Below are 57,671 nucleotides of genomic sequence, written 5' to 3'. Positions count from 1 at the left end.
TCAGGAGGGTATGAACTCGCATGGCTCAGTTTTCCCCGACAGAAAATATTACACTTGAAGATCAGATTAAATCATTAGCAAACGAAGAACTGCTCGACTTTTGGGAAGAGACCCAGTTTCTGGCCAAAATGCTGGAGCAGGATAATAACCAAGAAGATATTCAATATAGCCCGGAGTACGAAAGACTTATTCTGCAGGAACTGCAGCTAAGGTCTTCCATGAAGACTCTGGATCGCTAAAAAAAAGCCCGCCTTTCGGCGGGCTTTTTTTTAGCGATTTTAATTTTACTTGTCTCCAAGTTCCGGACGACGGCCTACGCTGAAATAAGCAAAGCCGTTGCTGCCGAGAAAGGCAGGATCATACAGGTTTCTGCCGTCGAAAATAAGCGGAGCCTGCAGGGAATCTTTAACCCGGTCGAAGTCAGGGTTTCTGAACTGGTTCCAATCGGTTACGACAGCCAGGGCATCAGCGTCTTTAAGTACATCATACTGGCTGTGGACAATTTCCACCAGATCATTATCACGCAGGATCTCTGCTGCTTTTTTGTGGGCCACAGGGTCAAATGCCTTGATTTTCATTCCAGCGGAAGTCAGCTCATCAATGATGGAAAGCGCGGAAGATTCACGCATATCATCAGTATTGGCCTTAAATGCAAGACCCCATAATGCAAGGGTTTTACCCTTAACACCGCCCTGCGGCGCAAAGTAGTCCAAAATCTTGCCGGAAAGCATTTTTTTCTGGCGGTTGTTAACAGAATCAACGGCCTCGATGAGTTCAGGCTTTGCACCGACTTCTTTAGCTGTGTTGATCAGGGCTTTCACATCCTTGGGAAAGCATGATCCGCCGTACCCCACGCCGGGGTATATGAAGTAATAACCGATACGGTGGTCGGAACCGATGCCGAGACGGACTTCACGCACGTTCGCTCCGACTTTTTCGCAGATTCCGGCCATTTCGTTGATAAAGGAAATTTTGGTAGCCAGCATGCAGTTAGCTGCATACTTGGTCATTTCAGCACTTCTGGTTCCCATGAATATCAGCTTTTCACGGCTGCGGGCATAAGGAGCGTAGAGAGTTTCAAACTGCTTGCGGGTTTTTTCGTTCTCAGTTCCCACAACAACCCGGTCAGGCTTCATGAAATCGCTTACTGCATCCCCTTCTTTAAGGAACTCTGGGTTGGAAGCAACATCAAAATCAATATCAAGACCGCGTTTATCCAGCTCTTCTTTAATAGTAGCGCGGACTTTATCAGCAGTTCCAACAGGGACAGTGGATTTATCAACAATGATTTTAGGCTCAGTCATACTCTGACCGACCTGACGCGCGACAGTCTCAACGTAGCTGAGGTCGCAACTACCGTCAGCGCCACAAGGGGTTCCAACGCAGATGAATACCATTTTGGCTTTTTTCAGCCCTTCTTCGAGGTCGGTGGTAAAGAAAAGTCTTTCATCTTCATAGTTGCGCTTAACAAGCACATCTAGACCGGGTTCGAAAATATGAACTTGACCCTGTTTCAGGGTTTCAACAACATCGGGATTAACATCCACGCACCATACGTGGTTACCCATTTCAGCAAAACACGCAGCACTTACCAGACCTACATATCCGGTACCTACAATACAAATATTCATTCGTTGCTCTCTCGTAATTTATGGCATTTTAAATTTATTATTAGCTGGCATAATTACCTGTTGCCGGGCTGACGTTTGATTGATCCTAGAGCGGATAACGCCATTATGTTTTTCCTGTCAACTCTAATCGGTTACAAAGATATGACGGTTGCCATCAAAGACCATTAGCTATATTGTGCTGTTAGCAGGCCGAAAAGTGCCTGCCCAACAAATTAAATCAATTCACTGGAGGATATAATCATGCCCCTCTTATGCGTCAATGTTGACCATGTGGCTACTATTAGACAGGCCCGTCTAGGAACCGAACCCGATCCCGTTACCGCAGCCGCAATGTGCGAACTTGCCGGAGCCGCCGGGATCATCATGCATCTGCGCGAGGACCGTCGTCATGTGCAGGATCGCGACATCAATCTCATCAGCAAAACCATTCAGACTGATTTTCATTTTGAAATGGCTGCAACCGAAGAAATGCAGCTAATTGCTCTGGATATTGTTCCTGCTACAGTTTGTCTTGTACCCGAGAAACGTGAAGAGTTGACCACTGAAGGCGGTCTGAACTGCATTGGTCAGGAAAAGAGATTTATTGAATATCTTGCTCCACTGCATGAAAAAGGTGTCGGCTCCAGTCTTTTTATTGATGCTGATGCCGATCAGATCAAGGCAGCCAAGAATATCGGTGCAGAGTACATTGAGATTCACACCGGACATTTTGCCGATGCCACCAACCGCGCTGAACAGAAAGCGGAGCTGGCCCGCATCATTGATGGAATCAAAATGGCTCAGGATCTCGGCCTCAAAGTTAATCTCGGGCACGGCCTGAACTATGTGAACATCCTTGATTTCGCGGATGTGCCTGGTATTGTAGAATATTCCATCGGTCACTCCATCATGTCCCGCGCTATTTATGTAGGTATTGATCGCGCTGTCCGTGATATGGTCGAAATAATTAGAACATTTGTTGATTAATTAATGATCATCGGACTTGGTATAGATATTACCGAACTTGACCGCATCAAGCGTTCGCTGGACAAATACGGCGAACGCTTTGCGGAAAAGATTCTTACTCCCGCTGAAATAGAGTTGATTCCATCAAAGAACCCCATACCCTACGTTGCTGCACGTTTCGCAGCCAAGGAAGCAGCAGTTAAAGCACTCGGAACAGGATTCGCCGAAGGAATCACATTTCATACGATTGAAATTACCCGTATGGAATCAGGTGCTCCAAAGCTTAATCTGCTCGGAAAAGCACTTGAACGCAGCAAAGCAATGGGGGTGCAAGGAATCCATATATCCATCACCCATGGCCGCGATACCGCTGCTGCCGTTGTTGTTTTGGAAAAATAAGGTGCCTCCGGCTGCTGGGGAAGGGGAGAAACCCTTTTGCTAACGCCCAAAAGGGTTTCTCCCCTTCCCCAGACCCCATCCCCTCTTCCCAAAAGACGTTTTAATAAGCTGTCGCCTTTGATTTTTACAACACGATCTTCGATTAAAAGAGCGGCGAAGCCCCAATAAAAAGTTTCTTTGGACCCCGGAGGGCCGCCGGAGGCGAAATCTTCCCTTCAAAAAGCGCGGAGCGCATCAAATCCCAAGGAGTTTATATGTTTCTACCGCTTCCTACTCCGAGAGAGATGTCCAATTGGGACAAAGTTACTATCAATGATATCGGCATCAAGGGCGAGATTTTGATGGAGAACGCCGGACGCGAAGCCGTATTTGCCTTGCTTAAGGGTTACGGCGATGTATACGGGAAAAACATTTTGATCATCGCCGGATCAGGCAATAACGGCGGCGACGGCTTTGTGATGGGACGCATGCTTGCCGATCTGGGCGCGGAAGTCTTGATCCTGCACACGGCTCCCAAAGGCAAGTATAAAGGTGACGCCGGATACCATCTGAAAGTTGCTTCCCGGTTGGGTGTGAACATGAAGTTTTTCCGGGCCTCTGAAAATGTTGCGCTGCCGGAAGCGGATATAATCATTGATGCTTTGCTGGGTACAGGCTTTTCCGGCGAGCTTAAGCCTTTTGCCCAGGGAATCGTTGAAGCGGTAAATGCGGCTGAAAGCTTTGTTTTTTCCGTGGATATCCCTTCAGGACTGAATGGGCTGACCGGGTATCCCCAGCCTATTGCTGTGCGGGCGCACATGACCGTAACTTTCGAGGAAGCCAAAATCGGACTTGCCTTGCCGCAGGCAGATGCATATACAGGCGTATTAGTGGTTGCTCACATCGGCATTCCGAATGAAGTCAAATACAAGCACCCTTCCACCCACAAGCTGATTTCTGAAGAAGCTCTGGAATTCATCCCCAGCCCATCTCCTGCCATGCATAAGGGCAGCTCGGGACATGTGCTGCTGGTTGGTGCATCTAAAGGACTGACTGGTGCTTTGCATCTGGCAGGCATTTCAGTGCTTCGTGCCGGGGCAGGACTTGTGACAATGGCCTGCCCGGAAGGACTCGCTTCAGAGGTAAAAGGCGGCAAGCCTGAATTGATGACTAAGGGGCTTGGTTCCGGCGATCACTGGAATGATCAGATGATCGAAGAGTTGCTTCCGGAGCTTAAAAAATACGATGCGCTGGTCATCGGTCCGGGTCTGGGACGTGATAAGGGTGCGCTTGATCTGGTAGAAGCGGTGGTCAGAAACGGCCATCCTTCGGCAGTCTTTGATGCGGATGCACTGTTTGCTTTTGCCGAGCGTCCGCATCTGCTGAAAATGGTGGCTGAAAATACGATCATGACTCCGCATCCCGGAGAAATGGCACGCATGGTCGGCAGAACAATTCCCGAAGTAGAATCCGATCGCATCGGTACAGCACGTGATTTCGCTACTTCCTGCAAGACACTGCTTGTACTTAAGGGTGCCGGTACAATCATCGGCTGCCCGCATGGCGAAATTGCGGTTTCCCCTATTTCCGCCCCCAACCTTGCTGCAGCCGGTTCAGGTGATATTCTGGCCGGAATGTGCGGAGCTTTACTGGCAAGAGGAATTCACCCTATGCAAAGTGCTTGTATCGGGGTATACTGGCATGGACTGGCAGGACAGTATCTGGCTGAAAAATTTCCGTATCGAGGAAACATAGCAACAGAAATAGCGGACATGCTCCCTCAAGTTCTCAAGGAGGAATTATGCTGAAAGCCAAGGACATCATGACATCCGGTGCTCTTACACTCGAACCTGATAGTGACGTTGCAACTGCAGCCAAGCTTATGCTTGAAAAACACCTGAACGGACTTCCGGTTGTGGACCGATCCGGCAAATTGATCGGAGTTCTCTGCCAGAGCGATCTTGTCGCGCAACAGAAATCCATCTCCATGCCATCCCTGTTCACCATTCTGGATGGTTTTATCTCCTTCTCTTCTAATGAAGATATGGAACGTGAGGTGAACAAAATTGCGGCCACCAAGGTGGAACACGCAATGACCCCTGATCCTGTAACCATAGGCCCTGACACCGGCATAGAAAAGATCGCCGATCTCATGGTTGAAAGAAAATTTTATACCCTGCCGGTGGTCGAAGACGGCAAACTCGTCGGAGTTGTCGGCAAAGAAGACGTATTAAAGGTTTTAGCTAAGTAATGAATAGTGATAAATTGATCATCAATCTGCCGGATGTGGAGGCGACCTTGAAGCTCGGCTCCACTCTGGCTTCTTTTTTTATGGAAACCCAAAAACTGGTTCCGATCTTCCTGAACGGTGATCTCGGAGCAGGAAAAACAACTTTTGTCCGTGCACTTGTAGAATCTTTTCCCGGTGCGCAAAACGCAGAAGTAAGTAGCCCCAGTTTCAATATTCTCAATATTTACCCCACAAAACCTCAGGTTGCGCATTTTGACCTCTACAGACTTGAAGGTCAGACACCTGATGATGATTTCTTTGATTTATTAAGTGATAAAAAAACTTTGACAGTTGTAGAGTGGATTCAGTATCTGAATATTGAATTCTGGCCTGAAAGCGCACTGCTCTTCACTTGGACCCCTGCCGCATCCGGCAGAATAATAGAATTGACCCTGCATGGTTCAGCGACCTCCCTCTATGAAGAGCTTGCCTCATTTCTCAAGTCATTCCAATAATATCCGTTGAACTCATGTGGTAAGGAGATAATGTTCAGATGAACATCGTAGTACAGAAATTCGGTGGAACCTCGGTCAGGAACCTCGAATGCATGAAGCAAGTACTGGAAAAAGTCATGGTGCCTTACGAAAAAGGCAACAAAGTTATCGTAGTCCTCTCTGCAATGGCCGGTGAAACAAACCGGTTGATTGATCTGGCCTATGAATGGTCCGAAAAACCGGATCTCGCTGAAATGGACTCTCTGGTATCCACCGGGGAACAGGTTTCCGTAGCTCTTTTTTCCATGCTTCTTAAAGATCGCGGAATCAAGGCCCGCTCTCTGCTGGGTTTTCAGGTTCCCATTAAAACAGATTCAGATCATTCCCGCGCCCGCATTCTTGATATCGACCGCGATAAAATCGAAGAAATGCTGCAGGAAAATGATATTCTGGTCATGGCCGGTTTTCAGGGCTGCGACGAAGGTAAACGAATTACCACCCTAGGCCGCGGCGGTTCCGATACATCCGCAGTAGCCATGGCTGCAGCTATCGAAGCTGATGTCTGTGAAATTTTTACCGATGTTCCGGGCGTTTTTACTACTGACCCCAACATCTGTTCACTGGCCCGTAAACTTGATTACGTTTCCTATGACGAGATGCTGGAAATGGCCAGTATGGGCGCGAAAGTACTACAGATTCGTTCAGTTGAATTTGCCAAAAAATATAATGTTAAAGTTCATGTCCGCTCTACTTTTAGCGATGAGATTGGAACATACGTCACTCAGGAGGATAAAAATATGGAATCAGTACTTGTTTCCGGAATTGCATATGACAAGGACCAGGCCCGCGTAACTCTATCCAAGGTTAATGACGTTCCGGGTGTCTCCGCGACACTGTTCACTCCTCTTGCAGAAGCAGGAATTCTGGTTGATATGATTGTCCAGAACCCCAGCCGTGATGGCCGTACTGACATGACTTTCACCATTCCCAGAGGCGACCTGAAAAAGACCCTTGAAATTATTGATGAGATTAAAGATCCCATGGGTGCTCAGGATATTCTTTACGATCAGCATGTGTGTAAGGTTTCCGTTATCGGTGTTGGTATGCGTAACCACTCCGGTGTTGCATCCAAAGCATTTCAGGCCCTGCGTGATGAGAACATCAACATTCTGATGATCAGCACATCCGAAATTAAAATTACCTGCCTTATTGAAGAAAAATACACCGAATTGGCAATAAGAACGCTCCACAACACGTTCGGGCTCGATAAATCGGGGGCCGACGAAAACTCGCTCTAAGCAATGAAACAAATAAAAATATACGACACTACACTGCGTGATGGCACACAATCCGAAGAAATAAACTTAAGCGTACAAGATAAAGTGCGTATCACCCGCAAGCTGGACGACCTCGGCGTACATTACGTCGAGGGCGGCTGGCCCGGGTCAAATGCCACTGACAGGGAATTCTTTCAGGAAATCCAGAACTACGCTCTCAAGAACTGTAAAATCTCCGCTTTCGGTTCAACCCACATGAACCGCCTTACCCCTGAAGATGATCCTAACCTGAACGCCCTGATTGATTCAGGCGCTAAGGCAATGTCCATTTTCGGTAAAACCTGGGACTTCCACGCCACCAATGCCCTTGGTGTCACCCTCGAAAGAAATATTGAGCTGATCAGCAACAGTATCGGTTACCTGCGTCCTCATGTGGAAGAGCTGTTCTTTGATGCTGAGCACTTCTTTGACGGTTTTAAGGCCAACCCAGAATTTACCATAAGCTGCCTTCGAGCAGCATATGAAGCCGGGGCGGATGTCCTTATCCTCTGCGACACCAATGGCGGTTCAATGCCAGAGGACGTTGCCGAGGCCTGCAGGGCTGTTAAAGAACAGATACCCGGCTGCAACATAGGAATTCACGCCCATAACGATTGTGAGTTGGCAGTTGCCAACTCTCTCGTGGCCGTTAACAACGGTGCTATTCAAGTTCAGGGAACCATGAACGGATACGGCGAGCGTTGCGGTAACGCCAACCTTTGCTCCATCATACCTAACCTTGAACTCAAACTCGGTTATGAGACCATCGGCGAAAACAAGCTCATCAAGTTGAAAGAAGCTTCAACTTACATTACGGAAATCGCCAACCTTCGTCCTTTCTTGCGCCAACCATTTGTTGGCCAGGCCGCATTTGCGCACAAAGGCGGAGTTCATGTCAGCGCGGTGCTCAAAGACTCTACCAGCTACGAGCATATTGACCCCCTGCTGGTCGGTAATGACCGCCGCGTGCTGCTTTCTGACCTTTCCGGTAAGAGCAATGTGCTCTACAAAGCCAAACAGTACGGCTATGACCTTGATAAAAACGATCCTGCGGTCCAGACTATTCTGGCCGACATCAAGGAACGTGAATCCATCGGTTTTGAATATTCCGCAGCTGAAGCATCCTTTGAACTGCTCTTCTTTAAAGCCATGGGCTGGTCCAAACGCTACTTTGAATTTATCAACTTCTTTGTTGTTGATGCCAAACGTAAAAATGATTCGGAGCCATTTTCCGAAGCAACGGTTATCGTAAAAGTCCATGGTCAGGAAAACCATACGGCTGCATCAGGAGACGGTCCGGTAAATGCGCTTGACAAGGCGCTGCGCAAGGCTCTTGAGCCTTTTTATCCGTCCCTGAAAGATGTTCGTTTACAGGACTTTAAGGTAAGAGTACTGTCTGGAGCTGTGCGTCAGGCAGCAGGTACAAGTTCTAATGTACGGCTGCTTATTGAATCCACTGACGGCAAAAGCCAGTGGACCACTATGGGCGTCAGCCACAACATCATTGAAGCGAGCTGGCAGGCCCTTGTGGACTCCATCAACTACAAGCTCTTCAAGGATGATCCTCAAAAATGGCCATCGAGATAACAGGAAAATATACCGAACCGTGTAAGATCTCCGTACTCTGCGACAACGAATCCCTGAATGACAAACTGGGTTGTGAATGGGGGCTTTCCATGGCTCTTGAGCTGCCCGGAAATGGAAGCTGGCTTTGGGATTGCGGTGCTAGTCCGCTTTTCCTGAAAAACGCAACCGAAATGGGGATTAAAGTAGAGGACGCCAAGGGAATTGCCCTTAGTCATGGACATTGGGATCACACCGGCGGCATGGACTCACTGATGGAAGCTGATTTCATGGGTCCGGTTTATGCTCACCCGGATTTTGCCAATAAAAGATATTCCCGACGCGATAATGGCGAATCCAGAGATGCTTCCTTCCCCTGTGAATATCCAGGAACCATTATCGTCCGCGATGAAGTTGAATTGGATGACGGATTGTTCATGATCACTGAAATTCCACGTCGCGAAGGTTTGTTTGAAGCAACCGAAGGTCTGTTTCTCGATCCTGAAATGACGCAGCCTGATCCCGTTAAAGATGATGCTTTCCTGCTGCTTATGACCAACTCCGGACCTGTTGTGATACTTGGTTGCTGTCATAGCGGTCTGGCAAATTCTCTTTATCATCTACGAGAGCTGACGGGCTTGGATTCAATTCATGCTCTCGTTGGCGGACTGCATCTATTTCGTACTGATGAGTCTGAGTTTGAGAACACCGCCAAGGTAATCGAAGAGTTCAATGTGCAGAAAATTGCAGCCGGACATTGCACTGGAAATGATGGACTTAAATTCCTTAACCAAAGGATTTCCTGTGATGTTTTACCCATGGGATCCGGTTCCGTATATGAGTTCTGATTATGATCAGTTTCTGTAAAGAATTACGTACAGGTCAATAAAAAAGTCCCGTCGGCTAATGCTGGCGGGACTTTTCAATTTAGAGCTGTTTTTATAAATCAAAACCAAGAATTGCAGCCAGTTCTGGGTCTCTTTCGCCAATGAGGACTTTATCCCAGTAACAGTTTTGCATTTTCCACAAATCAAGTGGCAAATGAATTCGCTGTGCCCTCTCAATAATGCCTCTGAGGTTCCCCCAAAACGCAATCTCAAACTGCAGCATGGAGCAGATCTGCTGATTCAACTGTTCAATAAAATAATCCAGATCGGGATGTTCTTTGCCCACAGCCACTGCAAATTCAACGAACTCATCTGTGACCTCGTCACCGGAAAAAAGATAGCTCCAGACAAGCCCGGTCCATAACTTTTTCCAGTGCGGCTCAAGAGTGTGGCGGGTCTGGTAATCTTCAAAACCACCAAAAAGAATCGGCCCGCATCCAGTATTCATAATTTGTGTCTGCCAAGCACTTTTAGCTACTCTTTGAATCCAGGAAATAGAAATTGATTGCTTTTTCTTCCATGAAATCTCCAGTAAAGAATATTTTTCCACTTGCCCACCGGTAAGGCTTACTTCCATATTTCCACTGAGCACGCGCTCTCCTCTACCCCATTTCCAGCTGTATTTCTTTATTTCCGATTCAAGGTTCCATTTAATCTCAGCTTCTCCTCTAGCTGTAACGATCGAACTGTCATTAGTCTTGATTAATACGGAAACTCCGGGCCAGCTGATCCTTCCCTCTTCTCCGGGATGTGGCAGAACTGTTTCAACATATAAACGTCCTAATGCCTGACTTATCAGGCTGCAAGGAGTTTCACTCTGGGGTTTAATTTTGTTATTCCAGATATCGGCTCCAGAGCCATATCGTTCCTCATTGGAATATGCTTCGCCTAAAATCGACAGAAACTTTTCTTCCAAGCCAATCAAGCCTGTTTCTTTGGATAATTCGATAGCTCGTAAGGCAAAGCCCATGTTGTTAATTGGCTCAAGCCGCGCCAGATCATCAAAAAACCATCCACAACTGGCGAAAGCGGAAAGCCCCCACTTCTGCATGGAAAGCAACTTCCATCCAAAATCAGCATCAGGACTACCTTTTGAAACCTTAAAGTGATGGTTGAAAAAAACTTCTTCAGTTACAGAACCGCATAAAAGGCCACCATATTCAATCAAAGCAGCCTGTGCGTCTTTAAATATTTTCTCACCATGATTGAAATAATGGGCGTCCATCAGGGTTTTGATGGCATCAAGACCCTCACGCAAAGGCTTTCTCCATTGCTGATTCCAATTGGGATGTCCTCCAGTGCAACAACCGCAGTCACTGCGCCAGCGTTCAATACCATGAATGCAGCTCCATGAGGAATCTTCATGAATTCTAACTTTGTATTTGGGAGGATTCTGTTCAAGGTAGGCCCCATAATTCAGCAGGGAAATACCGTCACGTTTCTCAATACCCTGAGAAAGAACATGTGCAAGAGCCATTTCTCCGAACTCAACATGATGACCATAGGTTTCACCGTCCGTTCCAATGGAGAGTAACCCCTCAGCTGAAGCTCCGGCAATTTTGTTCCAGAAATTATCACCGTTCTTCAGCAGCCCTTCATAAGCGACAGCTTGCGAGACTCCCCCATCATAAAAGAAAATGGAAATTGTCTTTCCAGAGGGCAATTCGACAAGATACGGCTCTTTAATATTGATGGAGAATTCATTTACTTCCTGCCAGTCATCTGAGTCTATCCCAGCGATAGCCGCAGCCTGACGCGGAGCCAGTAATGTGAATGTAATTCCGTGATCTGCAAGTGTTTCGAGGGTGTCAGTATTGCAGGCAGTTTCAGAAAGCCACATCCCCTCCGGCTTGCGCTCAAAGCGTGATTCAAAGTCAGCAACAGCCCATGCGACTTCCACATCACGGTCAAGTTTGGAAGCGAGCGGCATGATCGCGTGGTGGTAAATCTGAGCAATGGCGTTACCATGTCCCCAGCGTTTGAGGCTTAGAGCATCACCTTCTAGTATCTTGGCATAAAGTGTTGGCTCAGATCGTTCAATCCAGCGGAATAAAGTCGGGCCAACGTTGAAACTCATCCATTCGTAACAGTTGAGTATATCAAATATGCCATCACTACCCATGCGTCTGGCCCATGCCAGCGGAGCATAACTTTCGCGACAGATGCGTTCATTCCAGTGGCGAAATGGAGCTGCACTTCCTTCAGGGAAAATCATATCCAGCCAGGGATCTTCCCGGGGTGGCTGATAGAAGTGGCCATGAATGCACAAAAATTTAGCTGACATAAATTCCTCACAGTTTTAGTACTATTCTGAGAATACTATACCAGTTTGATTTTGAAATCCAACACAAAGCTTAATATCTTGAAGATAGTAACAAGTAGGTAATAAACGCAAAAAAGGGTTGAAGCTTTCGCTTCAACCCTTTCTATGTTGCATGGTGCCGAGGGGGGGATTCGAACCCCCACGGAATCTCTTCCACTGCCCCCTCAAGACAGCGTGTCTACCAATTCCACCACCTCGGCTGAGGTGTTCTGTGTAAGAACGTCTCGGTGAAGAAGTGTTTACGTAAATCTGCTACCCTTGGCAAGATGTTTTTTTAAATAATTTAAAAAAAGTTGAGTTTTAATTTTTATCAATAAAATCAATTCACAATGTTTTGATTACCTGTTCAATTTTTAAATAGCTGGCCAAATGAAAAATTCATTACACCTATTCATTCACGGAAACATAACTTTCGCCTATAAAGCGGCTCTAAGCTCATTTCGACACTTCTTTGACTAGCGCATGCAAAAACCACTAAAAGTCTAGAATACACCCAATCTAGAGGTTATACTTTTGACACAGGATTATAGTCATTCGTCAGTCGCTTTACATCCGAATTTCAAAATTGCCGTCAGCAATACCGCTGAATTCTATAGTCCTGCCGGCATCATTTAATAGTGCTGCATCGAAATATTGTTCGAAGATTAGCGGTCATAAAAATTCTATATAAACTTCTGACACGAAAGAGTGAGCCGCGCGTATAGAGTTTCCCAGACTGTGATCAACTTATCATAATCATTATTATTAGCATCTGAAATAAGCATGCCTTCCCTCTTAAACGCAAAAAAGGGTTGAAGCTTTCGCTTCAACCCTTTCTTAGTTGCATGGTGCCGAGGGGGGGATTCGAACCCCCACGGAATCTCTTCCACTGCCCCCTCAAGACAGCGTGTCTACCAATTCCACCACCTCGGCTGATGTGTTCTGTGTAAGAACGTCTCGGTGAAGAAGTGTTTACGTAAATCTGCTACCCTTGGCAAGATGTTTTTTCAAATAATCACCTAAAATATTAGGGCTTTAATTTATTGCAAAATAACAGTCCAAAAATCATTCTCAAGGATGCGTGTACACCACAACACGCAAAAAAAGGGTTGAAGCTTTCGCTTCAACCCTTTCTTAGTTGCATGGTGCCGAGGGGGGGATTCGAACCCCCACGGAATCTCTTCCACTGCCCCCTCAAGACAGCGTGTCTACCAATTCCACCACCTCGGCTGAGGTGTTCTGTGTAAGAACGTCTCGGTGAAGAAGTGTTTACGTAAATCTGCTACCCTTGGCAAGATGTTTTTTTAAATAATCACTTAAAATATTTAAGTTTTCATTTGTCTAGGAAATGTCGCTCAAAGAAAATCCGAAGATGCGTGACCACCCGAAAACGCAAAAAGGGCCGGAACATATGTTCCGGCCCTTCTCAATTGCATGGTGCCGAGGGGGGGATTCGAACCCCCACGGAATCTCTTCCACTGCCCCCTCAAGACAGCGTGTCTACCAATTCCACCACCTCGGCATGAGGTGTTCAAAGAACGTCTCGTTGAGGAGTTAGCTAACGTTCTCTGAATTTATTTGCAAGACTTATTTGCAAATAAATGCTCGTAATTTTAGGATTTTCTTTTAGAAGCACCAGCTTTTCAGATGGTGCCGAGGGGGGGATTCGAACCCCCACGGAATCTCTTCCACTGCCCCCTCAAGACAGCGTGTCTACCAATTCCACCACCTCGGCTCTGAAATACGAGCTGTATATTTTAAAGAACTTACAAGAAGTTTTTAAAAACTTACTATTTGGTCTCTTTCGCTTCTTCAGCTTTTGCGGGAGCTTCAGCAGCAGGAGCCTTTGCGGGCTCTTCGAAAGTGACAGCAGGCTTTTCTACTTTGGGTGTGATGATGGTGTCACCTTCAAGCATGACAGACTCATCAGCAATCCTGTTGCCGGAGAGGTAGTTATAGGAAAGAGAAGTTACCAGAAAGACTGCTGCCAGAAATGCAGTGATCTTTACGAGAACTCCACCTGCTCCGGTGCTACCGAAAACAGAACCACTTCCTCCGCCGAAAATCACGCCCATGTCTTCTTTGCCGCTCTGTAAAAGAACGAAGAGAATCAGAAAGACGCAGGCGATAATGTGTACAGTAATTACGAGCGTTTGCAAAGCTTTTTTTCCTTTATTTTTTAACCTGGAATAAGGCAGATATTTAAGCCAGTGCGATCTGGCTGAAACTTTCCGCGTCCAAGCTCGCGCCTCCTACCAGTACTCCGTCCACATTGTCAAGTGCAATGATCTGTGTACAATTGGCAGGTTTTACGCTTCCGCCGTACAAGATGCGGATTTCGTTGGCTTTTTCAGGAAAAAGTTTTTTCAACTTTTCTCTAACAAAACCATGAGCTTCAACGATTTCATCTTCGCCGGCTACTTCTCCGGTACCGATAGCCCATACAGGCTCATAAGCGACAACAACGGTTTCAGCAGCGAAGTCGGAAGCTACATTCTTTAAACCAGCTTCGAGCTGTTCGTCAATAACCTTCTGCACTTCCCCTGCTTTTCTTTGATCGATGGTTTCGCCGATGCAAAGAATCATGGAAAGTCCGTTCTCCAGACCAAAGGCTACTTTTTCGCCTACCAGTTCATCTGTTTCGCCCATAATAGCGCGGCGTTCGGAGTGGCCGGCCAGTGCGTACACGCAGCCTACATCCTTCAGCATTGCGGGGGAAATTTCACCGGTGAAAGCACCTTCTGCTTTGGGGTAAAGGTTTTCTGCGGAAAGATGACAATCTGCATTACCTTCCAGAACAGAACCCACAGCTTCCAGAGCGGTATAAGGAGCAGCGATGACAACTTCACGGTCAGCGGGAAGTTTGCCTTCGATTTTATTGAGAAGCCCTTCTGCGGTTGCTTTTGCTTCAGCGCGGGTCTTGTACATTTTCCAGTTTGCTGCCATTAATTTTTTCATTAGCTGTTCTCCTTAAGTGCTTTGAATGCGGGTAGTTCTTTACCTTCAAGAAACTCCAGGAAGGAGCCGCCACCTGTGGAAATAAAAGTGAACTTATCTTCAAGTTTGGCCTGATGCACAACAGCGTCGGTGTCGCCGCCACCTACAATAGTAGTAGCGTCATCAAGGTTGGCCATAGCTTCGCAGACCTGCAGGGACCCTTTTGCGAAAGGCTCTTTCTCGAACAGTCCCATTGGGCCGTTCCAGACGATGGTCTTTGATCTTTCGATAACTTCACAGAATTGTTTAGCGGACTCAGGACCGATGTCCAGCAGCATGCCGTCTTCAGGAACGGAATCACCGTCGCATATACCCTGCGCTGTTTCAATGTCAGTGCCCCACACAAAGTCGGTGGGCAGATGCAGGGTTGTTCCGGAGGAAGCAGCCTTATCCATGATTTCCTTGGCGGTATCAACGAGGCTTTCTTCAACAAGCGATTTACCAACAGACTTACCCTGTGCGAGCAGGAAAGTGTTGGCCATGGCGCCGCCGATGATGAAATCATCAACTTTACCGATCAGGTTGTTAAGGATGCCAAGCTTGGAAGAAACTTTCGCACCGCCGGAAACAGCAATGTAAGGTTTACGGGCGTTTTTAAGTGCTTCACCCAGATATTCCCATTCCAGCTTAAGCAGAAAACCTGCGCAGCAGTCTTTTGCAGCGTAAGGAACATCAACAACGGATGCGTTGGCACGGTGAGCAACGCCGAAAGCGTCATTTACATAAATATCAGCAAGAGCGGCGAGCTGTTTACCGAAATCACCGCGCTCTTCAGGAGTCTTGGCCTGCTCTTCAGCATGGAAACGCAGGTTTTCGAGCATCATAACCTGTCCGGGCTTCAGCTCGGCAGCCATTTTCTCAACCTCTGCTCCGATGCAATCAGGCGCAAGGGGAACTTCCATGCCGAGGTATTCGCCAAGGCGTTTAGCAGCGGGAGCAAGGCTCAAGGAATCTACCCTTTTGCCTTTAGGTTTGCCCAGATGGGCCATGACGATAACCGAAGCACCTTTTTCAAGAGCATATTTAAATGTAGGGACAGCGGCCTTGATGCGGTTGTCGTCAGTGATGGTTTCCCCGTCCAGAGGGACGTTGAAATCAACTCTCATCAGCAGTTTCTTGCCTGCAATGTCAAGTTGGTCAATGAAGCGCATGATCACTCCGTGGTTAAATCTGTTTTGGTTACTGACTGAAAATCCAAGTCATAAAGAAGGGCGTCTTCCCTTGTATCCGGATAGTAGTTTTTCCTGACCCCCACCTGTTTAAATCCCAGACTTTCGTAAAGTCCGATGGCGGGGATATTGGATTCCTTAACATCCAGAAGCCCTCTACTCACATTCATCTCCCGGCACTTATGTATGAGCTTGACCATAAGTGCCCTGCCAATTCCCTTTCTCCTGAACTGGGGATGTACCCCTAAATTGAGAACTTCCATTTCATCCAGTACTGTAGAGTATGCAAGATAGCCTACCAGCATGCCCTGCTCTTCATAACCCAGAACGAAGAAAGCTTTTTTCTCCAACCCCAGTCGGAACTGTTCTTCAGTCCAATGGTATTCAAAGCAAAGTAACTCGAGCGCCCTGAGCTGGGTCAGGTGCTCCAAGCCGAGTTCGAAAATTATTTGCTTACTAGAGGTGACTTCCGCGCTTTTCATAAATAGGTTATCTACTTTTACAGGAGTGAAAAAAATAAGTTCACAAGCAAAGCCAATGTGAATCTCTTACACGCAATTTCACTGAATTGAAAGAAGGCCAGTGTTCAAAAACGAAAAGAATTTGTTTAAAAGTGAAAAAAAAGTTCGTTCAGATCGAAGTTGTCGATCAAAACAACCGCCCCTTAACAAGTATGGACGTAAATGAAGTCCATCGTCAGTCACTGCGCCACCGTGCGGTGATTATACTTGTCTATGACATTGAAGGAAAACTTTTTCTTCAAAAAAGAAGCCCCCAGAAAAAGCTTTACGCTGGTCGCTGGGATGTTTCTGCAAGCGGGCATGTACTCGCGGGCGAATCCAAAGAGGAAGCTGCACAACGCAAGTTGGAACAGGAATTGGGCATCCGTAGCTCCAACCTTAAACTAATAAGTGAGATTAAGGCATCATCTGAAACCGGATATGAATTCATAAGCCTTTACGTCCTTGAAAAATCTGGCCACATGATGGATTTAAACAAAGAAGAAGCCGCTTCAGGGTATTTTTACTCTGAAAGTGAACTCAACTGGCTAGTCAGCGAATACCGAGAATTGCTGGTTCCGGATATGGTTTTTCTGCATGATCGAAAACTGCTTTTTAAATTCAAGTAGGCCCTTATTACGAAGTAATCAGGTTCTTCAATTTCTCATGAATTGATGAGTTGGTGGCTAGGATTGCAGGCGAATATAAATCAAATTCATCGTCTCCGTATTCTGTCACCCGTCCACCGGCTTCTTCGACCAGCAGCCATCCCGCTGCCATATCCCACGGCTTCAAGGAATTTTCGTAATATCCATCATAGCGACCGCAAGAAAGATAAGCGAGGTCCAAGGCTGCAGCTCCGGGACGTCGGACTCCCTGTGTGGTAACAAGAACCTTGCTCAAGGCTTCTGTTATAAAATCAACATGATCTTCAATGGCATATGGAAAACCGGTAGCAATCAACGATTCTTCGAGGGAATCACAATCGGAAACATGAATGGAATCACCGTTTTTGAAAGCCCCGCCACCTCGCAGGGCCGTAAAAACTTCATTCATTATCGGCAGATTGACAATGCCCAGCACCACTTGCCCTTTATCCCAAAGAGCAACTGATGTAGCGACCATAGGCAGTCCGTGTGCAAAGTTAGTAGTCCCATCCAAAGGATCAATTATCCAGGTAAGGTCCACAAGCTCGGCATCGCCGGAAGTCTCTTCCGCCAGAAATGATGATCCGGGCAAACACTCTGCAAGTTTAGCTTTAAGAAATTTTTCCACAGCCAGATCCGTTTCAGTAACAAGATCAATACGGCCTTTATGTTTGATTTTCTTAGGCTTGTTGTATGCTTCCCTGATTATTTCACCAGCTTCAAGGACAGCCGCAGTAGCTTTTTCAAGTAATTGCTGCATTTAATTAATATAAACCTTTTCAAAACCTTTGTCTTTCTGAAGACTAAGTCCCGTACCACGCACAACAGTAGTCAACGGGTCATTATCAATAATAACTTTAAGGGAACTTTCACGGTGGATAAGTTTGTCCAATCCTTTAAGCAAGGCTCCACCGCCGGCCAGAAGCAGGCCATTATCAGCAATATCGGCCACAAGTTCAGGCTGGGTACGCTCAAGTGCGACTCGCACAGAATGGACAATGGCAGCTACAGGATCGGCTATGGCTTCCCTGATCTGTGAATCATTGATTTCAATGGACTTGGGTTTGCCGTCGATTAAGTTTCGTCCGGAAACAGTCATAGTCAGCGGTTCGGGCAATTCTAATGCGGAACCGATCTGAATTTTAGCTTTTTCCGCAGTATTCTCACCGACCAGCAACTTAAATTCATCCTGCATATAGCGCATGATGGCAAGGTTCATCTCATCCCCGGCTACGCGCACGGACTGGCTGTGAGCAACAGAAGAGAGGGTGATCACCGCAACTTCGGTAGTACCTCCGCCGATGTCGACAACCATGTTCCCTTCCGGTTCATGAATGTTCAGTCCGGCACCGATGGCTGCAGCCATAGGTTCTTCAATGAGGCGAACTTCACGCGCTCCGGCCTGCTGACCGGATTCAATAACAGCCCTCTTTTCCACCTGGGTAATCCCGGTAGGTACGCAAATAATAATCTTGGGCTTTACAAGATTCCGCCCTTTGATTGCTTTTTTGATAAAAAAAGCAATCATTTTTTTGGTCACTTCAAAGTCAGCAATAACACCGTCTTTCATAGGGCGTATGGCTTTAATTTTATCCGGGGTACGACCAAGGTATTCCTTGGCTTCCTTGCCCACAGCAATCACAGATTCATCTCGGGCATCAAGGGCTACGACAGAAGGCTCATTAAGGATAATTCCATCCTTAGGGGTGTAGAGGAGCGTATTTGCCGTACCCAGATCCATGGCAAGATCCTTGCCGAAAAAACTCATTAACTTCGCCCACAACATATATCAGGCCTCGTGCATGAAGCAGTTAGTTGTCGTTGATCAAAACCGGATCGATTTTGGCCGGGGTAACTTTCTGCAAAGCTGTCCTCGCTTCCGCAAGCTTGCTCTTCAGAAAGAGATTTTCAAGGAATTGATTCAGATATTCAGATACCATAAACAGAAAATCCTTCAAGTCTTCATCAATTCGTCTTGGATCTTCATTAGCGAGCACAAGAACTCCCCGTGTCTTGCGCTGAAAAACCAGAGGCAGGCAGATAACACTCATAAAATCAACCGTCGAGGCACTGGCCCCTAGGAGACTGGATGCAGCCTGTCCTGCATTATTTTCTTCAATAAACATCGGCTCGTTATTTTTATAAACCCAACCGACAAGCCCGCTCCCTAAAGGATAGGATGTGGTTTTGGAATTACCCTTCTGCAATACCGGTTTATTTTCCCCTTCCACATAAAAAGAAGTCCCGCGCGGATCAATTACCGTCAGGAAAGAATGTGAAAAACCACTTGTTGAAGCGGTCATATTCAGGAGGTTATCGAGAAAGGAATTCCATTTGGGTTGCCGTTTACGCAAATCATGCAGCAGCTTGAGAGTCATAAAATATTCATTTTTCCTGCCGTCAGCATCAACTGAGCGTATGCAGGAAAGCATGGAAGTAATCATCTTGCCGAACTGGGAAAGGATCTTCAGGTCCTTGGTGCTGAACGAATAAGTTCGTTTACTATCAAGGCATATTGCACCAAGTGACTGGTCCAGCGGAGTTCCCATGAACGCCTTGACCTTGGCGTCTTCACGGTTTTCATAGTATCCTAATGTAGTGGCGCCTTTACGGTCCATGTTATTAATGAACAAAGGTTCGTTTTTTCCGACCACAATTCCGGCAAGACTCTTCTTGGGAAGAGGACTACCCTTAGGAGAAATGTCATCACCAAGACTGAAATATGTCGAAAGAGCATATCCATGCTGCCCATCCGGTAAGTACAGGACAACACTATGCGCTTCGAACACATTGCAGACAATGCTGAGTATATTGATCAAAATTTCGTTTCTAGGCATGCTCTATTTGGTCCTACACTCAATAAAATATTCTATACTCCGGTTATAAGTTTTTTCCTGCTCGGGTGTAAAGTAGCAGGCCGGAAGCTGATCTTTGGCGCGGTGATATTTTATGCATTCACAACATGCACCAGCTCTGGGGCAACCGCTGTAGGTGCAGGGACAGTCCGCTTTGTTACTCTCAATTTTGGCACAACCATCTAAACTCATATATATTTTCCCTTAATTTTGCTCTTCAATAAAAACTTTGAACTTATGATAATTTCAAATCCGTACTATTCTTATTTGAAAGAGCTATTCCGGTCAACTGATAGAGAGATTAAACCCCGCTCTTTTTCCGGTCTCAATCATATGTTTTCTTCCTAAAGAACGCCTTTTTTCAACTAAAAAGAGCCTATTGTGAAAGAAAAATGCATCTTTTTTGAAAAAAAACTAATTTCTATAATTTTTCTAGATAAATTGAGTTGTAATTAGTTGCGGTTCAAGCTAATCATACCTTATTAAATATAGAGTGATTCTCTTAAAAAAAGAAGTAGGCTGAGTCGTTTAAAATTTTGAGCACTTGTAGGGTATGAATATGTGGCAGGAAGCTTTTTCCAAATATACAGGGGAAGCCTGTGATGCGGAAGCCGTTTCATCAGCTAATATTTATGATTTGAGATCCCTTGAAGGCTTGCGTCTGCACCTGGATCATGTCCATATCAAAAACTGCCTGCTCAGGCCTTATTTTGAACAGCGCAACAACTATCCGCTGGTAGATGCCCGTGAACTGCTCCCCTCTTTCGAAGTAGACCTCTACGAATACAAGAAACTCCCCGGATTCAGCATGGTGGCTCTGGAACGTCCTTTGAATTTTTTTCAAGAGATATTCCAGTTCGACATTCTGCATAGTCCGCGCCTATTGGACGATACTGCCACCAAAGACGCCTGCCCGCTTTTTGAATCCATCGTTAAGGCAAATATCGAAACCTTTGAAAGCAGACTGCCCAAACGTTCTCACAAAGATTTTATCAGTGAGTACGGGAACACAGATATCTCGGCCATTGAAAATTACGACCAGATCATACCTTATCTTTTGGAAATTGAACGCGCACATGTTATGGCGCAGGACAACACCGGCAAATTTTATCTTTCCGGAGTGTTCGGATCATTCCCATCCGACCTGGACAATGAGCTGAAAAGATTTGGAATCAGAATTGGCAAATTTAAGCCCGGCGACAACCTGCTTTACGAATACAACCGCCTTTTTGTTTACACTTTTCTCATGGAGTTACACGGCTTCCCCATTGTTTCGGAACGCCGTACCTCATCTGCTCTTTTTGCCCGCAGACTGCACCGCATGGGTGAAAAATTTATGGTTCGTGTTCTTGGTCAGTCCGACAGGACCATTACCTCCCTCTTTTCACACATAAAAGCACGCCACTACCCCCGGGTGGAAAAAATAGCTCTTGTTCAGGTCAGCAAAGACAGCAAAGAAACCATTGCCGAGCTTAAAAAAGGTGGTTTTTTTGTTGATGAGAAAAAACGTGTGGTCATTCTCAAGGTCAAATACCGCCAGCACAAATTCAACCCTGAAAACGTGCGTGAAGACCGCGCTCTATCCGTATATCGTCAGGAAGTTATCCATCCCATCACCGGAGAATGCACATCCCGCTTCAATGTGATCAAGGATGCTTCAAGCATGACAATCCTGCTCAACGATATTGTCCGTGGCGAATACACAGGCAGTATCATGTACAAGCGCAATGAACTGATTGAAGACACCGAGACACACGAAAAAAGACTCAAATTTTTGTTCGCATGGCTTTCCAAACACCAACGCCGGATTATCGGATATTCCGAAGAATTTTATTCCGGTGTAGTTAAAGTACTCGATAGCTACCTGCTGGCCCCGGATAACTACGAGCCATTTAATGACTTGACCGACCTTTATCAGGAGGTCTGGTCCAAATACAGCTACATTCAACAAGCCCGTAAGCTCAAAGTCCTTGAGGACCTTAAAAGCAGAAAATACAGAGGCAAAACAGTAGGTTACCTAGAAATGCTACAGGTAATGACTGATATTTTAAATGAACTTAAATTCGAGATTGTCAACTACTTTGACAAGCTGGTGCAAACAGCTTTAAAGATCGGCGACCGGGTTCTGAATGATTCTTACCTGCGACGCAAATATATTTCCTGCCCGGAAGAAGAACTTACAAACTATGGTCTTAACGTAAAAAAATATTATGGCCGGATGGTTGTAGTTCTTGATGAATTCAGGTCGATCCGCAAAAGCCGTTCCCTGTACGAAGAAGGAACTTCCGTAAGCGGATTGGTTTAAATTTAATTTTGAAAGCACCTTGGTATCTCCGGGTGCTTTCAATTTATACGGAGTAAAAAATTGACAGCACTGCGCACTACCCCCCTGACTGAGTGGCACCGTGAAAACGGCGCAAAACTTGTTCCATTTGCCGGCTTCGAAATGCCTGTACAGTATCAAGGTATTATCGTCGAACACAAGCAGACCCGTGAAAAAGTAGGTGTTTTTGACATCAGCCATATGGGTGAATTCATGCTTAGCGGTAAAGGCGCTAAAGACGCCTTGAATAAACTGGTTACCCAGAATCTGGATACCCTTGCACCGGGTAAATGCCGCTACGGTTTTCTGCCTAACGAAAAGGGAGGGGTTCTTGATGATCTTATCATCTACTGCCTTGCTGAAGATTCCTACATGCTGGTAGTGAATGGATCTTGCGAAGACGGCGATTTTAACTGGATCGACACTAGACTTCCTGAAGGACTGAACTTCGAAAACGTTTCTTACGAAACAGCAAAAATTGACTTGCAGGGTCCTTTGGCTCTCGACGTTCTGGAATCTGTTTTTGGTCGTGATTTCAAGCATCTTAAATACTTCAACTTTGAAGAAACCGAATTTGACGGTTATAAACTGATTATCAGCCGTACCGGCTACACAGGTGAACTCGGCTACGAATTCTACCTGCCTTCCGAAAAAGCACTCTCCCTTTGGGAAAAACTGGTTGCAGATGAACGTGTAGAACCCATCGGACTGGGTGCGCGCGACACTCTTCGCCTTGAGTGCGGCTACCCCCTCTATGGCCAGGACCTTGATACCGAACACAATCCCCGCGAGGGCGGTTACGGCTTCCTGCTTCCCGCTGATGCTTATACTGATGTGAAAGAAATCCTCATTCCGCTGACCATCGAAGGTCGCCGCGCTGCCCGTCATGACGATATTGTTATGCTCGACGGCAAGGAAGTGGGTAAAGTTACCAGCGGTTCCTTCTCCCCCACCCTCGGCTATTCCATCGCTCTGGCATATGTTGCTAAAGATGCTGCCGAAGCTGAAGATTTCACCATCAAGGGTGCACGCAAGGACCTTGAAGCCAAGAAGAGTGAACTTCCTTTCTATAAAGAAGGAACTGCACGTAAAAAGCTGGACTAAGATTAAGATTTTTAGAAGGCAATTCAAACCCCGCTACTTTATCAAAATAGCGGGGTTTCTTTTTGGAGCAAGTCAAATTATAACTTGGCCATGATCACTCGAACCAAATTTCTTCTAATCGCCTTGATACTGGCAATCCTTTGTTTCATTACATATGAAGCTAACGCCGGATTTGTACCTTATGGAAAAATATTTAAAGCGGTTAAAGATGAACGTCCGTACATAACACAGGCTCAAGACAGCCGTCTTCAGTTGCAATTGCATAAGGCTCTTATCCTTAATTGTCCTTCAAGCCTCACAAATGTTGCAAGTTATGTATACTCGGGGCACGGTTTTCTTGTTGGAGAAGTCGAGAGCGATGCCGAACGGGACGCTCTGCTGAATTGCGCCAAGGAGATCAATGGATTGTATGGAATAAGTTATTTTTTACCTCAAAAAACACCCATCGAAGAGGCTTCCTCAGAACTTGAAATCAAGCTAAAAGGTATATTTGATCCAGAATATCCCTCATCCCAAATTACAATAAAAGTCGTGCAAAATAATGTGGTCATACTTGGAGTATTAAATCTTCAGGAACAGAAATCTGTTTGTGCGTCAGTGCAGAAGATATCTAAGACATCAAGAATCATAAATTTTCTTCAAGTTCCGCAACAGCAAAAAAAACTTAAAAAAAGATTTCGGCCCCTACGAAACCTTTTTAGTAATTAATTAGATAGACATTCTAAACGCCACAAGATAAAGCCTTCCCATTATGTCCAGACTTTAAACATATAAAGACCCTTTCGGATCTTGCATGCCCATGCCTCAAGATATGCATGTGGCAACATTTTTAATTAATATTCAAGTTAAGGATATTAAGGCTTTGTTATGTTTAAAGAACTTTTGGATATCAATTCACGCCCTCTTCCTTTTGAATTCTATACAGCACCTGAATTATGGACTGACAAGCACATCTCTAAACAGATGCTGAACTATCATTTACACCCTGAAATAGATGCGGCTTCCCGCAATGCTGTATTTATTTCAGAATCCACAGAATGGATAATAGACCGCTTTAAATTATCTTCTGGAATAAAAGTCGCTGATTTCGGGTGCGGTCCCGGTTTTTACACAACCGCATTCGCTCTTGCTGGAGCAGATGTCACCGGTATTGATTTCTCCCGGAACTCAATTGAATATGCCCGGTCTAAAGCGTGCGACATGAAAATAAAGGTAGGCTACATCATGGCTGACTACCTTGATTTCGAGACAAACAAGAGTTTTGACCTCATTACCATGATTATGTGCGATTTTTGTGCACTTAACCCGGCACAGCGGAGCAACTTGCTGCGTAAATTTCATAAATTATTGAAACCGGGCGGATCATTACTACTTGATGTGTTTTCTATTGCCGCCTTTAACAAGCAGGAAGAACGGCAAATATATGAACCAAATCTCATGGATGGTTTTTGGTCTGCTAATGAGTATTACGGATTTCTGAAAACATTTAAATATGAACAGGAAAAAGTGATGCTGGATAAATACACAATTATTGAACAAAACCGCACCCGCACAATTTACAATTGGCTGCAGTATTTCAGTCCTGATAGTTTAAGGGATGAATTTAAGAATTGCGGGTTCAACAATACAACCTTATTGAGCGATGTAGCTGGAAATCAGTACCAAACCAAAAGCAATGAATTTGCTATTATTGCCACTAAGTAGCTGAAAACATTGATAGGGACTGTTTTCAATTTTAAAAACAGTCCCTATTTCCCTCTTTTTTTGAGCAATTATGTCAGATTAGTAACAATAGAGCATTAGCGGCAATTCCAGAGTTCAGTGCTAAAACATAAAATCATATTATTTCGAACACTTAAAAGCACAACACCTTCTCAAAGGCTTATTATCCAAATACCGCTGAATTAAATTCTCTTTTTCTCTCTACGAATAAGGAGCATTCTAATTAGTTCTTAAAATTCAATAACATAAGCGTCAATTTTATAATTATATCAAAAAGCGCATATATTAAGTTGTGTCATTAACTCAACAAGCAACTTTTTTTTTCTTTAATCCCTCTTGACCGATAGGTTGTTATCCAGATGATTGGAACACCCTCAAATTTCAGGAGCGATGATGAATATTAATCGTAGAGATTTTGTGAAGCTGACGACTGCTGCAGCTGCCGGTCTCGCTGCGGTTCCGGCGTTCGGCGGGCTTGGGAAGGCCTTTGCCAACACAGCCGAAGACCGTGCCAGACAGCTCAGCCCTAAATGGACCAAGCAGACTACATCAGTCTGTGCGTTCTGTTCAGTTGGTTGCGGCCTTCTGGTTAACACCGACCTCGAGACCAAACGTGCACTGAACGTGGAAGGTAACCCCGACCACCCCATTAACGAAGGTGCCCTCTGTGCAAAGGGTGCGGCATCTATCCAGATGACCGAAAACCCCAAGCGCCCCGGCAAATTCCTGTACCGTGCTCCTTACGCCACTGAATGGGAAGAAAAAGATTGGAGTTTCTGCAAAAAACGCATCGCACAGCTGATCAAAAAATCTCGCGATGAAAGCTTCGAAAAGAAAAATGCAAAGGGACAGGTCGTTAACCGTACCATGGGTATCGCCTCTCTCGGTTCCGCTGCGCTGGATAACGAAGAATGTTATGCAATGCACAGCTTCATGCGTTCACTCGGCCTGGTCTATGTTGAGCACCAGGCACGTATCTGACACAGCGCAACTGTTGCGGCTCTGGTAGAGTCGTTCGGACGCGGCGCGATGACCAACCACTGGAATGACCTTCAGAACAGTGATTGCATTTTGATAATGGGCAGTAACGCTGCCGAAAACCACCCCATTTCTTTCAAATGGGCTGTAAAAGCACAGAAACGCGGTGCAAAGATTATTCACGTTGATCCGCGCTTCACCCGTACTTCCGCTCGCTCGGATGCATACATCCCTCTGCGTTCCGGTACTGACATTGCTGTACTGGGCGGGATGATCAACTACCTCATTAAGAATAAGCGTTACTTCCATAAATATATGGTTGATTACACTAACGCTTCTTTCATCGTAGGTGATGGTTATGAATTCAAAGACGGCCTGTTCTCCGGCTTTGACAGCAAAACCAACTCTTACGACAAGTCCAAGTGGGCTTTTGTACTGGATGACAAAGGTATCCCCAAGCAGGATAAATCCCTGCAGGATCCCAATTGTGTATTCCAGATCCTGAAAAAGCACTTCTCTCGCTACACCCCGGAAAAAGTATCCTCCATCTCCGGTGTGTCCGTGAAAGATCTTGATATGCTTTATGACACCTACACCGCTACCGGTAAAAAAGATAAAGCCGGTACCATCATGTACGCTATGGGTTGGACCCAGCACACTGTCGGCGTACAGAACATCCGTGCCATGGCTATCATCCAGCTCATGCTCGGTAACATCGGTATTGCTGGTGGTGGTGTTAACGCACTTCGCGGCGAGTGTAACGTACAGGGCTCCACTGACTACGCCCTGCTCTATCACATTCTCCCCGGCTATCTGAAAACTCCTCTGGCCGGACAGGACACTCTTGAGCAGTACAACAATACCTATACTCCTAAGAGCAACGACCCTGAGTCTGCAAACTGGTGGCAGCATTATCCCAAGTACTCAGCAAGCTTGATTAAAGCCATGTACTCCGAGGACACCCCTGATCAAGGTTACCAGTATCTGCCGCGCCTCGATAACCACAAGGCCAGCCAGTACTCCTGGATTCCGCTCATCGACCGCATGTATGAAGGGAAATTCACCGGCGGTCTGGTTTGGGGCATGAACCCGGCCTGCTCCAGCTCCGACTCTATCAAGACCCGTAAGGCTCTCGGTAAACTGGACTGGATGGTCAACGTAAACCTTTTCCAGTGCGAAACAAGCGACTTCTGGAAAGGTCCCGAGATCGATACTAAGAAATGTAAAACTGAAACCTTCTTCATCCCCTGTGCATCTGCAATCGAGAAAGAAGGTTCCGTTTCCAACTCCGGTCGCTGGATGCAGTGGCGTTACAAGGGTCCCGATACTTTCGGAGATGTAATGACTGATGGTCACTACTTCCACGAAATCTGGGAAGAGTTGAAAGCTCTGTATGAAAAAGAAGGCGGTGTGTACCCTGAACCTATCACCCGTCTCAGCTTCGACAACATGTGTGAAGAAAACGACCATGGTCACATGGAATTCAGTGCGCAAAAAACAGCCAAACTCTGTAACGGCTGGTTTACCCGCGACTGTGAAGTTAAAGGTAAGAAGTTCAAGAAGGGACAACAAGTTCCAAGCTTCGCATATCTGCAGGCAGACGGTTCCACTACCTCCGGTAACTGGCTGTACTGCAACTCCGTGACCGATGATGGTAACAAATCTGAACGCCACGACGCCACCCAAACCAAGGAACAGGCCAATATCGGACTCTTCCCCAACTGGACTTGGTGCTGGCCGGTAAACCGCCGCATCCTTTACAACAGAGCTTCTGTTGATGAAAAGGGACAGCCTTGGGCACCCAAAAAAGCGGTTATCAAGTGGAACGGCTCCAAGTGGGTCGGTGATGTTCCTGATGGTGGCTGGAAGCCCGGAACCCGTCATCCGTTCATCATGCGTAAAAACGGCTTTGGACAGCTCTTCGGCCCCGGCCGCGCTGACGGTCCCCTGCCTGAGTACTACGAGCCGTTGGAATGCCCGGTCGACAACCATCCTTTCTCCAAAACCCTGCACAACCCAACAGCGGTACAGATCAAGGGCGAGGAAAAAGCAGTCTGCGACCCGCGCTACCCCTTCGTTGGTACCACCTACCGTATAACCGAACACTGGCAGACCGGCTCTATGACCCGTTGGCAGTCATGGCTGGTTGAAGCCGAACCTCAGATGTTTGTTGAAATCAGTCCTGAACTGGCTGAACTGCGCGGCATCAAGAACGGCGAAAAAGTAACCGTAGAAAGTGTACGTGGATCACTCTGGGCCATCGCTATGGTTACCGAACGTATCCAACCTTACAACATCAACGGAACTGACGTTCACATGGTCGGTATGCCTTGGCATTACGGCTGGATCACTCCTATGAACGGCGGTGATTCTGCAAACATTGTAACCCCCAACGTGGGTGACCCGAACACCGGTATCCCAGAGTACAAGGCCTTCATGGTCAACATCCGCAAGTGGAAGGAGGGAGATAAATAATGTCCGGTAAAAGCTTCTTTGTAGACCTCTCCGTTTGTACCGCCTGCCGTGGTTGTCAGGTTGCCTGTAAACAATGGAAAAAGCTCCCTGCGGAACAGACCCGCAACGTGGGTTCCCATCAGAACCCGCAGGATCTGTCTTCCAAAACCATCCGTCTGGTGCGCTTCAGCGAAGCCCGCGACGAAGATGGCAAGTTCCGTTGGCTCTTCTTCCCGGAACAGTGCCGTCACTGCATTGAACCTCCTTGTAAGTACATCGCAAACATGTACGCACCCGGAGCAGTTGTGCAGGACGAAAAGACCGGCGCAGTCGTCATGACCGACAAGGCTGTTCTGCCCAAAGGCAAGGTTGAAGGCTGGGAAATGTGTCCTTACAACGTTCCCCGTCAGGACCCCGAAAGCGGTCTCTTCTCCAAATGCGATATGTGTATTGATCGTGTGGAAATGGGAATGCTGCCTGCCTGTGTACAGAGCTGCCCCACCGGAACAATGAACTTCGGTGACCGTGCTGACATGCTCAAGCTGGCCAAGGAAAGACTTGCGGAAGTGCAGAAAACCAATCCCAACGCATACCTCGCCGATCCTGACGATGTCCGCGTTATCTACCTCTGCGAAACCAAACCGGAAAGCTACCACGAAACTCTGGTAGCCTCCGCTGATAAACGCAAGACTGTCATGGCCAAGGTCAGCCCGTCTAAAACATCAAGACGTGGTTTCCTTACCGCTCTTAAAAATAAAGCCTAGCAGGCAGGAGAAATAAGATGAAAAAATTATTGATCGCTTGCCTGTGCATGATGGGCATTGTGTTCGTCGCCATCGGCGCGGGTGCACAAGAAGATTGGACCGCTCCTGATGATGATCTGGTTATCAACTTCATCAAGGGCAAAAGTGACAAAGACCATGGAGTAGTATTCAACCACTCCAGCCATGAAAACTATGAGTGTTCCGATTGCCATCACAAGATGAAAAAGACAAAGGAACCGACCAGTTGTGCCGATTGTCACACTAACTTTGAGCCTGTACCTACCAAAGGTTACAAGTCTTACTTCAAAGCCATGCATTACAAGCGCAAAGACCTTAAGCGCGCTTCATGCCTCGGCTGCCACGTGAAAGAATTCGGTAATGACAAGGAAATGACCGGTTGTGTTAATTCCGCCTGTCACCCCGAAGGAATCAGATAGAAAGGAATTCATCCTCCTCCCCATAAAGACCCTGCTTCGGCAGGGTCTTTTTTAGGTAACTAGCATTGAGAACCATTTAGGATGTAAAACCAAATCATATCATCCAGAGCATTCTTTCTAACAAAGAAATCTGGATTTATATAAATAAAAATCCTTACGGGCTAATCTCTTACAAAACGTTCATCAGATTTAAGTAACTCGGATTTATCTGCATTCTCTTCCAGCCACCCAAAGCGGTCAGCAGGGACAGCATCAAATTTTTTGACATATGGCTTAATGTCAATCAACGGTGTTCCATCAAGAATATCAACACCTTTAATGTGCAGAATATTACCTTCGATGCTCAGCAATTCCACAGTGGACATGCCGATCATATTTGGCCTGCGCGGTGCACGGGTGGAAAAAAGGCCGCGTTCAACAGTATCCATAAAAGGTTTTACTTTCAGTTTAAAACCTTCATTTTTATGAAAATGATACAAAAGAATGATGTGCGAAAACCCTTCAAGATCCTGCAATCCCTCTTCAAGTGCACCATGAAGTTCTATCTTCCCTACTACATCTTTGGCTCCGGAAGGTTGAATGGGCATGCCTTCAAGAGATTGATGGGGAGAACAAATGTGTCCGATGGGATGAAAAATTATAGCATCTTTTTCCGGTAACGGCATTAAGGTCTCCGTATTCGTTAACTGATTGCGCTGGACGAATATCAGCGGTGAAACCAGCCCGAAAACAAAGCTTTCGGGCTGGGAATTAAAATTAACTTTTCATAATTTCGGCTACGAGTTCAGCACATCCGGTCAGACTATCGATAGCGATAAATTCTTCAGTTGTATGCACCTTACTCATACCGATTCCGAGGGTAAGAGCGTTGTAACCTTTGCCATACAGTATATTAGCATCACTGCCGCCACCTGTAGGCACACGACTCGGAATAGCTCCAATATTTTTGCAGGCCTGCTCCACGCTTTCAAGAATGGAACTATCATCTGCAACATGCAAGGCGGGATATGAAATTTCGTATTCAAATTTATAATCTCCACCAACTTTTTCTACCGCAGCAGCGCAACAGGATTCCATGTGTTCCAGCTGGGCTTTAAGCTTACCGTCATCAAGTGACCGTGCTTCAGCGGTAAGAGTCGCGCTTTCGGCCACAATATTAGTCACAGTTCCGCCTTCAATACGACCAAGGTTGGCGGTGGTTTCAGCATCGATGCGCAGGAGGTTCATTCCAGAAACGGCTTCGGCTGCAATTTGAATGGCGCTGATCCCCTCTTCAGGAGCAATTCCGGCATGGGCAGACCTGCCGATGAAAGTCATAGTGATTCCGGCCTTTGCAGGTGCGGCTACAACAATAGTTCCTACATCTCCACTGGAATCAAGGATAACGATATCTTTTGTGGGAAGCAGGTCGGTATCAAGGTTCTTTGCCCCATGCATGCCGGACTCTTCACAGATAGAGAATACAAAATAAATTTCAGGATGCGGGATAGATTCATCTTCAAGATGGCTCAAGGCTTCAATTGCCATGGCAATCCCTGCTTTGTCGTCACCGCCAAGAACAGTTGCTCCGGCACTGCGTATGACGTCACCATCAATAATAGGCTCAACGCCAATGCAAGGCTGAACACAATCCATATGTGCTGAAAAAGCGATAGGATCACCTTCTCCGGTAGCAGGAACGCGGACAATGAGGTTCCCTGTATTACCGCCGCTGGCTTTTCCGGCATTATCTTCACGAACTTCATAGCCTCTTTCTTCCATTATTTTACGCAAGTAAACTGCGACTTCTTTTTCCTGAAGCGAGGGGCTATCAATTTTTACCAGATCAAAAAAAAGACTTAAAATTCTATCTTTATTTATCATAATATCTCCAAAAGATTCACTTAAATTTCGTAGTGCTTAATTACCACTGAATCTTGACGTTGAACAGCGGTATTTTTTCAAAAATCATAGCCATTTTAACGCACTGTTATTTATGCAATTAAGAAACATACATCAATGACAAGTTATAATTTTATCAGCATTGCTTGCATAAACCAAAATTTATGCATAAAGTATATAGTTAGAAAATTACTCATGAATGACGGGGAGGTCTATAATGAGATATTATAACGTAATTTTACTTGCGTTGAGCTTACTTTTGCTTTCAAGTCAAACGACTCTGGCATCAACCTTCTCTTTCGGTGGATCGGAATACACCATTGTTCAATCCAGCGGAATTAATTGGAATGATGCAAAGCTTGCCGCAGAAGCAACTGGTGGACATCTGGTTACAATAACCTCTGCAGCTGAAAGCAACTTCCTTAAGAGCACAGTCCTTCAGGGACAGGATAAGGCATATTGGCTTGGTGCATTCCAGACTGGCGACTCTAATAGACAGAATCCTACAGCAAATTGGCATTGGGTCACTGGTGAAGAGTGGAATTTTACCGATTGGTATAGTGCAGAACCCAACAATGCAAGAATTGATGAAATGCATTTAAGCGCGGACCAGCGTTTTAATTTCCAGTGGAACGACGAAGGTTCAGCAGTCTCCAGAATGATCAACGGTTATGTCGTTGAAAAGCCCAGTGCTGCAACTCCTATCCCCGGAGCAATCTGGCTGCTCGGCGCATCTTTGCTTACTCTTCTCGGAATCAAGAAGAAGTTCACAAGCTAAAGAAGATTATCTAAACACAAAAAATCCCGGCAACTTGATCAAGTTGCCGGGATTTTTTTATGCATGGCTCAAACAGCTAAGCTAAGCATTGCATGCTTTATTTTTCTCAGCTTCAGTAAGTTCAATCATATCGCGTAAAATTTTCAAGGTTTCTTCTGCTTCTTTCGGGTCAAGTTTGCGAAGAGCAAAACCGGCGTGAACGATGAGATAATCGTCAATTTCAACTTCATCAGCAAGGAGCATCAGGGAAGCATCAAGGTAAGTCTCACCCTCTCCAACCTTACATTTGGCTACTTGATTCTCAATGGACTTAATCTGAACAGGAATAGCTAAACACATGAAAAACACCCCTTCTTGGCACTAGGCCATCTTTTCATAACTTCCGCCCGCAGCGGACACTTCATCAAGCACCTTTTCCATCATAAAAGGAAGCCGTGCCAGCGTAACGTCAGAGACTTCGTCATGCATGGTCTGATAATCTTTGGGCTCTACCCCGATAACCACGCATTCCGGACGCCTGTCACACAATTCACACAGGACCATTGTATCAAGCAGGTCAGTCTGATGGATGGAATCTCTAAAACCAAGACTCTTACGCAAATCGTCTCCTGTCAAGCGATAAACCGAACCGGGCTCATCATTACCAAGCACGGCATCCACTACAATCAGGAAATCACATTCCATCATGGGGCCCATAAGCTTGGTTCCAAGCGTACCGCCATCCATCAGCTCCACGTTCTCGGAAAATGAATATTCTTTCTGAAGTTCAGTTACCACTTTTACACCAATGCCTTCATCAGTAAAAAGTATGTTTCCCACACCTAAAACTAAAATTTTTCTGTCTTCTGTCACTTGGATGCCTCCGGCGGGCCTACCGGCGGTCTCTCCGAGGGCCAAAGAAACTTTTGGAAAAAGTTTCTTTGGACTCTTCAAAACTTTTTAATAGGCTTCGCTACGGGTTCTTAGAAAATTATTTACAATCCATCTCTATTCCATCCCTATAAACCTGTGTAGCCCAATTCGGAATGGAAATTCAATAAAAAAATCAAAATATTATGATCAAAAACCCAAAACCCATCACGGCGAAGCCTCGCTAAAAAAGTTTGGGATTCTTAAACCCTTTTCAAAGGGTTTAAGGCTCCCGGCAGGGCGCCCCGCGAGGCCGCCGGAGGCAATCAAAAAAACGGGAACCTGCAATGCAGGCTCCCGTAATATTTTCTTGAAGCTTTAACCGACTAGAGGATCTTGAACTTGTGAACTTCGTTGGTCGCAGCATCGATGACGTGTACGCCGCAAGCGATACAGGGGTCATAGGAGTGAACTGTACGCAGGATTTCGACAGGACGCTTGGCGTCTGCGATAGGAGTACCCATGAGGGCTTCTTCAACTGCGGACATTTTGTTCTGGTTACAACGGGGACCGAGGTTCCAGGTTGAAGGAACAACAAGCTGGAAGTTTTCGATCTTCTTGTTTTTAATCTTGATCCAGTGGGACAGGCCGCCACGGGGTGCGCCAACAAAGCCAACACCTTCCGCTTCATCAGGCATTTCCCATTCAACTGCGAGATCAGTGTTACCGGAAGCAACGTTATCTTCGAGGTTGTTAACCCATTCAGTCATTTTATTCCCGGCCACAACAGTTTCGATACCACGGGCTGCGGTTCTACCCAGGGTGGAGAACAGAGCTTCGGGTCCGACACCGAGGGTGGACAGAACATGATTAACAACAGGAACAACGTCCTTGTTGCCTCGAGCGTAGGATACGAGCATCTGTGCCAGCGGACCAACTTCCATGGACTCGCCTTTGTAGCGGGGAGCCTTCATCCAGGAGTAACGGTCACGATCTTCATAGTTGGTATACTTAGGATCGGTTTCGCCATCATACGGATGCAGAGAAGAATCACCATCATACCAGCTGTGGCTGATATCTTCCTTGATGGAATCGGGGTTGAAATCCATAACCTTGGAGAGGTCACGGTTCATGATTACACCCTGCTCAAGGAAGCGGCTGTTGATGTCTGCTTCAACTTCGGGGAATTCACCGAAGGTCAGGAAGTTGGTAGTACCGCCGATTCCAGCCCAATCTTTGTAGTAAGATGCAACCATCAGCAGGTCAGGAATGTAGCATTCGTTAACAAATGCCATTGTTTCGTTATAAAGATCCTTGAACTCCTGAATACGTTTCGGAGTCAGGGATTCGTAGCAGGTTACGCCGCCAACGATGGTGAACTGGGTGTGCGGGTTCTTTGCGCCGAAAACAGCCATTGCACGTGCAGCCTTAACCTGAAGGTGCAGACCTTCGAGATAGTGAGCGGTAGCAATGAGGTTTTCTTCAGGACGCAGGTAGTATGCATCGTGTCCGCCGAGGAAGTAAGCGTTAGTAAAGATACCGAGCTGGCCGGAATCAACAAATTTTTTCAGCTTTTCCTGAACAGCTTTCAGATCTTCAGGCTTGGTGACGCGTGAAGACTGGCTGTTAGCAATTTTAGCAGCCTTTACGGGGTCTGCCTGAAGCGCGCTGACTACATCAACCCAGTCAAGGGCATGCAGATGATAGAAGTGGACAATATGGTCATGCAGGTACTGAGCGCCGAGCACGAGGTTACGGATAAGACGTGCGTTTTCGGGCAGAACTTTATCAACACCAACTGCATTGTCAACACAACGAGTGGAAGCCAGAGCATGGGTGTAAGTACAAACACCGCAGGAACGCTGGGTGAAGTGCTGTGCATCACGGGGATCACGGCCCTTCAGGATAATTTCCAGACCACGGAAGAGCTGGGAACTACTCCAAACGTTGCTGACTTTACCGTTTTCGACCTCAACTTCAATCTTGAGGTGTCCCTCAATTCTGGTAAGCGGGTCGACAATCACCGGACCGGTGTAGTTTTTATCAAAAGGGGTCGCCGCTACTGCGGGGCCCGATTTAGCCTTGCAACCAGACATATACAATCCTCCAAAAGAATTGAAAGTTAGTTTAATAACTTTAAGTAATAGAGAGCACTAACTCTGCTCGTAGAACGGGCTCATTTCATCCCAGAAATCGGGCTCACTACAACCGATGCAGGGGTGCCCGGCCTCAACAGGCCAGTTGGTCTGATTAAACTTGACTTTCGGACAGTTGTTGTAGGTGTCCGGGCCCTTACATCCGAGTTCGTACAGGCAGTAGCCTTTTTTGGCTTCTTCGGATGCAAAGGAAGGTGCAAATTCATCATTGTCGAAATGCTTAAGTCTCGGGCAGTTGTCATGCACGGACTCACCGTAGAAGAGGGTCGGGCGACCAACATCATCAAGCTCGGGTATACCCTTTGTCAGGTAATGAACAACGGTACCGACGAAGTTGAACGGGTTAGTCGGACAACCGGGCAGGTTAACGGTGGTTACGCCGCCGAGCGCGTCAGAAACACCTTTAGCCTTGGATGGGTTCGGAGCTGCAGCCTGAACACCACCGTAGCATGCACAGGTACCGATGCAGATGGTTGCTTTAGCGTGCGGAACGATTTCCTGCACGATTTCGAGCATTGTTTTACCCCCGACTTTACCCCAGGCACCACCTTCAATAGTCGGGATACCACCTTCAACTACACAGATGTAGCCATCGGGAGAATGTACTGCTTGATGCAGTGCTTCTTCGGCAGCATGTCCGGCAGCTGCCATGATGGTTTCATGGTAGTCGAGAGAAATGGTGTCGAGAATAAGAGCATCAATATAAGGAGAAACAGTACGAAGAACAGCTTCTGAACAGCCAGTACATTCGGCTGCATGCAGATAGACAACAGAAGGACGCTTTTTCTGTGTCAGGGCTTCCGCTACAGTTGGCGCAAAAGCGGGCCCCATCCCCATTACAGCGGCGGTTGTTGCGCAGAACTTCATGAAATCGCGGCGGGAGACGCCATTCTGCTCCAGGCGTTGTTCCGCTCCATCCTTTCCGAGTCCCACAGAGAATTTCATAAAAACCTCCATCCTCTAATTAAAGATCAGTGGGTTTAACCCTCTGACATTGCAGCCTTCAAACATGAGCCGGAAACATATCCGCCCCGAAACCGCAATGCGCACTAATTTTATCATCATCAGCATTCCATTTAAGTCAGTACCTCTATGATATTTCCTGTCATGCGAACGCTAATGTATTGAAAATTCTAATTACTCTTAAACCATTTTACTATCACAGCGTCAACCCAAAATGGCAGATTATTGTTTTAGATGCTTGTTTTGTTGAATTATAGACAAAAATAACACCAAGTATTACTTTTTATATAATGTTATACATTAAAGTCAGACTTTATAAGTAATTATACTCCATCAAAACAATGCATGCGTTTAAAAATAACAAACACGAAAATCACACCAAAACAATTAAAAGTAACACTGATTAAAATGCCAAAAAAAAGCGCAGCCTAACAGGCCGCGCTTCTTAAATAATATACTAATTTACTAGCTTATTTGTTTTGCAAACGTTCAGCTACCTTCTCTTTGATCTCAGCAAAGATCTCATCGGGAGTTTGATCAGCATTAATAACCACAATGCGATCGTTATTCAGAGCAGCCCAAGTCAGATAACCTTCCCTTACCCGACTATGGAACTCAATGGACTCCGCTTCGAAACGCCCTTCTTCCTGCATCTTATTTTCCTGCAGATTGCGGGTCATGGCACGTTTGAGACCGATCTCCGGTTCAATATCAAGCAGGATAGTCAAGTCGGGCCAGTGTCCTGAAACCGCAACATCATTAAGTTCGCGCAGAAGCTTGGGATCAAGCCCACGCCCATATCCCTGATAAACAATGGTAGAATCTGCGAACCGATCGGAGATAATGATTTTACCAGCTTCAACAGCAGGCTTAATTACCTGCCCTACATGCTGCGCCCGGTCGGCAAGATACAGGAAAAGCTCGCATTCACCGGTTATATCGGTACTGTCCATATTCAGAAGAATCTTACGCAATTCTTTACCGATACGGCTACCGCCCGGCTCAAGTGTGACATCCACTTCACGCCCGGATTCCTCAAGAAAGGCGGTAAGCATTTTGATCTGAGTTGTTTTTCCGGTACCTTCTATTCCTTCAAAGGTAATGAACATTGAGCCTCCGATTTTTTGAGTTCACATTTGCTCGACGGGTTATCGGGAGATTTTTCCGCCTTATATAAATATCTGTCCAAAAACCGCTGATACGGGGTCCAGTTACTTTCAGAACCGTCCAGCTTGCCCAGCTCAGCAAAAATAGTGTTCATTTTTGCGTCAATATTATCCGCGAAATGCAAAATAAATGCTTCCGGCGTTTTCGGTCGCTTAGGGGCACCAAACTCATATTCTCCGTGATGCGAAAGAATTAGATGCTTCAAGTGAAGTTTCAGCTTCGGATCAAGGTCTCTGGCCTTTTGCAAAAAAGGTTCAAGTACTTCAACGCCGATATGAATGTGCCCTAACAACCGCCCTTCATCAGTGTAATCATTGGTCAGCCCTCCGGAAAGCTCCCATGCCTTGCCTAGATCATGAAAAATAGCAGCGGCAAGAACAACCTGCCGGTCAACTTCCGGATAATTATCACAAATGGACATGCACAACTTAGCAACAGCCAATGTATGTTCAAGCAATCCACCAACATAAGCGTGATGAACAGCTTTTGCTCCGGTAGCAGTCAGAAGTCTGCCATGTACGGCTTCATCTTTAAGAACCCTGCGGCAAAACTTTTTCCAAGGCTGGTGGACCATGTGTTCGGCGATTAGATAATCCAGCTCCTGCATCATATCTTCGGGTTTCTCTGCACTGGAAGGAAGAAAATCAGTAATATCCAACCTTGCGACTTCAGGGTCAAGAATATTAAGAACTTCTACGGTCAGCTGTGGTTTATCCCTGAAAGATCCGACCAGACCTCCGGCGACAACAAACATACCTGCTTCAAGTGACCGGAAATTTTGACTTAAAGGACTCCATATCTTCGCTTCAACAACACCGGAATTATCCTGTAAACGAAGATTCCAGAATGGTCCGTTCCTTGATTCACGCAGTTGGGCATCACCGACAAGAAAGATATCTTTAACTCTCTCCCCGTTTATAAGATCTTTAATATATGTATATTTTTGCGACACTTCTTGCTATTCCTGAATTGCTTTGATACCTCGCCAACAGGCGATGCGTTTTTTAAACTTACCGAGCCAGTTTTTTATAACTGCCCGGAATTTGTATTCATAGTCAACCCACGGGTTGGCTGTCCAATTATTTTTGCAATGTCCAGCGGAGAAAATTGATGAATATCCTTCTCACCAATGACGACGGCATTCAGGCTATCGGCCTGCGAGCCTTATATCACAGCCTGATCAGGGCCGGAATGAATGTTCAGGTTGTTGCCCCGGTAACGGAACAGTCCGCTGTGGGACACGCCGTATCGCTCTCCTCACCCCTTCGTGTCAAGAGATTTGACGAAGATGGTTTTACCGGTCTGGGTGTTTATGGAACTCCGGTGGATTGCGTCAAGCTCGCATTAACCACACTGTTGGAAGATAAACCGGACATCGTCGTTTCCGGGATCAATAGCGGGGCCAACGTTGGTGTGGATATTTTATACTCAGGAACAGTTTCAGCTGCAACAGAAGGTGCGCTGATGGGCTATCCGGCCATGGCTGTATCCTATGACAGCTTCAAGCCCGAAGAGCTTACAGATCAGGGCGATTACTGCGCTGAACTGCTGAAAAAAATCCCCTGGACGAATCTCGGAGAAAAGACTGTCGTCAATTTGAATTTTCCGGCTGTACCGGTCAAAGAAGCGGAAGAACTTAAAATCTGCCGCCACACCCGCGTTTCATGGCAGGACTGGTATGAAACCCGTGAAGACCCGCGCGGCCATAAATATTACTGGCTGGACGGAGTTATGCCTAAAGAAAAGATCAGCCCCGGCACAGACCGGGACCTGCTGACTAAAGGGCATATCACCATAACTCCGTTGCATTTTGATTTCACCGATCGGGAGGCAATTGCGACTCTGAAGCAAAGTTTCGGTGCCTAGTCCATATCCTTTTATAAAGGGATGTGGACATTTTGTTTCCTGATAGGATATATAAAGGTGTATTTGGAACTAATTTGCGGCAAGATCTACTGAATAAGGGAAGTAAGGCAGGCAAACATTTTGGCTGCCGGATAATAATTTCAGATAAACTGCCGCGTCATCATTTAAGTATAATCCACTAAGGAGGATTACATGCCACTAGTTTCGCCCAAGGAAATGTTCGAGGGAGCTTATGCCGGCGGCTATGCCATTGGCGCGTTCAATGTGAACAACATGGAGATCATTCAGGGGATAATGGAAGCGGGCAGCGAAGAAAAAGCTCCCCTTATCCTGCAGGTTTCTGCCGGTGCTAAAAAATATGCCGGCCTGATTTACATTACTAAACTCGTGGAAGCAGCTCTGGAAGAAAGTGATCTTCCTGTAGTACTCCACCTCGACCACGGCGCAAACTTTGAAATTTGCAAGGAAGTAATCGACGGTGGATTCTCATCCGTTATGATCGACGGTTCTCATCTTCCTTACGAAGAAAACATTGCCATGACCCAAAAGGTTGTTGAATACGCTCACGACAAAGGCGTATGGGTTGAAGCCGAGCTGGGTCGCCTTGCCGGTGTCGAAGGGCATGTTTCTTCCGAAAAGAGCATATACACTGATCCAGACGAAGCAGTTGAATTCGTAGAACGCACAGGTTGCGACTCTTTAGCTATCGCTATCGGAACCAGCCACGGAGCATACAAATTTAAAGGCGAAGCAAAGCTTGACTTTGACCGTCTTGATAAAATCGCAGCTCTGATGCCGAATTACCCAATCGTACTCCATGGCGCATCAAGCGTCGTTCCTGAATTCGTAGCAATGTCTAATGAATTCGGCGGCGACATCGCAGGCGCAAAAGGTGTGCCCGAAGACCTGCTGCGCAAAGCTGCTTCCAAAGCAGTCTGCAAAATCAATATCGATACTGATATCCGCCTCGCAATGACCGGCGTAATCCGCAAGTTCTTGGCAGAGAACCCTACCGTATTTGATCCGCGTGGTTATCTGGGTGAATCCCGCAAGGCCGTTAAAGAGATGGTCCGCCACAAAATGATCAACGTGCTGGGCTGCTCCAACACTATATAGTTTTTACAGGCCGCTTTTTTTAGGGAATAAAGCGGCCTGTAATAAAATAAACCAGGGATCCGCATCTATTATAATAGATGTCAAAGGGAAGCCAGTCTCCGGGCATGAAGCACCGCCGCACCAGGGAAAATCGCGGCTGTTCAGTGATTCGCCGCCGCTGTTCTGATAAAGACCGGACTCGCCAGAGAACTTGTCGGGATTTTCAGAAAAAGGAGACACAATAAGGAGAAAATAAGCAATGGCTGTAAAAGTTGGTATTAATGGGTTTGGCAGAATCGGGCGCTACCTCGTCCGCCTGATTCACGACAGTAAAGATTTTGACCTTGTCGCAATCAACGCCCGTGCATCAAATGAAGACCTCGCTCTTCTTTTCAAACACGATTCTGTTCATGGGACCTACCCTGCTGAAGTTGAAGCAAACGAGGAAGGATTCACCATTAATGGCAAACAGGTCAAAGTAACCAGATGCGCTCCCGGTGAGTGGCTTTGGAAAGACCTCGGCTGTGAAATGGTTGTTGAAAGCACCGGTAAATTCCGTGACCGTGCAAGCTGTGAAAAGCATATGGCCTGCGGTGCAAAAAAAGTTATCCTCAGTTCACCCGGCATTGATTCAGATATTACTGTCGTTATGGGTGTAAACGATGACGACCTCACACCGGAACATAATATTATTTCCGGTGCGTCCTGCACCACCAACTGTCTGGCCCCCGTTGCCAAAGTCATCAACGATGAATTTGGTCTTGAGCGCGGTCTGATGACCACCGTACATGCATACACCATGAGCCAGAGAGTGCTGGACGGTTCCCACAAAGACATCCGTCGTGCCCGTGCATGCGCGGTGAACATGGTTCCGACCACCACTGGGGCCGCAAAAGCAGTAACCATGGTTATCCCGGAACTGGAAGGCAAACTTGATGGTATGTCCATCCGCGTTCCCACACCCAACGTTTCTCTTGTGGACCTGACCTGTGACCTCGGCCGCAGCACCACAAAAGAAGAAGTTAATGCTGTTCTTGCAAAAGCTGCAAATGAACACATGGGTTACACTGAAATGCCTCTTGTCTCCACCGACTATCTCGGCGACACCCACGGCGGTGTTGTTGACGGTCCGCTGACTGAAGTAATGGACGGCAAAATGCTCAAGCTCATCATCTGGTACGATAACGAAGCAAGCTTCACCAACCAGCTTGTTCGCCTGATGAACAAAGTATCCGGAATGATGTAAAAAACATTCCCATCGCAATCAAAAATCCCTCTCTTTTCTTTTGGATTGAGAGGGATTTTTTTTAACCGCAGTTAAAAAGTACCAGCAATTCATCTAAATTGTCGTTGACTTGACTAATTTAACAACATTCTGGATTTGTATTTAATTTCATAGTATTTGAGACATATGTTTGATTCTGACGGTCAGCAACCAAAGGCCGATAATAAAATTTTCATCATCGACTCCCTGCTTTTCTGTATAATCGCTATCGGTTTCTGCTACCTTCTTTACAGAGGAACAGAAACGCTTGGGTACAACTGGCAATGGTTCCGAGTGCCGGAATTCATATTTTCCCTAAATAACGGAAAATTAACTCCCGGCCTGCTCTTGCAGGGACTGGCAATTACCTTGAAAATTACCGGACTCAGCTTTGTGCTCACCTTTGCCATTGGCCTTGGTACGGCAATTATGCGCCTATCAAATTCATTCACCGCCAAGGGTCTTGCCCGGATTTATCTTGAATTGATCCGCAATACCCCGCTATTGATCCAGCTTTTCTTCATTTATTTTGTTGTAGCTCCTATCATCGGCATAGATGGTTTCTGGGCTTCAGTTATTGCCCTGAGCCTGTTTGAAGGAGCCTACGCTTCGGAGATTTTCCGGGCCGGAATCACTTCCATTGACCGGGGTCAATGGGAAGCGGCCTTCAGTCTGGGCGGTGATAAACGCTTTGCTTATTGCAACGTAATCCTTCCACAGGCGGTCCCGCGCATTGCGCCTCCGCTGGCGGGACAGGCCATCGCCCTGGTCAAAGATTCTGCGCTGGTAAGCACCGTCGCCATTTATGACCTGACCATGCAGGGACAATCAATAATTTCAGAAACCTTTTTAACTTTTGAGATATGGTTTACCGTAGCCGCCATATATCTTGTGATTACGCTTTTGCTTTCTTGGATGCTGGATAACGCAGCCCGAAAATTTAAAAGCGAATGGTAATTCACCAATTAAACAACCCGGAGGAAAAAATGACCTTATGGAAAACCGTCAGCGTGGGTATTACCACCGTGATACTGATTATGGGCCTTTCATCCGCAGTCTGGGCAGGAGATGCAAGACAAGCACTCTCTCAGGACAGCGCCCTTGAAACCATCCAGAAACGTAAAACACTGCGTGTAGGCTTTTCAACCTTCAAACCGTGGGCCATGAAAGATAAAAATGGCGATTTTATCGGCTTTGAAATTGATGTAGCCAAACGTCTCGCCTCCGACATGGACGTTAAAATCCGTTTCATCCCTACAAAATGGGACGGCATCATCCCAGCACTGCTGACCGGTAAATTCGATATCATCATCGGCGGTATGGGCATTACTCCCAAAAGAAACCTGAAGGTAAACTTTTCCGATCCTTATGAGTTCAGCGGTATGTCTATCGTTGCCAACAAGGACGTTGCAGCAGACAAATCTTCACTTACCGATTTCAACAATGCTGAAACCCGTGTTTCCGTCCGCCTCGGCACCACTGCTGAAAAAGCTGCAAAAAACTTCCTGCCCAAGGCTAACATCCTAAAGTTCAATGATGAAGCGGCTTCCATTCAGGAGCTTCTCAATGGAAAGGCTGCCTGCCTCGTGGCTTCCAACCCCCTGCCGGAAAATCTGGTCAAGAAATACCCCAATAAGCTTTACCTGCCCCTGCAGGCTGACTTCACCAGCGAGCCCATCGGTTTCGCAGTCCGCAAGGGCGATCCTGATTTCCTTAATTTCCTCAACAACTGGATCAGGGTCTGCAACTCTGAAGGCTGGCTCGAAGCCCGCTACAACTACTGGTTCAAAACCGAAGACTGGAAATCACAGGTAGAATAATCGAGTCTGCCGCAATTCATTAAACAGAATGCTCCCACAGACAAATATGTCGTGGGGGCGTTTCTACAATTGTTTTTCAGACTGTTTTACATTGCAGATCTAAGTTTTGAATGACAGTTTTGTCTTTTTTATTAAATGCTTCCAGAATTTTTACGTATCGCTTATAATTAAAGTGACCCATTCTAAATTACGTTCTTCTTTTTACGAGCGCCATCGATCGGAATTAAGGACGTAGATTAACATCGGAGGTTACGATGACTTTATGGAGAACTGCCTGCGTAAGCGTTGCAACAGTAATTCTAACCCTCAGCCTGGCCTTTCCGGTTTTGGCTGAAGACATCGGAAGAGCCTATTCAAAAAGCGGCACTTTGGAAAAAATACTCAACCGTAAAGTCCTTAAAGTCGGATTTGCTGCTTTTGAACCATGGTCCATGAAAGACGAAAATGGTCAGTTCAGAGGATTTGAAGTCGATGTAGCCAAGAGGCTTGCCTTGGACATGGGAGTGCAAGTAAGCTTCGTGCCCACCGAATGGGATGAAATGATTCCTGCCTTGGTAGACCACAAGTTTGATATCATTATCAGTGGCATGAACATGACACCGGAACGAATCTTAAAGGTCCACTTTTCCGACCCATATGAATTCAACTCAATGTCTATCGTCGCCAATAAGGATGTTGCCACTGGAAAAATGACCCGCGCGGATTACAGTAACGCCAAGGTTGGCGGTCCGGCACAGTTAAGATCCTTATCAGATCTCAACAGTCCTAAAATCATAATCGGTGTACGTCTGGGAACTACAGCCGAAAGCGCGGTGAAAAACTATACTCCCAAGGCCAAGTCCGTAACCTTCAAGAGCGAGGAAGCTTCCATCAAGGCATTGCTGAAAGGCGAAATATCATGTCTTATGGCCTCGCAACCGCTGCCGGAGATACTTGCAAAGAAGTATTCCAAAAAATTGTACTTACCTATGAAAAACGGATTTACCCGTGAACCAAGTGGATTTGCGGTTCGTAAAGGCGACATTGATTTCTTAACATATTTAAACAACTGGATAAGGATCTGCACTTCTGACGGCTGGCTTCAAACACGCTACCAACATTGGTTCAAAACCGACCCTTGGAAGAAGCAGATAAAATAGATTTATAAATGTTTGATTCTCCCCAAAAAATAACCTCCCGTGACTACATACTCTTTTTATGCATCATGGGAGGAATTATTTTTATTTTCCGGCATCTTGCACTCGGCCTAAACTACAACTGGGACTGGTCGGTTATTCCCGGATATATCGCCCGGTTTGATTCTGCATCCGGAGATTGGCGGGCGGGCATGCTCACTCAGGGTTTGCTTGTTACCCTGCGCCTATCTTTATGGTCTATCATACTTGGATTGTTCACAGGAACTGTCATGGGCATCTGGAGAGTGAGCCGGAGACCTTTATTACGCATGATATCGGGAACTTATGTAGGACTAGTCCGTAATGTTCCTCCATTGGTACTCATCTTTATATTCTACTTTTTCCTTGGCGACCAGATCATGCAGGCAACTGGTATCACCGAACTCTCATATTCGCTCGAAGACAGTACGTCCCCAGTGTTGAACGCACTTTTCGGGCCTGTGGAACAGCTTCCCGCCTTCTTGTCAGGCGTGTTAACCATGGCTCTATTCGAAGGAGCCTACATCACGGAAATCGTCCGTGCCGGAATTGAATCGATTGACCGCGAGCAATGGGAAGCATCTGCTGCTCTGGGCTTTACCAAACGCAACCAACTTATCCACATCATCCTGCCGCAGGCATTTTCCCGCTCTCTGCCGCCATTGGCCGGACAATTTATTTCAACCATCAAAGACTCATCTATTGTGTCGGTTATTTCAATTCAAGAGCTGACTTTTGCAGGGCAGGAACTGATGTCAGCAACCTACAGAACCTTCGAAATCTGGACATTGGTTATCCTGATGTACTTCCTCCTTACATTTCCCTGCTCACTTGCGGTGCGGGAACTTGAAAAAAAAATGAACATCCACAGAAGTCATAATCATTAAGACATAACACGGACCTGTTCTGAAAATGCTTTTCGGTCAGGTCCGAATTCTTCCACCAGAGTGGGGCTGCCTGCGAAATATTCTTCAATCTGCTCAGAACAATCTAAGAATGCCTCGACAACCAGCGGATCAAACTGTGACCCGGAACATTTTTTTATCTCCTCTACTATCTTTTTGAATTCCAATGCCTTACGATATGGGCGATTACTGGCCATAGCAGAAAGCGTATCTGCTACAGCTATGAGCCGTGCGCCGAATGGGATCTGATCCCCCTTCAAACCATAAGGATAACCACCGCCATCATACCGTTCATGGTGATGTAATATAATCCCGGTGATTTGATCCAATCCGGAAACTGATACCACAGGCTTAACAATATCCGCCCCCATACCGGGATGCTTCTTCACCATTTCATATTCATCCGCAGTCAGCCGCCCTTCTTTTTTTAAAATAGAATCCGGCAGCCCAATTTTTCCGATATCGTGCAAATGACCGGCAATATGAAGCAACTCACACTCCCGATCAGGCAAGCCCAGTTCCACCGCCAGCATCTGGGCAACTACGGCAACCTCTTCCGAATGTGAACATGTGTAATGATCTTTAGCATCAATGGCATTTCCCAACGATTCGGCAAATTGATGAACAGTCATGCTTGCAACATTTTCTGTTTCTAAACGTGTTCTTTTACCAGCAAAAAAATCTAGCAGCTTTCTCATTTGATATGATTTATCCAAATATTCAGTTTGATTTTGAAATGTCACCGACAATATTGAATGTGAGAATGAGTGTCAATTGCATAAAGATTAAAATCTTTAGGCTATAATATAATTCAATGAAATTCATTTATAAAATTGCAAGCCATAAAGCCCTTACTTCAAAACTTTGTATTCGAAAACAACTATACAGCTCTAATTAATGAGCTTTTAACCAAACTGTAACCTTAAAGACATAGTAAACATTCTTTATACCCTTAAGTTTCCTTCATCAAATGCTGAGGAGGAACTTCTGCATGTCTCTGAAATTAAAGTTGATCACATTTTGTGTTGCTATAGGCCTTATTCCACTGATTCTAATCGGAGTGTTGAGCGTTAATATGGCTTCGCATACATTATCCAGCCAGGCTTTCGGACAACTTGAATCAGTCCGGGATGCAAAAAAGAAAAATATTCAAGACCTTGTCGATAAATGGTTTCAAGAAGTGGAACTGTTCTCAAACGTCAAGGAAATATATAATACGGTCGGTTTGATCGGAGAGTACACCATGGAATATGCTCTCCCCGGTAAAACTATGGATGTAGGTTCAGAGGAATATGTTGAATTGCACCAATATGCTTCTCCTCCTTTCCAACCTTTCGTAAAAACGTTGGGTTACGATGACGCTCTCCTCATGAATGATTATGGGCGGGTTCTGTATTCCGTAAAAAAAGAAAAAGACCTCGGAGCCGACCTCAAAAAAGGACAATATAAAAATACAAACCTCGGTCGTGCATTTGCAAAAGCGGTCAAAGGCGAAATCGTGTTCGCCGATTTTGAACCTTATGCTCCCATGGGTGGAAAACCGGTCGCATTTGTCTGTGCCCCGGTTCACTCGCACGCAGGTGACATTCAGGGAGTTGTCGCTCTGCGAATTCCCCTTAAAGAAATAAACTCCATTATGACCCTACGCTCAGGTATGGGGAAAACAGGTGAATCCTACCTTGTCGGTCCTGATATGCTCATGCGTTCAGATTCGGAGCTTAATTCAGGCTTCCGCACAGTAAATAAATCTTTTAGTAACCCAGACTCCGGTAAAGTTGATTTCAAAGCAGTAAAACTAGCTCTGCAAGGCCAAAGCAAAACCGCTTTATTAACCACGCCTTCGGGAATTGAGAAACTAGTTGCCTTCACTCCCATTGAGGTAGGCAGATCTCGCTGGGCGTTGATCTCAGAAATCAGCAAAAAAGAAGCCTTCCATGCAGTGACCAGACTACAGACGTTTGCTTTTATCATCTCGGCTGTCACCGCTGTGCTGGTTGTACTGGTTACACTAGTATTCCTGCGCCGCTCAATTTTCGACCCTCTTGAACGCATTGAAACTTTTGTCAGCGCTATCGCAAGTGGGAATTTCAAGGCTAGATTGGAGGGTAAATTCAAAAGTGAAATAAAAAAACTCGCTGAAGGCATTCAAATTATGGTCAGCGAGCTAAAAAACAAACTTGGATTTTCGCAGGGAATGCTTGACGGCATGACTGTCCCCTGCCTGATTTCCGATACTGACGCCAAAATATCTTACATTAACCAGCCTCTTTGCGAATTGCTGGAAAGTAACGGCTCGTGTGAAAGCTGGATTGGGCGTCCTGTCAAAGAACTGTTACAGGCCCCTCCCGGCGAGAGAGGCATCTTGACTCGCTGTCTTGAAGATAAACAGGCTATCCTTAATGTTGAACGCTGCTGGAAAACGAAGAAGAATAATTTCCGCGACGTACGCATAGACGCAGCTCCGCTCTACGATCTGGACAATGAATTGATCGGTGGTTTTGCAATAATCGTTGACCTCACAGACATAAAGGCCAAGGAAAAGCAAATCAACGAACAACACCAAGTAATGGTCGAAATTACCGAAAAAGCCCAGTCTATTTCGAAATATCTGACCAAAGGTGCATCAGAAATTGAAACTCAGGTTGATCAGGTCAGTTCAAACACTGAAAAGCAATTTGACCGTATCGAATACTCATCACAGGCCATCACTGAGATGAACCAGACTTTAATGAACTCTGTCTCCAATGCTGAGAATGCTGCAGCACAAGCAAAATCCACCCGTGAACGAGCGGAAGACGGTATGCAAACCATGACTGAAACAAGTGTCGCTATAGACCAGCTGCAAGCTCTTTCGGACACAGTAAAAGAAAATATGCATCAACTTGGTGACCATAGCCATTCCATCGGCGGCATTATAGGAGTGATTAATGATATTGCCGACCAGACCAACCTGCTGGCCCTGAACGCGGCAATTGAAGCCGCTCGTGCAGGCGAAGCCGGACGCGGATTTGCAGTAGTAGCGGATGAGGTCCGCAAGCTTGCCGAGAAGACCATGCAATCCACCAAAGAAGTCGAAGTGGCTATTAAAAGTATCCAGGCTTCCGCAAAATCAAACATCGCTAACACCGACCAGACGGTGGAAGCGGTCGAACATGCCAGTGTATTGGTTGGAAAGTCTGTACAGGCTTTTCAGGAAATATCTGGTAAGTCTATCGATACGGCTACTGAAATCGAAAAGATTGCTCACGCTACAGACCAGCAATCAGAAGCGCACGATCAGATTCACAGAAGTGTGGAAGACCTGAAAATGCTGGCAGGTGACACCAAATCCGACATGCAGGAATCAGCAAAATCCATAACTTCTCTCGCGCGGACAGCACAGGAACTGGAAAAACTGATAGAACGTCTCAGCAACGCCGCCGGGATTTAACTTTCTACTTACGTCAAAACAAAAGCCGCCCTGCTCCAATAAGGAACAGGGCGGCTTTATTATGATCAAATAAAAGTATCTTAAGGCTTCATGCCGGCCATGACCTCTTCAAGGCGGCGAGCTTCAGAATCCAAAATTTCTTCATCAAGCTTTTGGTCAGTCACTTCAAAAGGTTCGCCGAGCAGAATCTTGCAGGGCATAAACGGCTTGGGCAGCTCAAATCTATCCCATGATTTATGAAAAATAACCGGATTGGACGGATAAGCACGCATAGGAATGATCGCCGCTCCGGTTTTCTGGGCTATAGCCAGAATTCCGGGTTTGACTTCATGGCGCGGTCCTTTGGGACCATCCATGGTAATAGCCCCGATCTTTCCTTGTTTACGCATAACGCGCGCAACTCCGAGCATTGCCTTAAGGCCGCCACGGGTAGAAGATCCGCGGGCAACTTCATAGCCGATGCGCTCCAGCACCTCGGTAATAATCTGTCCGTCTTTGCTGTCGCTGGCCATAGTCACCAGCGGCAGTTTCTTGAGAAATCCCATTCCGATCAGGCTGAACAATTCATTATGCCAAAGAGCCAGCATCAACGGCTTGCCCTGTTCATGAAGCGAAATAACCCTTTCGTCTCCCTGCACATCAAAGCGCATGGAGCGCACCCACCAGCGATACAAGAAGGCCACCTGAGGCGCGAATATGACCGGATCAATCTTGATCTTCATAACTATGAATTATCCTGAAACTGCATGTTGTAGAGCTTGATGTACAGGGGACAATTTTCCAACAACTCTTTATGGGTGCCTTTGGAAACAATCTTACCCTTTTCCATAACCACAATCACGTCAGCGGAAAGAACAGTGGAAAGCCTATGGGCAATCACAATGCTGGTTCTGTCCTTCATGAGGTTCTCAAGAGCCATCTGTACGATGCGTTCCGCCTCAGTATCAAGAGCACTGGTTGCTTCATCAAGAATGAGCAACGGAGGGTTCTTGAACAGCGCACGCGCAATGGTCAGACGCTGTTTCTGACCGCCGGAAAGACGTACTCCACGCTCACCGACAATGGTGTCATACCCTTCAGGAAGCTTCTCAATGAACTCGTGAGCGAAAGCAGTTTCTGCACATTCACGCACATTTTTAGGATCTGAATCAACACTCACATAAGAAATGTTGTCCTGAACGCTGGAGTTAAAAAGGAAAGTTTCCTGAGAAACCATACCGATATTCAAACGAAGAGACTTTAGGGTATATTCATTGACCGGTCTGCCATTGAGCATAATCTCACCCTGCTCAGCATCATAAAACCGGGGGATAAGGTTGACCAGAGTGGTCTTACCGGATCCACTGGGACCGACAATGGCAACTTTCTGTCCAACCTCAACATCAAGATTGATGTCATCCAGCACTGGGGCTTCAGAAGAAGAATAACTGAAAGTCAGGTTCTTGATTTCCAGTTTACTGAAATTATTCTCCAGCTCAACGCTGCCGCCCTTCTCCACATTAATTATTGGGGAATCAAGGATTTCAAAGACCCTTTCCGCACCGGCAAGAGCACGCTGAATTGCAATGTTGGAAGAGTTCATCTTTTTGATCGGCTCATAAAGCATGACCAGTGCTGCAATGAATGAAAAGAAAGTACCCGGAGTTGAATGTCCATCAATAACCTGTGCCCCGCCATACCAGAGCACAAGGCCAATACCGAATGCACCGACAATTTCCATAATCCGGGAAGAGAGTTCGCTGTTGAGAATTTCCTTAATCGCGATGGTGACCAGGCGATTGTTTTCATTCTCAAATTTAGCAGTTTCCCGGTTCTCATTGGCAAAAGCCTTGATGACTTTTACCCCGCTGAAAGATTCCTGCAGCAGAGCGTTGATATCCGAAATTTTGCTCTGGTTCTTGCGGCCGAGCTTGCGCAGTTTGCGTCCGAAATAAAAGAATGGATAAATAGCAAGCGGCAGCACCAGAACTGCAAAAGAAGCAAGGTAAGGATCACGATAGAAAACCAGTCCCATCAGGCAGACAATAGTAAATGCTTCACGGATCATCATAATAAAAGAAGGAAGACTGGCCCGGATCTCAACCACATCATTCAAGATGCGGGACATGAGCATACCGACCTGACTTTCTTCAAAAAAGTCCATAGGCAGACAAATGATCTTGCTGAACAGATCGTTTCTTAACCTCTCCAGCACAAGCAATCCTGTGCTGTTCATGAGGTAGGTCTGTAAAAACCTGAACACACCTTTAATCAGCATCACAAGAATAAAGGCGATCGGGACCAGTTTCAGTGCTTCACGGTCTTTATTGATAAAAATATCATCCATGGCCGGCTGAATCAGATACGCGGTGGCGGCAGTTGCTGCGGCCACGATTGCCATAGAAATAAAAGCAATAATGATTTTAACTTTGTATGGTCCGAAATATGAAAGACACCGTTTGATAAGGTGTTTGTTTTTCAGATAGCTGTATTTTTCACCTTTAGGCAAATTTAACTCCTTTAGTATGGCTGAACGCCGATTGCGCTATTTCCTTACTTGTCATTGGCTTCGACTGCAAGTGTCTATTACGTAAAGATAGATTTATCCGATAGCTTAGCCCTGTTTTTATTAAATAAATCGATTTGACCGCCAAGCAAAGCCTATGATTCTAATCAATACATAAGGAGAATTGAAAATGTCAGTAAAAATAGATTGTAAAGGACTTCCCTGTCCGCAGCCTGTACTTAAATGTAAAAATGCTATCGAATCAGACAACCCTGCAAAAATAAAAATTATTGTTGATAACGAAGCAGCCAAGGAAAATGTCTCACGCTTCATGGCAACCAAAGGATACGAGGTCAGCATCAAGGAAAAGGACGGAGCCTTCGTTCTTAAAGGCAAAAAAGATGTTTCCGCTTCTGCAGCCGCGCAGGACTGTGAAGTCTGCGAAGTTATGAGCGGAGAAGAACTCTCGCAAGTCGGAAACAAGACTCTCGTTTTCCTGAACAGCGAATTCCTCGGCAGCGGAGACGACAAGCTCGGAGCCGGACTGATGTTCAACTTTCTCTCCACCCTGCCCGAACTGGGTGATTCCCTCTGGCGAATCCTTATGGTCAACAGTGCGGTCAAACTTGCAACTGAAGATCACAAATGCCTTGAAAAGCTACAGGATCTTGAAAAAGAAGGCGTGTCTATTCTCGTTTGCGGAACCTGCCTCGACCACTTCGACCTGCTCGACAAAAAACAGGTCGGTGAGACAACAAACATGCTCGATGTGGTCACCAGCCTGCAGCTTGCCACTAAAGTCATAAAAGCTTAGATATGTGCCTCCGGGGTCTGGGGAAAGGAAACTTTTTCCAAAAGTTTCCTTTTTCCAGACCCCATCCATCCAAAACTTTTTAGCGAGCTTTGCTAGCAGTTACCGCGAATTGTGTGGAATTAAAAGTTTTGCTGTATTTAGGGATAGCACTTTTTAACGCTTGAGAAATTATGACTGAAAAATCTACTGTAAGACTTAATAAATATATTGCCTCCGCCGGGATCTCCTCCCGACGCGGAGCAGATGAACTTGTCCAGAAAGGCAAGGTAAAGATCAACGGACAGCTTGCTGATTCCCCCGGTATTCAGGTTGATCCTGAAAATGACCGTGTGGAAGTAAACGGAAAACTTGTGCAGCACGACAAGAAGTCTGACGACTTATACATTCTGCTGCACAAGACCATTGAGACCGTAACCACCGCCAAAGATCCACAGGGCCGCAAGACCGTTCTCGACCTGCTCCCCGCAGATATCGTTAAACGCAGAGTCTTTCCCGTTGGCAGGCTGGACTTTTATTCCGAAGGTCTGCTCCTGCTCACCACTGATGGAGAACTCTGCAACCGCATGACCCATCCCAAGTGGCACCTGCCCAAAATCTACCACGTAACCATCCGTGGGAAGCTTTCGGAAAAAGAAATTTTGATCATAGAGAACGGCATGTATCTCGAAGATAAGGATGAGCTTCTCGCTCCGGTCAAAATAAAAGCCCTCTCCGAAATCGGCGACACTACAAAGTATGAAATGGAACTGCGCCAAGGCATCAACCGCCAGATCAGACGCATGTTCAGTGAATTTGATAAGACCATCCTCCGCCTTAAAAGAGTTCGTCAGGGCCGCGTCGAGCTGGGCAATCTCAAACCCGGTAAATGGCGTGAACTAAATGCGAAGGAACTGACTTTGCTCAAAAATGATTTAAAGTTGAAATAGAATGCCTCCGGCGGCGCTTTTAGCGCAACCAAAGAAACTTTTAATAAGCTTAGCTTGAAGCGCATTAAACGACTTAAGACAAAACAACCGCAATATCTTTGAGATATTGCGGTTGTTGCATTTCGATTCAATCTGAAAACTATCTGCAAAGCAGAACAAAGGATTTAAGGCCCCGGCAGAATTCCCTGAAAGATCCGCCAAAGGCTAATAATTCTTTAATTACTCTTTGTATTATCTTCCACGTCCACGCCTTCGGGCGGTATGAACTGGAACAGGCTGTCATCCACAGCAGGATCAATTTCAATATTGCTCATATACACTTCGTTACCGTTGCCGTAGAAGTCTACCACCAGCACCTTGCGCATCATTTTCTTTTCCGGATCAATCCACACATAAGCCAGCACCATACCGGTTTCCGGCTCCAGAGGCATCAGCTTGAGTTTGATCAAACCGTTATCATCACCCTGATTCTCAACCACGAAATCTTCTTCGAGCTTAGCCTGACCGGATATGAATTTGATCATGGTCTTGGAGTTGAAAAGCTGCTTGGTGCGGTATTTCAGGGCCAGTTTGTCTTCCGGGAAATAATCCCAGACAATGGATTCACCGACAATCAGCAGTTCGGGTTCGGGCTTCACGGATTCCCAGCGCAATAGAGAGGGCTGCTTAAAGACAATTTTACCGGAGCGAACATCCTGTTCTTTACTTGCGGCATTGGTCAAAGTCTGAGTAAAATCCGCACTGAATGTTTTAATTGAGTCGTATGTTTTTTGAATCTCGGTGGTCAATTCATCAGCAACCGCAACGGAACTGAATGAAAGCAAAACCGAGATAGCAAGCAGTAATATCCTGAATCTCATTATTCTCCTCGTGAATTCGGGTTCATCTACAAAAACAGTCTTAACCCTTTTGGATTGATTATGAAAGTACAACCTGTATCACAAATTTCCCGCCGCCTCATAGAGGCCGAACTTTACGGTGAACTCTATGAAACAATGAGCGAGCAATTCGGGCAGGAAAAAGCCCTGCAAATCATAGCTGAAAACCTGCAAAAATCGGCCCGTAAAGCAGGCCAAAATTTAGCCGCCAGCGTTAGCACTCCAAATCTTGAACATTTCGCCACTGTAGTCGAAATCTGGAAAAGGGATGACGCCATTGAAGTTGAAAATATATACATCAACGGCAATGAATTGACAGTCAAAGTGATCCGCTGCCGTTATCAGGAATCATACCAAGAAATGGGATTGCCTGCAGAACTCTGCAAACTTCTCTCCTGTTCCCGCGACGAACCATTCGCCAAAGGATACAGCGAGAAACTGAGCATGGTCCGCGAAACCACCCTCGCAGAAGGCGGCGACTGCTGTCCATTTAAATTTATCTGGGATTAGTTGAAGATTAATATTTTCCTTTCAATAAATTAAAAGTCCGTAAGATCTTCAAGATCCTACGGACTTAAATATTATGTCACCTTAACAAACTACATGCTAAGCATACTAAAAAGATTCTTGGCCTCCGAAGGCTAATCTTTAGTAACCAAAACTATGCGTGGCTTGCTGCCATCCTGTGGTCCAAGAATGCCGTCCTGTTCCATCTGCTCGATGAACCGGGCCGCACGGTTAAACCCGATACGGAACCTGCGCTGCAACAGCGAGATGGAAGCCTTACCCTGCTCCATGACGAACTGTACGGCCTCGTTATAGACTGGATCGTCGGACTCTCCGGGCATGGAACCGGGACCTGCGCCTGATGACGGGGACTCTTTCCAATCTGTGAAATCAAGTTCGAAATCCTGCGGATATTTCTTCTTCCAGAAATCAACCACACCCTTGATTTCATCATCTTCCACCAGCGCGCCATGCAACCTGCGCAATTTTGAGCCGCTGGGTTTAAAGAGCATATCACCACGTCCGAGCAGCTTTTCAGCACCAACCATATCAAGAATGGTCCGTGAATCGTGCTTGGAGGTAACCTGAAAAGAAATACGGGTCGGGAAGTTTGCTTTAATCAATCCGGTAACAACATCAACAGAAGGACGCTGGGTAGCAAGGATAATATGAATCCCGGCCGCGCGCGCCAGCTGCGCCAGACGTACAATACTGATCTCAACGTCCTTACCGGCAGTAAGCATCAGGTCGGCAAGCTCATCAACAACGATAACCAGATACGGCATCGGTTCGAGATCTTCCAACTCTTCAGGCAGATCATCGCCGGACTTGGCCAGCTTCTCATTGTAGCTGGCAATGTTACGTACACCCAAACGGGCCATGTTCTCGTAACGCTTGTCCATCTCAAATACTGCCCATTCCAATGCGGACTTGGCAAGAGCCATGTCAGTAACAACCGGATGCACAAGGTGTGGCAGGCTGGCGTAGACAGCAAGTTCAATGCGTTTGGGGTCTATAAGCAACAGCTTGACTTCTTCGGGGCCAGCTTTGTAGAGCATGGACATAAGCAAACCGTTCAGACAGACACTCTTACCCGCGCCGGTAGCCCCTGCAACGAGCAAGTGCGGCATCTTGGCGAGGTCTGCAGAAACAGGTTCACCTTGAATATCCTTACCCAAAGCCATGGTCAGCGGGGACTTGGATTTGGTAAAGCAGCTGTGCTCAAAAATTTCACGCAGATATACGGTCTGCCGATTATCATTGGGGATCTCAATTCCTACAGAATCCTTGCCCGGAATAGGCGCCTCAATACGAACAGCAGTAGCTTTAAGAGCCAAAGCAATGTCATCGGTCAAGTTCGCAATCTTGCTAACCTTGACGCCCGGAGCTGGGCGGAATTCAAACATGGTTACCACCGGCCCGGGAATAACCTTCTGAACTTCGCCATCTATATTAAAATCGTTCAAACAGACCTTTAAGGCTTCGGTCTTCTCTTCAAGATCCTTGGGATCAAATTGAACTCCGGCAACTTTGGGTTCTGCTAAGAAATCAAAAGTTGGGAAATCTGTGCTGATATCAATTTTTTTGGCTTTGGGCTTCTTGGGCTTTGCCTTGGCTTTAGGCTTTTCCTTTTTGGCTGATTCACGTTGAAACGGTTTGAGAACGAGAAGTCCGTCCTCTTCCTCTGTGTCAGCATCAACAGCATCCTTATCCGCAGCCAGTTCTTTTTCAGCTTCGCGGGAGGCTTTAGCTTCAGCCTTGGCTTTTTTGCGTTTTGCACGCTTCACAGCCTGTTCGGATTTCATTCGCTTGGCCTTGCGTTCCACCCGCTCCTTATTTTTAAGGAAGAAATCGGTAAGTATGGAACGCAAACGCTTGCCGATGGAAGCCCAGCTGAGATTAAGTGTCAACTGAATCCCGGCCAAAGTCATGAACATCCAGAAGAGAAAAGCCCCAACTGGCTTGAGGTATTTAAAAGACCACTTGGACAGGATTCCGCCGATAAAGCCACCTTCATGAATGAGCAGGGGCTTCTGAAATTGAACCAGCCAAGGATGTGATGCCCAAGCCAGCATGCAGACATAGAGCAACACCAAACCTGTCCAACGCCACCACGGCTGACGCAGTGTACTGATAAAGGAAGTGATACCGAGAAAAAGAAAATAGAAAGGAAAAAGCCAAGAGCCCAGACCGAGCATCTCAACAAGAATTCCGGCGGCATATGATCCGGCCGGACCGATCATGTTCTTAACTTTCCAGTTGTTGCTGACTGCCTGATTGAGGGTCGGGTCCCCCGGATGGTAGGAGTACATGCTTATAAAAAGAAATACGGCTAAAAAAATCCAGAACATGCCGGAAATCTCTTTTGCGAATTTTCCGCTGGGCAGTGTCACATCCTCCGTTTGATGCCGGAAAGGGGCTGGTGAAAATACAATTTTCGGGGAGCGCTAAGCCCCCCGAAACAAGTAACAAACCTAATTACTTTTCACGTCCGAGGTATTCGCTGGAACGGGTATCGACTTTGATCTTGTCACCTTCGTTGATGAACAGGGGTACGTTGATGCCCAGTCCGGTTTCGAGGGTAGCAGGCTTGGTTGCGTTACTTACGCGGTCACCCTGGATGCCGGGATCGGTCTGGGCAACTACGAGAATTACGGAAGCAGGCAGATCAACACCGATAACTTCTCCGTTGTAAAGCAGAGCTTTGTTGGTTTCACCTTCTTTCATGAAACCGCCTGCAGTTGCGATAACATCTGCGGGTACGTTCATCTGCTCGTAGGATTCGAGATCCATGAGAACGTAATCTTCACCGTCTTTGTAAAGGTACTGCATTTCCTTGGTAGCCATATCAGGCTTCACAACTTTTTCACCGGAACGGAAAGTCTGGTCAGTGATGCGGCCGGTAAACATGTTACGCAGCTTGGTGCGGACAAATGCGCCGCCCTTACCGGGTTTGAAATGCTGAAATTCAACAATTTCAAAAGGTTTACCATCAATTTCGATCTTCAATCCGTTTCTAAAATCTTTAGTAGAAATC

At 46.2% G+C, this 57,671-nt stretch carries 53 protein-coding genes and 5 tRNA genes (1 of these 58 running past the window's edge); 29 read left to right on the top strand and 29 right to left on the bottom strand.

The genetic code is table 11. From position 1 onward, the window contains the following. Nucleotides 1-20 precede the first annotated feature (20 nt). Nucleotides 21-239 carry a hypothetical protein gene (locus ACNI29_RS17340; RefSeq protein ID WP_419779618.1) on the top strand — a complete coding sequence of 73 codons (219 nt, stop codon included), beginning with the start codon at nucleotides 21-23 and terminating at the stop codon, nucleotides 237-239. Between the two features lie 45 nt (nucleotides 240-284). Here the strand turns inward: ACNI29_RS17340 and ACNI29_RS17335 are convergent, their stop codons facing one another. Further along, on the bottom strand, nucleotides 285-1,631 hold the full coding sequence (locus ACNI29_RS17335) for a UDP-glucose dehydrogenase family protein (protein WP_419779617.1): 1,347 nt from the start codon (nucleotides 1,629-1,631) through the stop codon (nucleotides 285-287). A gap of 240 nt (nucleotides 1,632-1,871) precedes the next feature. On the opposite strand from ACNI29_RS17335, the gene ACNI29_RS17330 reads away from it, so the two are divergent. From ACNI29_RS17330 to ACNI29_RS17295, 8 genes are all read left to right on the top strand, one after another. Then, the gene (locus ACNI29_RS17330) at nucleotides 1,872-2,597 is read left to right on the top strand and encodes a pyridoxine 5'-phosphate synthase (RefSeq protein ID WP_419779616.1); all 726 of its coding nucleotides are present in this window, start codon (nucleotides 1,872-1,874) and stop codon (nucleotides 2,595-2,597) included. Between the two features lie 3 nt (nucleotides 2,598-2,600). Further along, nucleotides 2,601-2,975, top strand: a complete 375-nt coding sequence (locus ACNI29_RS17325; protein ID WP_419779615.1) for a holo-[acyl-carrier-protein] synthase — start codon at nucleotides 2,601-2,603, stop codon at nucleotides 2,973-2,975. A gap of 254 nt (nucleotides 2,976-3,229) precedes the next feature. Continuing rightward, nucleotides 3,230-4,762, top strand: a complete 1,533-nt coding sequence (locus tag ACNI29_RS17320) for an NAD(P)H-hydrate dehydratase (protein WP_419779614.1) — start codon at nucleotides 3,230-3,232, stop codon at nucleotides 4,760-4,762. Then, on the top strand, nucleotides 4,756-5,205 hold the full coding sequence (locus ACNI29_RS17315) for a CBS domain-containing protein (RefSeq protein ID WP_419779613.1): 450 nt from the start codon (nucleotides 4,756-4,758) through the stop codon (nucleotides 5,203-5,205). Before ACNI29_RS17320 ends, ACNI29_RS17315 begins: the two co-directional genes overlap by 7 nt. Further along, the gene (gene tsaE / locus ACNI29_RS17310) at nucleotides 5,205-5,699 is read left to right on the top strand and encodes a tRNA (adenosine(37)-N6)-threonylcarbamoyltransferase complex ATPase subunit type 1 TsaE (protein ID WP_419779612.1); all 495 of its coding nucleotides are present in this window, start codon (nucleotides 5,205-5,207) and stop codon (nucleotides 5,697-5,699) included. Before ACNI29_RS17315 ends, tsaE begins: the two co-directional genes overlap by 1 nt. Before the next feature lie 38 nt (nucleotides 5,700-5,737). Continuing rightward, a complete protein-coding gene (locus ACNI29_RS17305; RefSeq protein WP_419779611.1) occupies nucleotides 5,738-6,976 on the top strand; it encodes an aspartate kinase in 1,239 nt (412 codons plus the stop codon). 3 nt (nucleotides 6,977-6,979) lie between these two features. Then, entirely contained in the window at nucleotides 6,980-8,581 is a 1,602-nt protein-coding gene (gene cimA, locus ACNI29_RS17300) for a citramalate synthase (protein ID WP_419779610.1), read from the top strand. Then, entirely contained in the window at nucleotides 8,566-9,405 is an 840-nt protein-coding gene (locus ACNI29_RS17295) for an MBL fold metallo-hydrolase (RefSeq protein WP_419779609.1), read from the top strand. Before cimA ends, ACNI29_RS17295 begins: the two co-directional genes overlap by 16 nt. A gap of 91 nt (nucleotides 9,406-9,496) precedes the next feature. Here the strand turns inward: ACNI29_RS17295 and ACNI29_RS17290 are convergent, their stop codons facing one another. The 10 genes from ACNI29_RS17290 to rimI form a co-directional block, all read right to left on the bottom strand. Continuing rightward, entirely contained in the window at nucleotides 9,497-11,566 is a 2,070-nt protein-coding gene (locus ACNI29_RS17290) for a DUF3536 domain-containing protein (RefSeq protein ID WP_419779608.1), read from the bottom strand. A 314-nt stretch (nucleotides 11,567-11,880) separates the two neighbouring features. Continuing rightward, nucleotides 11,881-11,967, bottom strand: a tRNA-Leu gene (locus tag ACNI29_RS17285). A 625-nt stretch (nucleotides 11,968-12,592) separates the two neighbouring features. Continuing rightward, nucleotides 12,593-12,679 (bottom strand) — tRNA-Leu (locus tag ACNI29_RS17280). Nucleotides 12,680-12,889: 210 nt separating this feature from the next. Beyond that, a tRNA-Leu gene (locus ACNI29_RS17275) sits at nucleotides 12,890-12,976 on the bottom strand. A gap of 205 nt (nucleotides 12,977-13,181) precedes the next feature. Beyond that, nucleotides 13,182-13,268 (bottom strand) — tRNA-Leu (locus ACNI29_RS17270). Nucleotides 13,269-13,394: 126 nt separating this feature from the next. Continuing rightward, nucleotides 13,395-13,481: transfer RNA gene (locus ACNI29_RS17265), tRNA-Leu, on the bottom strand. 55 nt (nucleotides 13,482-13,536) lie between these two features. Then, nucleotides 13,537-13,905: a preprotein translocase subunit SecG gene (secG, locus tag ACNI29_RS17260; protein ID WP_419779607.1), complete on the bottom strand. Its 369-nt coding sequence runs from the start codon at nucleotides 13,903-13,905 to the stop codon at nucleotides 13,537-13,539. 43 nt (nucleotides 13,906-13,948) lie between these two features. After that, the gene (gene tpiA, locus ACNI29_RS17255; RefSeq protein ID WP_419779606.1) at nucleotides 13,949-14,704 is read right to left on the bottom strand and encodes a triose-phosphate isomerase; all 756 of its coding nucleotides are present in this window, start codon (nucleotides 14,702-14,704) and stop codon (nucleotides 13,949-13,951) included. Then, on the bottom strand, nucleotides 14,704-15,894 hold the full coding sequence (locus ACNI29_RS17250) for a phosphoglycerate kinase (RefSeq protein WP_419779605.1): 1,191 nt from the start codon (nucleotides 15,892-15,894) through the stop codon (nucleotides 14,704-14,706). The genes tpiA and ACNI29_RS17250 overlap by 1 nt, the downstream gene beginning before the upstream one ends. 2 nt (nucleotides 15,895-15,896) lie before the next feature. Next, the gene (gene rimI / locus ACNI29_RS17245) at nucleotides 15,897-16,394 is read right to left on the bottom strand and encodes a ribosomal protein S18-alanine N-acetyltransferase (RefSeq protein ID WP_419779604.1); all 498 of its coding nucleotides are present in this window, start codon (nucleotides 16,392-16,394) and stop codon (nucleotides 15,897-15,899) included. Between the two features lie 86 nt (nucleotides 16,395-16,480). Between rimI and ACNI29_RS17240 the strand changes: the two genes are divergently transcribed. Beyond that, nucleotides 16,481-17,041: an NUDIX hydrolase gene (locus tag ACNI29_RS17240; RefSeq protein WP_419779603.1), complete on the top strand. Its 561-nt coding sequence runs from the start codon at nucleotides 16,481-16,483 to the stop codon at nucleotides 17,039-17,041. A 7-nt stretch (nucleotides 17,042-17,048) separates the two neighbouring features. Here ACNI29_RS17240 and ACNI29_RS17235 read toward each other — a convergent pair whose 3' ends face one another. Genes ACNI29_RS17235 through ACNI29_RS17220 form a run of 4 tightly spaced genes read right to left on the bottom strand, consistent with a single transcriptional unit; the run spans nucleotide 17,049 to nucleotide 20,106 of the window. Continuing rightward, nucleotides 17,049-17,819, bottom strand: a complete 771-nt coding sequence (locus tag ACNI29_RS17235) for an inositol monophosphatase family protein (RefSeq protein ID WP_419779602.1) — start codon at nucleotides 17,817-17,819, stop codon at nucleotides 17,049-17,051. After that, the gene (locus ACNI29_RS17230) at nucleotides 17,820-18,845 is read right to left on the bottom strand and encodes a rod shape-determining protein (protein WP_419779601.1); all 1,026 of its coding nucleotides are present in this window, start codon (nucleotides 18,843-18,845) and stop codon (nucleotides 17,820-17,822) included. It abuts the gene before it with no gap. Nucleotides 18,846-18,870: 25 nt separating this feature from the next. Next, nucleotides 18,871-19,896 carry a GAF domain-containing protein gene (locus ACNI29_RS17225; protein WP_419779600.1) on the bottom strand — a complete coding sequence of 342 codons (1,026 nt, stop codon included), beginning with the start codon at nucleotides 19,894-19,896 and terminating at the stop codon, nucleotides 18,871-18,873. A 3-nt stretch (nucleotides 19,897-19,899) separates the two neighbouring features. Further along, nucleotides 19,900-20,106 (bottom strand): DUF6485 family protein, encoded by a 207-nt coding sequence (locus ACNI29_RS17220; RefSeq protein WP_419779599.1) that lies wholly within the window; start codon nucleotides 20,104-20,106, stop codon nucleotides 19,900-19,902. Nucleotides 20,107-20,473: 367 nt separating this feature from the next. On the opposite strand from ACNI29_RS17220, the gene ACNI29_RS17215 reads away from it, so the two are divergent. The 7 genes from ACNI29_RS17215 to ACNI29_RS17185 all read left to right on the top strand — a co-directional run bounded on the left by ACNI29_RS17215 (nucleotide 20,474) and on the right by ACNI29_RS17185 (nucleotide 29,696). Next, nucleotides 20,474-22,219: a hypothetical protein gene (locus ACNI29_RS17215; protein ID WP_419779598.1), complete on the top strand. Its 1,746-nt coding sequence runs from the start codon at nucleotides 20,474-20,476 to the stop codon at nucleotides 22,217-22,219. Nucleotides 22,220-22,279: 60 nt separating this feature from the next. Continuing rightward, nucleotides 22,280-23,341, top strand: coding sequence for a glycine cleavage system aminomethyltransferase GcvT (gcvT, locus tag ACNI29_RS17210; protein ID WP_419779597.1), 1,062 nt, complete (start codon nucleotides 22,280-22,282; stop codon nucleotides 23,339-23,341). A gap of 90 nt (nucleotides 23,342-23,431) precedes the next feature. Next, nucleotides 23,432-24,049 carry a BON domain-containing protein gene (locus ACNI29_RS17205; protein WP_419779596.1) on the top strand — a complete coding sequence of 206 codons (618 nt, stop codon included), beginning with the start codon at nucleotides 23,432-23,434 and terminating at the stop codon, nucleotides 24,047-24,049. 159 nt (nucleotides 24,050-24,208) lie between these two features. After that, nucleotides 24,209-25,045, top strand: coding sequence for an SAM-dependent methyltransferase (locus ACNI29_RS17200; RefSeq protein ID WP_419779595.1), 837 nt, complete (start codon nucleotides 24,209-24,211; stop codon nucleotides 25,043-25,045). A gap of 411 nt (nucleotides 25,046-25,456) precedes the next feature. Next, nucleotides 25,457-28,516, top strand: coding sequence for a formate dehydrogenase-N subunit alpha (gene fdnG / locus ACNI29_RS17195; RefSeq protein ID WP_419779594.1), 3,060 nt, complete (start codon nucleotides 25,457-25,459; stop codon nucleotides 28,514-28,516). Next, a complete protein-coding gene (locus tag ACNI29_RS17190; RefSeq protein WP_419779593.1) occupies nucleotides 28,516-29,259 on the top strand; it encodes a 4Fe-4S dicluster domain-containing protein in 744 nt (247 codons plus the stop codon). Before fdnG ends, ACNI29_RS17190 begins: the two co-directional genes overlap by 1 nt. 17 nt (nucleotides 29,260-29,276) lie before the next feature. Further along, a complete protein-coding gene (locus tag ACNI29_RS17185) occupies nucleotides 29,277-29,696 on the top strand; it encodes a cytochrome c3 family protein (protein WP_419779592.1) in 420 nt (139 codons plus the stop codon). Nucleotides 29,697-29,857: 161 nt separating this feature from the next. Here ACNI29_RS17185 and tsaA read toward each other — a convergent pair whose 3' ends face one another. Continuing rightward, entirely contained in the window at nucleotides 29,858-30,361 is a 504-nt protein-coding gene (gene tsaA / locus ACNI29_RS17180) for a tRNA (N6-threonylcarbamoyladenosine(37)-N6)-methyltransferase TrmO (RefSeq protein ID WP_419779591.1), read from the bottom strand. A gap of 91 nt (nucleotides 30,362-30,452) precedes the next feature. Further along, a complete protein-coding gene (locus ACNI29_RS17175; RefSeq protein WP_419779590.1) occupies nucleotides 30,453-31,559 on the bottom strand; it encodes a M20/M25/M40 family metallo-hydrolase in 1,107 nt (368 codons plus the stop codon). 235 nt (nucleotides 31,560-31,794) lie between these two features. Between ACNI29_RS17175 and ACNI29_RS17170 the strand changes: the two genes are divergently transcribed. Then, nucleotides 31,795-32,355 (top strand): lectin-like protein, encoded by a 561-nt coding sequence (locus ACNI29_RS17170; protein ID WP_419779589.1) that lies wholly within the window; start codon nucleotides 31,795-31,797, stop codon nucleotides 32,353-32,355. 81 nt (nucleotides 32,356-32,436) lie between these two features. On the opposite strand, the gene ACNI29_RS17165 is transcribed toward ACNI29_RS17170, so the two are convergent. From ACNI29_RS17165 to ACNI29_RS17140, 6 genes are all read right to left on the bottom strand, one after another. Next, on the bottom strand, nucleotides 32,437-32,694 hold the full coding sequence (locus ACNI29_RS17165; protein ID WP_419779588.1) for a HypC/HybG/HupF family hydrogenase formation chaperone: 258 nt from the start codon (nucleotides 32,692-32,694) through the stop codon (nucleotides 32,437-32,439). A 21-nt stretch (nucleotides 32,695-32,715) separates the two neighbouring features. Next, a complete protein-coding gene (locus tag ACNI29_RS17160; protein ID WP_419779587.1) occupies nucleotides 32,716-33,207 on the bottom strand; it encodes a HyaD/HybD family hydrogenase maturation endopeptidase in 492 nt (163 codons plus the stop codon). 383 nt (nucleotides 33,208-33,590) lie between these two features. Then, on the bottom strand, nucleotides 33,591-35,300 hold the full coding sequence (locus ACNI29_RS17155) for a nickel-dependent hydrogenase large subunit (protein ID WP_419779586.1): 1,710 nt from the start codon (nucleotides 35,298-35,300) through the stop codon (nucleotides 33,591-33,593). Between the two features lie 57 nt (nucleotides 35,301-35,357). Then, a complete protein-coding gene (locus ACNI29_RS17150) occupies nucleotides 35,358-36,305 on the bottom strand; it encodes a hydrogenase small subunit (RefSeq protein WP_419779585.1) in 948 nt (315 codons plus the stop codon). Between the two features lie 488 nt (nucleotides 36,306-36,793). After that, nucleotides 36,794-37,432: a dTMP kinase gene (gene tmk, locus ACNI29_RS17145; RefSeq protein WP_419779584.1), complete on the bottom strand. Its 639-nt coding sequence runs from the start codon at nucleotides 37,430-37,432 to the stop codon at nucleotides 36,794-36,796. After that, a complete protein-coding gene (locus ACNI29_RS17140; RefSeq protein WP_419779583.1) occupies nucleotides 37,408-38,442 on the bottom strand; it encodes a 3'-5' exoribonuclease YhaM family protein in 1,035 nt (344 codons plus the stop codon). The genes tmk and ACNI29_RS17140 overlap by 25 nt, the downstream gene beginning before the upstream one ends. Nucleotides 38,443-38,600: 158 nt before the next feature. On the opposite strand from ACNI29_RS17140, the gene surE reads away from it, so the two are divergent. The 7 genes from surE to ACNI29_RS17105 all read left to right on the top strand — a co-directional run bounded on the left by surE (nucleotide 38,601) and on the right by ACNI29_RS17105 (nucleotide 45,576). Then, nucleotides 38,601-39,356: a 5'/3'-nucleotidase SurE gene (gene surE / locus ACNI29_RS17135; RefSeq protein WP_419779582.1), complete on the top strand. Its 756-nt coding sequence runs from the start codon at nucleotides 38,601-38,603 to the stop codon at nucleotides 39,354-39,356. 192 nt (nucleotides 39,357-39,548) lie between these two features. Further along, nucleotides 39,549-40,472: a class II fructose-1,6-bisphosphate aldolase gene (fba, locus tag ACNI29_RS17130; protein ID WP_419779581.1), complete on the top strand. Its 924-nt coding sequence runs from the start codon at nucleotides 39,549-39,551 to the stop codon at nucleotides 40,470-40,472. Between the two features lie 238 nt (nucleotides 40,473-40,710). Next, a complete protein-coding gene (gene gap / locus ACNI29_RS17125; protein WP_419779580.1) occupies nucleotides 40,711-41,697 on the top strand; it encodes a type I glyceraldehyde-3-phosphate dehydrogenase in 987 nt (328 codons plus the stop codon). A 165-nt stretch (nucleotides 41,698-41,862) separates the two neighbouring features. Next, nucleotides 41,863-42,672, top strand: a complete 810-nt coding sequence (locus ACNI29_RS17120; protein ID WP_419779579.1) for an amino acid ABC transporter permease — start codon at nucleotides 41,863-41,865, stop codon at nucleotides 42,670-42,672. A 29-nt stretch (nucleotides 42,673-42,701) separates the two neighbouring features. After that, nucleotides 42,702-43,535 (top strand): transporter substrate-binding domain-containing protein, encoded by an 834-nt coding sequence (locus tag ACNI29_RS17115; protein ID WP_419779578.1) that lies wholly within the window; start codon nucleotides 42,702-42,704, stop codon nucleotides 43,533-43,535. 254 nt (nucleotides 43,536-43,789) lie between these two features. After that, on the top strand, nucleotides 43,790-44,674 hold the full coding sequence (locus ACNI29_RS17110; protein ID WP_419779577.1) for a transporter substrate-binding domain-containing protein: 885 nt from the start codon (nucleotides 43,790-43,792) through the stop codon (nucleotides 44,672-44,674). Nucleotides 44,675-44,682: 8 nt separating this feature from the next. Further along, the gene (locus ACNI29_RS17105) at nucleotides 44,683-45,576 is read left to right on the top strand and encodes an amino acid ABC transporter permease (RefSeq protein WP_419779576.1); all 894 of its coding nucleotides are present in this window, start codon (nucleotides 44,683-44,685) and stop codon (nucleotides 45,574-45,576) included. On the opposite strand, the gene ACNI29_RS17100 is transcribed toward ACNI29_RS17105, so the two are convergent. Next, nucleotides 45,573-46,310 (bottom strand): HD-GYP domain-containing protein, encoded by a 738-nt coding sequence (locus ACNI29_RS17100; protein ID WP_419779575.1) that lies wholly within the window; start codon nucleotides 46,308-46,310, stop codon nucleotides 45,573-45,575. The two genes, ACNI29_RS17105 and ACNI29_RS17100, sit on opposite strands and share 4 nt — an antisense overlap. Before the next feature lie 275 nt (nucleotides 46,311-46,585). Here ACNI29_RS17100 and ACNI29_RS17095 point away from each other — a divergent pair, with 275 nt between their 5' ends. After that, nucleotides 46,586-49,024 carry a methyl-accepting chemotaxis protein gene (locus ACNI29_RS17095; RefSeq protein ID WP_419779574.1) on the top strand — a complete coding sequence of 813 codons (2,439 nt, stop codon included), beginning with the start codon at nucleotides 46,586-46,588 and terminating at the stop codon, nucleotides 49,022-49,024. An 80-nt stretch (nucleotides 49,025-49,104) separates the two neighbouring features. Here the strand turns inward: ACNI29_RS17095 and ACNI29_RS17090 are convergent, their stop codons facing one another. Together ACNI29_RS17090 and ACNI29_RS17085 are read right to left on the bottom strand one after the other, a co-directional pair. Then, entirely contained in the window at nucleotides 49,105-49,746 is a 642-nt protein-coding gene (locus ACNI29_RS17090; RefSeq protein WP_419779573.1) for a lysophospholipid acyltransferase family protein, read from the bottom strand. Nucleotides 49,747-49,748: 2 nt separating this feature from the next. Next, nucleotides 49,749-51,512, bottom strand: coding sequence for an ABC transporter ATP-binding protein (locus ACNI29_RS17085; RefSeq protein WP_419779572.1), 1,764 nt, complete (start codon nucleotides 51,510-51,512; stop codon nucleotides 49,749-49,751). Between the two features lie 187 nt (nucleotides 51,513-51,699). On the opposite strand from ACNI29_RS17085, the gene yedF reads away from it, so the two are divergent. Then, nucleotides 51,700-52,323, top strand: a complete 624-nt coding sequence (gene yedF / locus ACNI29_RS17080; RefSeq protein ID WP_419779571.1) for a sulfurtransferase-like selenium metabolism protein YedF — start codon at nucleotides 51,700-51,702, stop codon at nucleotides 52,321-52,323. Between the two features lie 170 nt (nucleotides 52,324-52,493). Further along, entirely contained in the window at nucleotides 52,494-53,249 is a 756-nt protein-coding gene (locus ACNI29_RS17075) for a pseudouridine synthase (protein WP_419779570.1), read from the top strand. A gap of 215 nt (nucleotides 53,250-53,464) precedes the next feature. On the opposite strand, the gene lolA is transcribed toward ACNI29_RS17075, so the two are convergent. Then, nucleotides 53,465-54,109, bottom strand: coding sequence for an outer membrane lipoprotein periplasmic chaperone LolA (lolA, locus tag ACNI29_RS17070; protein WP_419779569.1), 645 nt, complete (start codon nucleotides 54,107-54,109; stop codon nucleotides 53,465-53,467). Between the two features lie 60 nt (nucleotides 54,110-54,169). Here lolA and ACNI29_RS17065 point away from each other — a divergent pair, with 60 nt between their 5' ends. After that, the gene (locus ACNI29_RS17065; RefSeq protein WP_419779568.1) at nucleotides 54,170-54,637 is read left to right on the top strand and encodes an L-2-amino-thiazoline-4-carboxylic acid hydrolase; all 468 of its coding nucleotides are present in this window, start codon (nucleotides 54,170-54,172) and stop codon (nucleotides 54,635-54,637) included. A 131-nt stretch (nucleotides 54,638-54,768) separates the two neighbouring features. Here the strand turns inward: ACNI29_RS17065 and ACNI29_RS17060 are convergent, their stop codons facing one another. Both ACNI29_RS17060 and efp read right to left on the bottom strand, forming a co-directional pair. Continuing rightward, nucleotides 54,769-56,985 carry a DNA translocase FtsK gene (locus tag ACNI29_RS17060; RefSeq protein WP_419782117.1) on the bottom strand — a complete coding sequence of 739 codons (2,217 nt, stop codon included), beginning with the start codon at nucleotides 56,983-56,985 and terminating at the stop codon, nucleotides 54,769-54,771. A 127-nt stretch (nucleotides 56,986-57,112) separates the two neighbouring features. Continuing rightward, a protein-coding gene (gene efp / locus ACNI29_RS17055) for an elongation factor P (protein ID WP_419779567.1) crosses the window boundary here: on the bottom strand, nucleotides 57,113-57,671 show its 3' portion. The gene runs 2 nt beyond the window's last position; 559 of the gene's 561 nt are visible here — the last part of the coding sequence; only part of the start codon is in view: it crosses the right edge, with 1 base visible at nucleotide 57,671; its stop codon occupies nucleotides 57,113-57,115.

The organism is Maridesulfovibrio spiralis (SeqCode) (genome assembly GCF_048571135.1).
GTDB classification, from domain to species: domain Bacteria; phylum Desulfobacterota; class Desulfovibrionia; order Desulfovibrionales; family Desulfovibrionaceae; genus Maridesulfovibrio; species Maridesulfovibrio spiralis.
The sequence above is the reverse complement of the archived record's forward strand: the minus strand, read 5'-3'. Positions and strand labels throughout refer to the sequence as shown.

What these genes read in the sequence shown, in the direction of transcription:
- ACNI29_RS17340 (WP_419779618.1), top strand. Translation starts at nt 21, where the DNA reads ATGGCTCAGTTTTCCCCGACAGAAAATATTACACTTGAAGATCAGATT.
- ACNI29_RS17335 (WP_419779617.1), bottom strand. Translation starts at nt 1,631, where the DNA reads ATGAATATTTGTATTGTAGGTACCGGATATGTAGGTCTGGTAAGTGCT.
- ACNI29_RS17330 (WP_419779616.1), top strand. Translation starts at nt 1,872, where the DNA reads ATGCCCCTCTTATGCGTCAATGTTGACCATGTGGCTACTATTAGACAG.
- ACNI29_RS17325 (WP_419779615.1), top strand. Translation starts at nt 2,601, where the DNA reads ATGATCATCGGACTTGGTATAGATATTACCGAACTTGACCGCATCAAG.
- ACNI29_RS17320 (WP_419779614.1), top strand. Translation starts at nt 3,230, where the DNA reads ATGTTTCTACCGCTTCCTACTCCGAGAGAGATGTCCAATTGGGACAAA.
- ACNI29_RS17315 (WP_419779613.1), top strand. Translation starts at nt 4,756, where the DNA reads ATGCTGAAAGCCAAGGACATCATGACATCCGGTGCTCTTACACTCGAA.
- tsaE (WP_419779612.1), top strand. Translation starts at nt 5,205, where the DNA reads ATGAATAGTGATAAATTGATCATCAATCTGCCGGATGTGGAGGCGACC.
- ACNI29_RS17305 (WP_419779611.1), top strand. Translation starts at nt 5,738, where the DNA reads ATGAACATCGTAGTACAGAAATTCGGTGGAACCTCGGTCAGGAACCTC.
- cimA (WP_419779610.1), top strand. Translation starts at nt 6,980, where the DNA reads ATGAAACAAATAAAAATATACGACACTACACTGCGTGATGGCACACAA.
- ACNI29_RS17295 (WP_419779609.1), top strand. Translation starts at nt 8,566, where the DNA reads ATGGCCATCGAGATAACAGGAAAATATACCGAACCGTGTAAGATCTCC.
- ACNI29_RS17290 (WP_419779608.1), bottom strand. Translation starts at nt 11,566, where the DNA reads ATGGGTAGTGATGGCATATTTGATATACTCAACTGTTACGAATGGATG.
- tpiA (WP_419779606.1), bottom strand. Translation starts at nt 14,704, where the DNA reads ATGAAAAAATTAATGGCAGCAAACTGGAAAATGTACAAGACCCGCGCT.
- ACNI29_RS17250 (WP_419779605.1), bottom strand. Translation starts at nt 15,894, where the DNA reads ATGCGCTTCATTGACCAACTTGACATTGCAGGCAAGAAACTGCTGATG.
- rimI (WP_419779604.1), bottom strand. Translation starts at nt 16,394, where the DNA reads ATGAAAAGCGCGGAAGTCACCTCTAGTAAGCAAATAATTTTCGAACTC.
- ACNI29_RS17235 (WP_419779602.1), bottom strand. Translation starts at nt 17,819, where the DNA reads ATGCAGCAATTACTTGAAAAAGCTACTGCGGCTGTCCTTGAAGCTGGT.
- ACNI29_RS17230 (WP_419779601.1), bottom strand. Translation starts at nt 18,845, where the DNA reads ATGTTGTGGGCGAAGTTAATGAGTTTTTTCGGCAAGGATCTTGCCATG.
- ACNI29_RS17225 (WP_419779600.1), bottom strand. Translation starts at nt 19,896, where the DNA reads ATGCCTAGAAACGAAATTTTGATCAATATACTCAGCATTGTCTGCAAT.
- ACNI29_RS17220 (WP_419779599.1), bottom strand. Translation starts at nt 20,106, where the DNA reads ATGAGTTTAGATGGTTGTGCCAAAATTGAGAGTAACAAAGCGGACTGT.
- ACNI29_RS17215 (WP_419779598.1), top strand. Translation starts at nt 20,474, where the DNA reads ATGTGGCAGGAAGCTTTTTCCAAATATACAGGGGAAGCCTGTGATGCG.
- ACNI29_RS17205 (WP_419779596.1), top strand. Translation starts at nt 23,432, where the DNA reads ATGATCACTCGAACCAAATTTCTTCTAATCGCCTTGATACTGGCAATC.
- ACNI29_RS17200 (WP_419779595.1), top strand. Translation starts at nt 24,209, where the DNA reads ATGTTTAAAGAACTTTTGGATATCAATTCACGCCCTCTTCCTTTTGAA.
- ACNI29_RS17190 (WP_419779593.1), top strand. Translation starts at nt 28,516, where the DNA reads ATGTCCGGTAAAAGCTTCTTTGTAGACCTCTCCGTTTGTACCGCCTGC.
- ACNI29_RS17185 (WP_419779592.1), top strand. Translation starts at nt 29,277, where the DNA reads ATGAAAAAATTATTGATCGCTTGCCTGTGCATGATGGGCATTGTGTTC.
- tsaA (WP_419779591.1), bottom strand. Translation starts at nt 30,361, where the DNA reads ATGCCGTTACCGGAAAAAGATGCTATAATTTTTCATCCCATCGGACAC.
- ACNI29_RS17175 (WP_419779590.1), bottom strand. Translation starts at nt 31,559, where the DNA reads ATGATAAATAAAGATAGAATTTTAAGTCTTTTTTTTGATCTGGTAAAA.
- ACNI29_RS17170 (WP_419779589.1), top strand. Translation starts at nt 31,795, where the DNA reads ATGAGATATTATAACGTAATTTTACTTGCGTTGAGCTTACTTTTGCTT.
- ACNI29_RS17165 (WP_419779588.1), bottom strand. Translation starts at nt 32,694, where the DNA reads ATGTGTTTAGCTATTCCTGTTCAGATTAAGTCCATTGAGAATCAAGTA.
- ACNI29_RS17155 (WP_419779586.1), bottom strand. Translation starts at nt 35,300, where the DNA reads ATGTCTGGTTGCAAGGCTAAATCGGGCCCCGCAGTAGCGGCGACCCCT.
- ACNI29_RS17150 (WP_419779585.1), bottom strand. Translation starts at nt 36,305, where the DNA reads ATGAAATTCTCTGTGGGACTCGGAAAGGATGGAGCGGAACAACGCCTG.
- tmk (WP_419779584.1), bottom strand. Translation starts at nt 37,432, where the DNA reads ATGTTCATTACCTTTGAAGGAATAGAAGGTACCGGAAAAACAACTCAG.
- surE (WP_419779582.1), top strand. Translation starts at nt 38,601, where the DNA reads ATGAATATCCTTCTCACCAATGACGACGGCATTCAGGCTATCGGCCTG.
- fba (WP_419779581.1), top strand. Translation starts at nt 39,549, where the DNA reads ATGCCACTAGTTTCGCCCAAGGAAATGTTCGAGGGAGCTTATGCCGGC.
- gap (WP_419779580.1), top strand. Translation starts at nt 40,711, where the DNA reads ATGGCTGTAAAAGTTGGTATTAATGGGTTTGGCAGAATCGGGCGCTAC.
- ACNI29_RS17120 (WP_419779579.1), top strand. Translation starts at nt 41,863, where the DNA reads ATGTTTGATTCTGACGGTCAGCAACCAAAGGCCGATAATAAAATTTTC.
- ACNI29_RS17115 (WP_419779578.1), top strand. Translation starts at nt 42,702, where the DNA reads ATGACCTTATGGAAAACCGTCAGCGTGGGTATTACCACCGTGATACTG.
- ACNI29_RS17110 (WP_419779577.1), top strand. Translation starts at nt 43,790, where the DNA reads ATGACTTTATGGAGAACTGCCTGCGTAAGCGTTGCAACAGTAATTCTA.
- ACNI29_RS17105 (WP_419779576.1), top strand. Translation starts at nt 44,683, where the DNA reads ATGTTTGATTCTCCCCAAAAAATAACCTCCCGTGACTACATACTCTTT.
- ACNI29_RS17095 (WP_419779574.1), top strand. Translation starts at nt 46,586, where the DNA reads ATGTCTCTGAAATTAAAGTTGATCACATTTTGTGTTGCTATAGGCCTT.
- ACNI29_RS17090 (WP_419779573.1), bottom strand. Translation starts at nt 49,746, where the DNA reads ATGAAGATCAAGATTGATCCGGTCATATTCGCGCCTCAGGTGGCCTTC.
- yedF (WP_419779571.1), top strand. Translation starts at nt 51,700, where the DNA reads ATGTCAGTAAAAATAGATTGTAAAGGACTTCCCTGTCCGCAGCCTGTA.
- ACNI29_RS17075 (WP_419779570.1), top strand. Translation starts at nt 52,494, where the DNA reads ATGACTGAAAAATCTACTGTAAGACTTAATAAATATATTGCCTCCGCC.
- lolA (WP_419779569.1), bottom strand. Translation starts at nt 54,109, where the DNA reads ATGAGATTCAGGATATTACTGCTTGCTATCTCGGTTTTGCTTTCATTC.
- ACNI29_RS17065 (WP_419779568.1), top strand. Translation starts at nt 54,170, where the DNA reads ATGAAAGTACAACCTGTATCACAAATTTCCCGCCGCCTCATAGAGGCC.
- ACNI29_RS17060 (WP_419782117.1), bottom strand. Translation starts at nt 56,985, where the DNA reads ATGTTCTGGATTTTTTTAGCCGTATTTCTTTTTATAAGCATGTACTCC.